The sequence below is a fragment of the Microbacterium arabinogalactanolyticum genome, from assembly GCF_030268005.1.
Lineage (GTDB): Bacteria > Actinomycetota > Actinomycetes > Actinomycetales > Microbacteriaceae > Microbacterium > Microbacterium arabinogalactanolyticum.
On sequence record NZ_BRZC01000004.1, the window covers coordinates 56,363 to 113,334 of the forward strand.

General features: G+C 70.0%; 54 protein-coding genes (2 of these 54 running past the window's edge). 48 read left to right on the plus strand and 6 right to left on the minus strand.

Annotated features, from left to right (window positions below):
- The 8 genes from MIAR_RS04635 to MIAR_RS04670 form a co-directional block, all read left to right on the plus strand.
- Window positions 1-48: the final stretch of a YebC/PmpR family DNA-binding transcriptional regulator gene (locus MIAR_RS04635; protein ID WP_285632057.1), read on the plus strand. It extends 714 nt beyond the left edge of the window; 48 of the gene's 762 nt are visible here — the last part of the coding sequence; its start codon lies off the left edge, out of view; it ends in the stop codon at window positions 46-48.
- A 64-nt stretch (window positions 49-112) separates the two neighbouring features.
- Entirely contained in the window at window positions 113-712 is a 600-nt protein-coding gene (gene ruvC, locus MIAR_RS04640; RefSeq protein WP_285632060.1) for a crossover junction endodeoxyribonuclease RuvC, read from the plus strand.
- Between the two features lie 9 nt (window positions 713-721).
- Complete coding sequence (gene ruvA / locus MIAR_RS04645) at window positions 722-1,330, plus strand: Holliday junction branch migration protein RuvA (RefSeq protein WP_285632063.1); 609 nt, start codon at window positions 722-724, stop codon at window positions 1,328-1,330.
- Complete coding sequence (gene ruvB, locus MIAR_RS04650; protein WP_285632066.1) at window positions 1,323-2,354, plus strand: Holliday junction branch migration DNA helicase RuvB; 1,032 nt, start codon at window positions 1,323-1,325, stop codon at window positions 2,352-2,354. Before ruvA ends, ruvB begins: the two co-directional genes overlap by 8 nt.
- An 89-nt stretch (window positions 2,355-2,443) precedes the next feature.
- Window positions 2,444-2,872, plus strand: coding sequence for a preprotein translocase subunit YajC (locus tag MIAR_RS04655; protein WP_285632069.1), 429 nt, complete (start codon window positions 2,444-2,446; stop codon window positions 2,870-2,872).
- A 35-nt stretch (window positions 2,873-2,907) separates the two neighbouring features.
- The gene (secD, locus tag MIAR_RS04660) at window positions 2,908-4,665 is read left to right on the plus strand and encodes a protein translocase subunit SecD (RefSeq protein ID WP_285632072.1); all 1,758 of its coding nucleotides are present in this window, start codon (window positions 2,908-2,910) and stop codon (window positions 4,663-4,665) included.
- Window positions 4,662-5,657, plus strand: coding sequence for a protein translocase subunit SecF (gene secF, locus MIAR_RS04665; protein ID WP_285632075.1), 996 nt, complete (start codon window positions 4,662-4,664; stop codon window positions 5,655-5,657). Before secD ends, secF begins: the two co-directional genes overlap by 4 nt.
- Before the next feature lie 72 nt (window positions 5,658-5,729).
- Complete coding sequence (locus MIAR_RS04670) at window positions 5,730-7,982, plus strand: RelA/SpoT family protein (protein WP_285632078.1); 2,253 nt, start codon at window positions 5,730-5,732, stop codon at window positions 7,980-7,982.
- Here MIAR_RS04670 and MIAR_RS04675 read toward each other — a convergent pair.
- The 3 genes from MIAR_RS04675 to MIAR_RS04685 form a co-directional block, all read right to left on the minus strand.
- Window positions 7,969-8,526 (minus strand): type IV toxin-antitoxin system AbiEi family antitoxin, encoded by a 558-nt coding sequence (locus tag MIAR_RS04675; protein ID WP_285632081.1) that lies wholly within the window; start codon window positions 8,524-8,526, stop codon window positions 7,969-7,971. The two genes, MIAR_RS04670 and MIAR_RS04675, sit on opposite strands and share 14 nt — an antisense overlap.
- A 66-nt stretch (window positions 8,527-8,592) precedes the next feature.
- On the minus strand, window positions 8,593-9,879 hold the full coding sequence (locus tag MIAR_RS04680; protein ID WP_285635622.1) for a DUF349 domain-containing protein: 1,287 nt from the start codon (window positions 9,877-9,879) through the stop codon (window positions 8,593-8,595).
- A 118-nt stretch (window positions 9,880-9,997) separates the two neighbouring features.
- A complete protein-coding gene (locus MIAR_RS04685) occupies window positions 9,998-10,303 on the minus strand; it encodes a hypothetical protein (protein WP_285632084.1) in 306 nt (101 codons plus the stop codon).
- A gap of 154 nt (window positions 10,304-10,457) precedes the next feature.
- Between MIAR_RS04685 and nirB the strand changes: the two genes are divergently transcribed.
- Genes nirB through MIAR_RS04710 form a run of 5 tightly spaced genes read left to right on the plus strand, consistent with a single transcriptional unit; the run spans window position 10,458 to window position 16,447 of the window.
- On the plus strand, window positions 10,458-13,052 hold the full coding sequence (gene nirB / locus MIAR_RS04690; RefSeq protein ID WP_285632087.1) for a nitrite reductase large subunit NirB: 2,595 nt from the start codon (window positions 10,458-10,460) through the stop codon (window positions 13,050-13,052).
- A complete protein-coding gene (gene nirD / locus MIAR_RS04695; RefSeq protein WP_285632090.1) occupies window positions 13,049-13,414 on the plus strand; it encodes a nitrite reductase small subunit NirD in 366 nt (121 codons plus the stop codon). Before nirB ends, nirD begins: the two co-directional genes overlap by 4 nt.
- Window positions 13,411-14,646, plus strand: a complete 1,236-nt coding sequence (gene cobA, locus MIAR_RS04700; RefSeq protein ID WP_285632093.1) for a uroporphyrinogen-III C-methyltransferase — start codon at window positions 13,411-13,413, stop codon at window positions 14,644-14,646. The genes nirD and cobA overlap by 4 nt, the downstream gene beginning before the upstream one ends.
- Window positions 14,643-15,773: a uroporphyrinogen-III synthase gene (locus tag MIAR_RS04705; protein WP_285632096.1), complete on the plus strand. Its 1,131-nt coding sequence runs from the start codon at window positions 14,643-14,645 to the stop codon at window positions 15,771-15,773. Before cobA ends, MIAR_RS04705 begins: the two co-directional genes overlap by 4 nt.
- Window positions 15,770-16,447 (plus strand): sirohydrochlorin chelatase, encoded by a 678-nt coding sequence (locus MIAR_RS04710; RefSeq protein ID WP_285632099.1) that lies wholly within the window; start codon window positions 15,770-15,772, stop codon window positions 16,445-16,447. Before MIAR_RS04705 ends, MIAR_RS04710 begins: the two co-directional genes overlap by 4 nt.
- Before the next feature lie 65 nt (window positions 16,448-16,512).
- On the opposite strand, the gene MIAR_RS04715 is transcribed toward MIAR_RS04710, so the two are convergent.
- Window positions 16,513-17,445, minus strand: a complete 933-nt coding sequence (locus MIAR_RS04715; protein WP_285635624.1) for a formate/nitrite transporter family protein — start codon at window positions 17,443-17,445, stop codon at window positions 16,513-16,515.
- Between the two features lie 174 nt (window positions 17,446-17,619).
- On the opposite strand from MIAR_RS04715, the gene MIAR_RS04720 reads away from it, so the two are divergent.
- The 18 genes from MIAR_RS04720 to MIAR_RS04805 all read left to right on the plus strand — a co-directional run bounded on the left by MIAR_RS04720 (window position 17,620) and on the right by MIAR_RS04805 (window position 37,584).
- A complete protein-coding gene (locus tag MIAR_RS04720) occupies window positions 17,620-18,939 on the plus strand; it encodes a replication-associated recombination protein A (protein ID WP_285632102.1) in 1,320 nt (439 codons plus the stop codon).
- Between the two features lie 172 nt (window positions 18,940-19,111).
- Window positions 19,112-19,741 carry a 30S ribosomal protein S4 gene (gene rpsD / locus MIAR_RS04725; protein WP_182253198.1) on the plus strand — a complete coding sequence of 210 codons (630 nt, stop codon included), beginning with the start codon at window positions 19,112-19,114 and terminating at the stop codon, window positions 19,739-19,741.
- A gap of 62 nt (window positions 19,742-19,803) precedes the next feature.
- A complete protein-coding gene (locus tag MIAR_RS04730) occupies window positions 19,804-19,995 on the plus strand; it encodes a hypothetical protein (protein WP_285632111.1) in 192 nt (63 codons plus the stop codon).
- 70 nt (window positions 19,996-20,065) lie between these two features.
- Window positions 20,066-22,726: an alanine--tRNA ligase gene (alaS, locus tag MIAR_RS04735; protein WP_285632114.1), complete on the plus strand. Its 2,661-nt coding sequence runs from the start codon at window positions 20,066-20,068 to the stop codon at window positions 22,724-22,726.
- The gene (gene ruvX, locus MIAR_RS04740) at window positions 22,723-23,205 is read left to right on the plus strand and encodes a Holliday junction resolvase RuvX (protein ID WP_285632117.1); all 483 of its coding nucleotides are present in this window, start codon (window positions 22,723-22,725) and stop codon (window positions 23,203-23,205) included. Before alaS ends, ruvX begins: the two co-directional genes overlap by 4 nt.
- Entirely contained in the window at window positions 23,198-24,844 is a 1,647-nt protein-coding gene (gene mltG, locus MIAR_RS04745) for an endolytic transglycosylase MltG (RefSeq protein WP_285632121.1), read from the plus strand. Before ruvX ends, mltG begins: the two co-directional genes overlap by 8 nt.
- 1 nt (window position 24,845) lies before the next feature.
- Window positions 24,846-25,670 carry a shikimate dehydrogenase family protein gene (locus tag MIAR_RS04750; RefSeq protein WP_285632124.1) on the plus strand — a complete coding sequence of 275 codons (825 nt, stop codon included), beginning with the start codon at window positions 24,846-24,848 and terminating at the stop codon, window positions 25,668-25,670.
- 4 nt (window positions 25,671-25,674) lie between these two features.
- Window positions 25,675-26,904: a chorismate synthase gene (gene aroC / locus MIAR_RS04755; protein WP_285632127.1), complete on the plus strand. Its 1,230-nt coding sequence runs from the start codon at window positions 25,675-25,677 to the stop codon at window positions 26,902-26,904.
- Window positions 26,891-27,421: a shikimate kinase gene (locus MIAR_RS04760; RefSeq protein WP_425561583.1), complete on the plus strand. Its 531-nt coding sequence runs from the start codon at window positions 26,891-26,893 to the stop codon at window positions 27,419-27,421. Before aroC ends, MIAR_RS04760 begins: the two co-directional genes overlap by 14 nt.
- Window positions 27,418-28,497, plus strand: coding sequence for a 3-dehydroquinate synthase (aroB, locus tag MIAR_RS04765; RefSeq protein ID WP_285632133.1), 1,080 nt, complete (start codon window positions 27,418-27,420; stop codon window positions 28,495-28,497). The genes MIAR_RS04760 and aroB overlap by 4 nt, the downstream gene beginning before the upstream one ends.
- Window positions 28,494-28,937: a type II 3-dehydroquinate dehydratase gene (locus tag MIAR_RS04770; protein ID WP_285632135.1), complete on the plus strand. Its 444-nt coding sequence runs from the start codon at window positions 28,494-28,496 to the stop codon at window positions 28,935-28,937. Before aroB ends, MIAR_RS04770 begins: the two co-directional genes overlap by 4 nt.
- A 5-nt stretch (window positions 28,938-28,942) precedes the next feature.
- Entirely contained in the window at window positions 28,943-29,761 is an 819-nt protein-coding gene (locus MIAR_RS04775; protein WP_285632136.1) for an acyl-CoA thioester hydrolase/BAAT C-terminal domain-containing protein, read from the plus strand.
- 33 nt (window positions 29,762-29,794) lie between these two features.
- On the plus strand, window positions 29,795-30,346 hold the full coding sequence (locus MIAR_RS04780) for a GrpB family protein (protein WP_285632138.1): 552 nt from the start codon (window positions 29,795-29,797) through the stop codon (window positions 30,344-30,346).
- A gap of 157 nt (window positions 30,347-30,503) precedes the next feature.
- Window positions 30,504-31,067: an elongation factor P gene (gene efp, locus MIAR_RS04785; RefSeq protein WP_285632140.1), complete on the plus strand. Its 564-nt coding sequence runs from the start codon at window positions 30,504-30,506 to the stop codon at window positions 31,065-31,067.
- Window position 31,068: 1 nt separating this feature from the next.
- Entirely contained in the window at window positions 31,069-31,479 is a 411-nt protein-coding gene (nusB, locus tag MIAR_RS04790; protein WP_285632143.1) for a transcription antitermination factor NusB, read from the plus strand.
- A gap of 60 nt (window positions 31,480-31,539) precedes the next feature.
- Complete coding sequence (locus MIAR_RS04795) at window positions 31,540-34,809, plus strand: DEAD/DEAH box helicase (RefSeq protein ID WP_285632146.1); 3,270 nt, start codon at window positions 31,540-31,542, stop codon at window positions 34,807-34,809.
- Between the two features lie 22 nt (window positions 34,810-34,831).
- Window positions 34,832-35,920, plus strand: coding sequence for a DNA glycosylase AlkZ-like family protein (locus MIAR_RS04800; protein WP_285632149.1), 1,089 nt, complete (start codon window positions 34,832-34,834; stop codon window positions 35,918-35,920).
- A gap of 92 nt (window positions 35,921-36,012) precedes the next feature.
- The gene (locus MIAR_RS04805; RefSeq protein ID WP_285632152.1) at window positions 36,013-37,584 is read left to right on the plus strand and encodes a Rieske 2Fe-2S domain-containing protein; all 1,572 of its coding nucleotides are present in this window, start codon (window positions 36,013-36,015) and stop codon (window positions 37,582-37,584) included.
- A gap of 154 nt (window positions 37,585-37,738) precedes the next feature.
- Here the strand turns inward: MIAR_RS04805 and MIAR_RS04810 are convergent, their stop codons facing one another.
- Complete coding sequence (locus MIAR_RS04810) at window positions 37,739-38,551, minus strand: permease prefix domain 1-containing protein (RefSeq protein ID WP_285632155.1); 813 nt, start codon at window positions 38,549-38,551, stop codon at window positions 37,739-37,741.
- Entirely contained in the window at window positions 38,533-38,871 is a 339-nt protein-coding gene (locus tag MIAR_RS04815; RefSeq protein ID WP_285632158.1) for a PadR family transcriptional regulator, read from the minus strand. The genes MIAR_RS04810 and MIAR_RS04815 overlap by 19 nt, the downstream gene beginning before the upstream one ends.
- Before the next feature lie 148 nt (window positions 38,872-39,019).
- Here MIAR_RS04815 and pyrR point away from each other — a divergent pair, with 148 nt between their 5' ends.
- The 17 genes from pyrR to hisF all read left to right on the plus strand — a co-directional run.
- Window positions 39,020-39,550, plus strand: coding sequence for a bifunctional pyr operon transcriptional regulator/uracil phosphoribosyltransferase PyrR (gene pyrR, locus MIAR_RS04820; RefSeq protein WP_285632161.1), 531 nt, complete (start codon window positions 39,020-39,022; stop codon window positions 39,548-39,550).
- Entirely contained in the window at window positions 39,547-40,512 is a 966-nt protein-coding gene (locus tag MIAR_RS04825) for an aspartate carbamoyltransferase catalytic subunit (RefSeq protein ID WP_285632164.1), read from the plus strand. Before pyrR ends, MIAR_RS04825 begins: the two co-directional genes overlap by 4 nt.
- The gene (locus MIAR_RS04830; RefSeq protein ID WP_285632167.1) at window positions 40,509-41,807 is read left to right on the plus strand and encodes a dihydroorotase; all 1,299 of its coding nucleotides are present in this window, start codon (window positions 40,509-40,511) and stop codon (window positions 41,805-41,807) included. The genes MIAR_RS04825 and MIAR_RS04830 overlap by 4 nt, the downstream gene beginning before the upstream one ends.
- Entirely contained in the window at window positions 41,804-42,310 is a 507-nt protein-coding gene (locus MIAR_RS04835; protein ID WP_285632170.1) for a PH-like domain-containing protein, read from the plus strand. The genes MIAR_RS04830 and MIAR_RS04835 overlap by 4 nt, the downstream gene beginning before the upstream one ends.
- The gene (gene carA, locus MIAR_RS04840; RefSeq protein WP_285632173.1) at window positions 42,307-43,479 is read left to right on the plus strand and encodes a glutamine-hydrolyzing carbamoyl-phosphate synthase small subunit; all 1,173 of its coding nucleotides are present in this window, start codon (window positions 42,307-42,309) and stop codon (window positions 43,477-43,479) included. The genes MIAR_RS04835 and carA overlap by 4 nt, the downstream gene beginning before the upstream one ends.
- Window positions 43,479-46,766 carry a carbamoyl-phosphate synthase large subunit gene (gene carB, locus MIAR_RS04845; protein WP_285632175.1) on the plus strand — a complete coding sequence of 1,096 codons (3,288 nt, stop codon included), beginning with the start codon at window positions 43,479-43,481 and terminating at the stop codon, window positions 46,764-46,766. The genes carA and carB overlap by 1 nt, the downstream gene beginning before the upstream one ends.
- Window positions 46,763-47,626, plus strand: a complete 864-nt coding sequence (gene pyrF / locus MIAR_RS04850; RefSeq protein ID WP_285632178.1) for an orotidine-5'-phosphate decarboxylase — start codon at window positions 46,763-46,765, stop codon at window positions 47,624-47,626. Before carB ends, pyrF begins: the two co-directional genes overlap by 4 nt.
- Complete coding sequence (gene gmk / locus MIAR_RS04855; RefSeq protein ID WP_285632181.1) at window positions 47,619-48,527, plus strand: guanylate kinase; 909 nt, start codon at window positions 47,619-47,621, stop codon at window positions 48,525-48,527. Before pyrF ends, gmk begins: the two co-directional genes overlap by 8 nt.
- Window positions 48,528-48,604: 77 nt before the next feature.
- Window positions 48,605-48,859 carry a DNA-directed RNA polymerase subunit omega gene (gene rpoZ / locus MIAR_RS04860; RefSeq protein WP_179410807.1) on the plus strand — a complete coding sequence of 85 codons (255 nt, stop codon included), beginning with the start codon at window positions 48,605-48,607 and terminating at the stop codon, window positions 48,857-48,859.
- A 126-nt stretch (window positions 48,860-48,985) separates the two neighbouring features.
- Window positions 48,986-50,182 (plus strand): methionine adenosyltransferase, encoded by a 1,197-nt coding sequence (gene metK / locus MIAR_RS04865; RefSeq protein WP_285632190.1) that lies wholly within the window; start codon window positions 48,986-48,988, stop codon window positions 50,180-50,182.
- Window positions 50,183-50,238: 56 nt separating this feature from the next.
- Entirely contained in the window at window positions 50,239-52,194 is a 1,956-nt protein-coding gene (locus MIAR_RS04870) for a primosomal protein N' family DNA-binding protein (protein ID WP_285635627.1), read from the plus strand.
- Window positions 52,195-52,246: 52 nt separating this feature from the next.
- Window positions 52,247-53,167, plus strand: a complete 921-nt coding sequence (gene fmt, locus MIAR_RS04875; protein ID WP_285632193.1) for a methionyl-tRNA formyltransferase — start codon at window positions 52,247-52,249, stop codon at window positions 53,165-53,167.
- Window positions 53,164-54,576, plus strand: a complete 1,413-nt coding sequence (locus MIAR_RS04880; RefSeq protein WP_285632195.1) for an RsmB/NOP family class I SAM-dependent RNA methyltransferase — start codon at window positions 53,164-53,166, stop codon at window positions 54,574-54,576. The genes fmt and MIAR_RS04880 overlap by 4 nt, the downstream gene beginning before the upstream one ends.
- A 3-nt stretch (window positions 54,577-54,579) precedes the next feature.
- A complete protein-coding gene (gene rpe, locus MIAR_RS04885; protein WP_285632198.1) occupies window positions 54,580-55,260 on the plus strand; it encodes a ribulose-phosphate 3-epimerase in 681 nt (226 codons plus the stop codon).
- Entirely contained in the window at window positions 55,257-55,520 is a 264-nt protein-coding gene (locus MIAR_RS04890; protein ID WP_285632201.1) for a phosphoribosyl-ATP diphosphatase, read from the plus strand. The genes rpe and MIAR_RS04890 overlap by 4 nt, the downstream gene beginning before the upstream one ends.
- 38 nt (window positions 55,521-55,558) lie before the next feature.
- Window positions 55,559-56,401 carry an ATP phosphoribosyltransferase gene (gene hisG / locus MIAR_RS04895; protein ID WP_285632204.1) on the plus strand — a complete coding sequence of 281 codons (843 nt, stop codon included), beginning with the start codon at window positions 55,559-55,561 and terminating at the stop codon, window positions 56,399-56,401.
- Window positions 56,401-56,972: the 5' portion of an imidazole glycerol phosphate synthase subunit HisF gene (gene hisF / locus MIAR_RS04900; protein ID WP_285632207.1), read on the plus strand. Its footprint extends 190 nt past the window's final position; 572 of the gene's 762 nt are visible here — the first part of the coding sequence; its start codon is at window positions 56,401-56,403; its stop codon lies beyond the right edge, outside the window. The genes hisG and hisF overlap by 1 nt, the downstream gene beginning before the upstream one ends.

A 56,972-nucleotide genomic window follows, 5' to 3' on the forward strand; every position in this document is an offset into this window, starting at 1 on the left:
GACCTGACCGCCGAGGTGCAGGCCGAGCTCGAGAGCGACGACGAGTAAGAGCTTCGCAACGGCCCCGGGCGCGCCTGCGTCCGGGGCCGTTCTGCGCCCGTAGCCTGGGGGAGTGACCTCTCTGCGCGTGCTGGGCATCGACCCCGGCCTCACCCGGTGCGGCGTCGGCATCGTCGACGTCGACCGGACGCGGCGCGCGACACTGGTGCACGTGGGAGTGGTGCGGACACCGCTGGACGCGGAGCTCCCGGTGCGCCTGGCGGCGGTCGCCGCCGGCATCCGCGCGGTCATCGAGGATCACCACCCTGACGCCGTCGCCGTGGAGCGCGTGTTCGCGCAGCACAACGTGCAGACCGTGATGGGCACCGCCCAGGCATCCGGCGTGGCACTGCTCATCGCAGCCGAGGCAGGACTGCCCGCCGCGACGCATACGCCCAGCGAGGTGAAGGCCGCCGTGACCGGCTACGGATCCGCGGACAAGAAGCAGGTGCAGTCGATGATCGCCCGGATCCTGCGGCTCGACGCGCCGCCGCAGCCTGCGGATGCTGCGGACGCCCTGGCCATCGCGCTCTGCCACGCCTGGCGCGGCGGATCCTCCGCGCCCTCGGCGTCCGGCTCGCTGACGCCGGCGCAGCGCGCGTGGGCGGAAGCCGAGCGCGGCGCCCGGGGCGCGACTCGTGTCGCTCGAACGAATGTACGATCGGCCCGATAGGCTGGCTGCATGATCTCCTCGCTGCGCGGCACGGTGCTGCACACGGCCTCCGACCACGTCATCATCGAGACCGGCGGGGTCGGCTTCTCGGTCTTCGTGCCCGCCGACGTCGCGCACACGGCCACGATCGGCGAGCAGCTCCGGCTGCACACCAGCCTGATCGTGCGCGAGGATGCTCTGACCCTGTACGGCTTCGGCGACCGCGACGAACTGGAGATCTTCGGCCTGCTGCTGAGCGTGACCGGTGTGGGCCCGAAGTCCGCGCTCGGTGTGCTCTCGCACCTCACGGTCGATCAGATCGCCGAGGCTGTCACGGCGGAGGACGACGCCCCGTTCCGACGCGTCTCGGGCATCGGCCCGAAGACGGCGAAGCTCATCGTGGTGCAGCTGGCGGGCAAGGTGCAGGCGCGCGTCGCCAGTGCGCCGTCGGCGGCCGCGAGCACGGCGGTCGTCGACCAGGTGGCTGCGGCACTCGTCGGGCTCGGCTGGTCGGAGAAGGTCGCAGCCGAGGCGGCGGTCGAGTCCGCCGAGGAGGCGACGGATGCCGAGCGGCAGTCCGTTCCCGCGCTGCTGCGGCGCACGCTCGCCGCCATGGGGCCGGGAGCGAAGCGTGGCTGAGGATCACCGCGACGCCGGCGAGGCGCTGGACGAGACCGAGCTCGCCATCGAGGGCGCTCTGCGCCCCGCGAGCCTGAGCGAGTTCGTGGGCCAGCCGAAGGTGCGCGGTCAGCTGCAGCTCCTGCTGGAGGCCGCGCGCATCCAGGAGCGCCCCGCCGACCACATCCTGCTGGCGGGACCTCCCGGCCTGGGCAAGACGACCCTCGCGATGATCGTGGCGCACGAGAGCGGCCGCCCCCTGCGGCTCAGCAGCGGTCCCGCCATCCAGCACGCCGGCGACCTGGCCGCGCTGCTGTCGAGCCTCACGCCGGGCGAAGTGCTGTTCATCGACGAGATCCACCGCATGGCGCGCTCCGCCGAGGAGATGCTGTATCTGGCGATGGAGGACTTCCGCATCGACATCATGGTCGGCAAGGGCGCCGGAGCGACCAGCATCCCGCTGGATCTCGCACCCTTCACCCTCGTCGGCGCGACCACGAGATCCGGCCTGCTGCCCAATCCGCTGCGCGACAGGTTCGGCTTCACCGGTCACCTCGAGTTCTACGATGACAGCGACCTCGAGCGTGTCATCGCCCGCTCCGCGAACGTTCTCGGCGTGGCGCTGCCCGCGGATTCGCTCGCCGAGATCGCGCGGCGCTCCCGTGGCACGCCCCGCATCGCCAACCGCCTGCTGCGCCGGGTGCGCGACTACGCGCTGGTGCACGGCTCCGGGGCATCCGCGTCGATCGGCGACGTGCGCTCGGCGCTCGACCTGTACGACGTGGACGCGATCGGCCTCGATCGGCTGGACCGTGCGGTGCTGGATGCCCTGGTGCGGCGCTTCCGCGGCGGCCCCGTGGGCCTGAGCACCCTCGCCGTCGCGGTCGGCGAGGAGGCCGAGACGGTCGAGAGCGTCGTCGAGCCGTACCTCGTGCGCATCGGATTCCTCGGCCGCACGCCGCGCGGGCGCATCGCGATGCCCGAGGCGTACCGCCATCTGGGAGTCTCGCACCCCGAGGGCGCGGCATTGTTCGATGACCTATAATCGCTGAAGGCTTCCCGGATTCCCGGTTTCCCCCTCACGCAACGCCGCGTCCGGCGTGCATCTGAAAGGCACTTGCTCCTATGGATCCCATGTCCCTCATGCTCTTCGGTCTTCTCGCCGTGATGCTCGTGTTCATGTTCATGAACACCCGCAAGCGCCAGAAGCAGATGAAGGAGCAGCAGGAGGAGAAGGCCGCCAAGACCGTTCCGGGCGCCAAGGTGCTGCTGCAGGGCGGCCTGTACGGCACCATCGTGTCCTTCGACCCGGTCGACCTCGACAAGCCCGCCCAGGTGGAGCTCGCTCCGGGCGTAGTGATCGAGGTGCACAGCCAGGCCATCATCCGCGTCGTCGACCCCACCGAGGAGACCGCTGACGACGAGTCCGACACTGAGGACGCCGCCGAGGACACCGCCGCTGAGAACACGCCGGCGCAGGGCGCGAACGACGGGATCGAGTCGATCCAGGTCGAGACGCCCGAGGAGACGAAGGCTCGTCTCGAGCGCAACAACGACAACTGACGCACAGCGTCCTCTCTCGCGGAAAGCGGAACCCCGTGGCATCCACATCCCCGACCCGTCACGCCTGGCGGGTCCTCCTCGGCCTGCTCGTCGTGACGGCGGTGCTGTTCGGCATCAACGCGCTCGGCGTTTACGTCTTCAAGGCTGACAACGACAAGCCCGCCAGCTCCTGGACACCCGAGCTCGCGCTCGACCTGCAGGGCGGCACGCAGATCATCCTGCAGGCCGCGACGCCCGACGGCGCCGCGCCCTCTGCCGACCAGCTGACGCAGGCGGTCTCGATCATCCGCCAGCGCGTGGACGCATCGGGCGTGTCCGAGGCCGACATCACCACCGAGGGCGGGCGCAACATCGTCGTCCAGATCCCGGGCGCCGCTTCCAAGGCCGACCGCGCGCGCATCACCGCCAGCGCGAAGCTCGAATTCCGGGCAGTGCTGTACACGGACGCTCCGGTGAACAGCTTCGTCGGCGAGGACGGCAAGAGCACGCCGTACCCGACGCCGGCGGCCACGCTCGAGGCCACGCCGACGGCGAAGCCCACCAACGCCTCGGACCCGGCGTACATCACGCCCAAGCTGCAGGCCCAGTTCCAGGCCTTCGACTGCAACGCCGAGCAGGAAAGCAACCCGCCGGAGGACCAGCCTCTGATCGCCTGCGAGTTCGACAACCAGGGCAACGCCCAGGCGAAGTACATCCTCGGACCGATGGAGCTCGACGGCACGGTCATCAACGACGCCACCGCCGGGCGCGAGCAGCAGTCCGGCCAGTGGACCGTCAACCTGTCGATGAACGCCAAGGGCACCAAGGTCTTCGGCGAGATCAGCCAGCGGCTGAACGCCAACCGCATCGCGAACCTCAGCCCGCGCGACCAGTTCGCGTTCGTGCTCGACGGCAAGGTCATCTCGGCACCCGTCATGCAGGCCGCGATCCTCAACGGCAAGCCCAGCATCTCGGGCAACTTCACGCAGGAGAGCGCGAAGACGCTCGCCGACCAGCTCAAGTACGGTGCGCTGCCGCTGAGCTTCACCGTGCAGAGCTCGGACACCGTCTCGGCGACCCTCGGCTCGCAGCAGCTGCAGTACGGTCTGATCGCCGGTCTGATCGGCCTGGGGCTGGTGGCGGTCTACTCGCTGCTCAGCTACCGAGCGCTCGGCTGGGTGATCATGGCCTCGATCGCCGTCATGGGCGTGCTGACCTACATCATCATCGCGATCCTCGCGTGGCGGATGGGCTTCCGGCTCTCGCTCGCCGGTGTCGCGGGTCTGATCGTGTCGATCGGTTTCACCGCCGACTCGTTCATCGTGTACTTCGAGCGCATCCGAGACGAGCTGCGCGACGGCAGGTCGATCACCGGTTCGATCGAGTACGGCTGGGAACGCGCCAAGCGCACGATCTACATCGCCAAGTCGGTCAACATCCTCGCCGCCGTCGTGCTGTTCATCCTCGCCGACGCGACCGTCAAGGGGTTCGCGTTCACGCTGGGTCTGACGACCCTGATCGACGTGTTCATCTTCGTGATCTTCACGCACCCGGTCATGCAGATCCTCGCGCGCACCCGGTTCTTCGGCGGCGGGCACAGGCTCTCCGGTCTGAACGCCGAGTCGCTGGGCGCCGTCCGCGGCGCCGAGATCGAATACCGCACCGCCGAGACCGCCTCGAAGGGGCGTGCGGCGCGCAACAAGGGCGCACGAGGCGAGGCCGAGCGGCGCCAGACGATCGCCGAGCGCAAGCGCGCTGAGGCACTCACCGCGATGGGATCCAAGGATGCCGGGAAGGACTCCGACGCCTCATGATCTCCATGAATGAGTTCGGCAACAACCTGTACTCCGGGAAGACCTCCTTCCCGTTCGTCGGCAAGCGCCGCCTGTGGTTCGTGATCGCGATCCTGCTGGTGCTGGGCTCCGTGCTGGTCCCGCTCGTGCGGCCGGTGCAGTTCTCCATCGAGTTCACCGGCGGTTCCCAGTTCATGGTCGTCGGCCCCGCGTCCACCAACCAGGGCCTGGCCAGCGACGCCGTGCGCTCGGTGGTCCCCGGCGCGACGACCAAGGTCGCCATCGTCAACAAGAAGGACGTCCGCGTCCAGACCGACCGGATGACCCCGAACCAGACGCAGGACGTCAAGGCGGCGCTCGCGAAGGCCTTCGACGTGAAGGCCGACGAGGTCTCGGACTCCTTCATCGGTCCGGCCTGGGGTGAGGGCGTCACGCGGCAGTCGCTGTGGGGTCTGGCGATCTTCCTGGCGCTGACCTTCCTGATCCTCGGCATCTACTTCCGCACCTGGAAGATGTCGGCGGCGTCGATCCTCGGTCTCCTGGACGTGCTGGTCATCACGGTCGGCATCTACGCCCTCGCAGGTTTCGAGATCTCGCCGGCGGCGGTGATCGGGTTCCTGACGATCCTGGCGTACTCGCTGTACGACACCACGGTGGTGTTCGACAAGGTGCGCGAGAACACCCAGGAGGACGCCGTCAGCCTGCAGCGCACCTTCGGCGAGTCGGTCAACCTCGCGGTCAACCAGACCCTGGTCCGCTCGATCAACACCTCCGTCGTGGCCGCCCTTCCGGTCGGCGCGATCCTCTTCATCGGCGCCTTCTGGTTCGGTGCGGAGACGCTCTCGGCGATCTCGCTGTCGATCTTCGTCGGCATCCTCGTCGCGACCTACTCCACGCTGTTCGTCGCGGCCCCCCTGTACGCGGCGTTCCGTCAGAACGAGCCGGAGATCCTCGCGCACGACAAGAAGGTGCTCCAGGCGCGCGAGCGCGCCGCAGCGACCACCTCCGTGTGAGCGGACCCCTGCGGGGATCGGGTGCGCCCGGTCCCCGCGTAGGATGAACACATCGCGGGGACGGGAGCACAGATGGCCGATTCGCAGGTCGCATCGCAGGGATCCAGCCTGCGCAGGCTGGTGCCGCGCATCTTCTCCCGTGCGCCCCGCGTCAACGACCTGGACAACCTGATCCGCACGGTCCGCGCGAATCACCCCCGCGGCGATCTGCCCATCATCGAGCACGCGTATCGCGTCGCCAAGGAGAAGCACGAGGGGCAGTTCCGTCAGAGCGGCGAGCCCTACATCACGCACCCCCTCGCGGTCGCGCAGATCCTCGCGGAGCTGGGGCTCGGGCCGCGCGCGATCGCGGCCGCCCTGCTGCACGACACGGTGGAGGACACCGGATACGCACTGAGCGAGCTCACTGAGGAGTTCGGCGACGAGGTCGCCATGCTCGTCGACGGCGTCACCAAGCTCGACAAGGTCAAGTACGGCGAGAGCGCCCAGGCCGAGACTGTCCGCAAGATGATCGTGGCCATGTCCAAGGACATCCGCGTGCTGCTCATCAAGCTGGCCGACAGGCTGCACAACGCGCGTACCTGGGGGTTCGTTCCCCCCGAGAAGTCCGCGCGCAAGGCCAAGGAGACGCTGGAGATCTACGCGCCCCTGGCCAACCGGCTCGGCATCCAGACCATCAAGTCCGAGCTCGAGGACCTGTCCTTCGCCGTCCTGCACCCGAAGATCTACGCCGAGATCAACAGCCTGATCGCCCAGCGCACCCCGCAGCGCGAGAAGTACCTGCAGCAGGTGATCGAGGCGATCGACGAGGACCTGCGCGAGCTGCGGATCCGCGGCAAGGTGGTCGGCCGTCCCAAGCAGCTGTACTCGGTGTACCAGAAGATGGTCGTGCGCGGACGCGAGTTCGACGACATCTACGACCTCATCGGCATCCGCGTTCTGGTCAACTCGGTGCGCGACTGCTACGCGGTGCTGGGAGCGATCCACGCGCGTTGGACGCCGCTGCCGGGCCGCTTCAAGGACTACATCGCCACTCCGAAGTTCAACCTCTACCAGTCGCTGCACACCACGGTCATCGGGCCGTCCGGCCGCACGGTGGAGATCCAGATCCGCACGCACGAGATGCATCAGCAGGCGGAGTTCGGCGTCGCCGCGCACTGGATGTACAAGGAGCGGATGAACGGCGGCAAGGTCGAGACCCGCAAGACGGATGCCGACATGGCCTGGCTCGCCCACATCTCCGACTGGCAGGCCGAGACCGCAGACCCGAGCGAGTTCCTCGACTCGCTCCGGTTCGAGATCGGCGCCAAGGAGGTCTACGTCTTCACGCCGAAGGGGCGGGTCATCGGCCTGCCGGCGGGCGCGACGCCCGTGGACTTCGCCTACGCGGTGCACACGGAGATCGGCCATCGCACGATGGGGGCCAAGGTCAACGGCCGGCTGGTCCCGCTGGAGTCTGAGCTGCGCAGCGGTGATGTCGTCGAGGTGTTCACCTCGAAGAACCCGGATGCCGGACCCAGCCAGGACTGGCTGACCTTCGTCAAGAGCACCCGCGCGCGGAACAAGATCAAGGGCTGGTTCACCAAGGAGCGCCGCGAGGAGGCGGTCGAGCAGGGCAAGGAGTCCATCGCCCGCGCGATGCGCAAGCAGAACCTTCCGCTGCAGCGACTCATGAGTCAGGAGTCGTTCGCAGAGGTCGCGCACCAGCTGCGCTACGAGGACGTGACGGCGCTGTACGCCGCCGTCGGCGAGGGGCACGTCTCCACGCAGTCGGTGCTGGAGAAGGTCACGGCGCTCGTCGCCTCGGAGCCCGACACCAACACGGGTGCCATCGAGCTGCCCGGCCACACTCCGGCACGGGAGGCGCGCTCCGGCGACTCCGGCATCCTCGTGCGCGGCGCGGCCGACATCCTGGTCAAGCTCGCACGCTGCTGCACGCCCGTCCCGGGCGATCCCATCGTCGGCTTCGTCACCCGTGGCAGCGGCGTCTCGGTCCACCGCAAGGACTGCGTCAACGTCAAGGCCCTCGGCAGCGACCCCGAGCGCTTCGTCGAGGTCGAGTGGGCGCCCACCACGAAGAGTGTGTTCCGCGTGCAGATCCAGGTCGAGGCGCTGGACCGCTCTGGACTGCTCTCCGATGTGACCCGCGTGCTCAGCGAGCACCACGTGAACATCCTGTCCGCGACCGTCTCGACCACGGACGAGCGTCTGGCGCTGAGCCGCTTCGTGTTCGAGATGGGCGACTCGGTGCACCTGGACCGCGTGCTGAACGCCGTGCGGCGGATCGACGCCGTCTACGACGTGTACCGCGTCACGACGTCCTGAGCGTCGCGAGCTCCGATATCATCTGGACGGCGCGGCGTCTTCCGGGGCGCCGCACCGTCGCTGCGAGCATGGGCCGCAGCGCGTCGACCAGCTCGGGGCTGAGCAGCACCAGCGCGCGCAGCCAGCTCTCTTCGTCGCCGCCTGCCTTCGTCGCGGCGAACAGCAGATCCTCCGCGGTGGCGAGAGGCGTCGTGACCTCGATGCCGCCGATCGAGAGCAGCTCCTCGGGCGCGGCACGGCGCTCGTGGTAGACCACGCGGGGCGAGAAGCCGACGCGTCCGCGGGTGGGGCCGGCTCGCCGGACGTGGTGGATCTGCGGTGGCGCGTCACCGGCGCCGTGGATCCATGCCGCCGTGGGACCACAGGCGGCCAGATGCGCGGGGATGAGGTCGCGCAGGCTGGTGGCCCTGGCATCCGCCCCCTCGACGGTGTCGGCGGGCATGAACCCCTCGCCGACCTCGAAGACGACTCCGTCCAGCCGCGCGGCGCCCAGCTCAGGGAGCGAGAGGCGCTCGCCCGGCAGGTAGAAGAGGGCGGGATGCATGCAAAGAAGTATGAGCCGTGCCGCCCGATGTCGGGCGCGCACGGCTCATACTGTGGATAACGCGGATCAGGCGCCGAGGGCGCTGAGCCAGGCGCGACGGGCGGCCAGCGCCTCCGTCGCCTCCTTCACGGCCTTCTTGTCGCCGGCCTTCTCCGCCGCGGCGAGCTCCTGCTCGAGCTTCTCGATCGCGTCGAGCAGCTGCGAGCTCATGTCGTTCGCGCGCGCCTTGGTCTCGGGGTTGTTCTTCTTCCAGTCCACGTCCTCGCAGGACTTGAGGGCCTGCTCGATGGACCGCATGCGGTCGTCCAGCGCACGCTCCTTCTCACGCGGGAAGATGCGCCCGACCTCGTCCCACTGGCGCTGGATGCGGGTCAGCAGCTGACGCGCGCGCTTGAGGTTCGGCTCGTCGGCGACCGCCTTCGCCTCCTCGAGGAGCGCCTCACGGGCCTCGATGCGCGGTGCGGAGTCGGCCTCCTCGGCGGCGGCCTGCTCGGCGCGCGCCGCGTAGAGGGCGTCACCTGCGGCCTTGAACTTCGCCCAGAGCGCGTCGTCGGCCTTGCGTCCGGCGCGGCCGGCCGCCTTCCACTCGTCGAGCAGGGTGCGGTAGGCGGGGATCCCGTCGATGCCGCGCGGAGCGAGCGCCTCGGCGCGCTCGACCAGGCGGGACTTCACGTCGCGTGCGGCGCGGTGCACGTCGTCGAGCTCGGAGAAGAACGCGCGGCGCGCCTTGTCCACGGTCGAACGGGCATCGCGGAACCGCTTCCAGAGCTGCTGGGCGGTGCCCTTGGGCAGACGGGGTCCGTTCTGCTGGTGCGCCTGCCAGGCGTCGAACAGCTCGGTCATCTCGACCGTGACCTGCTTCCACTGCACCTTGGCGAGGTCGCGGCCGGCGATGGCCTCGGCCTTCTCCACGATGACGGTGCGCTCGGCGATCGCGGCGTCCAGCGCCTCCTTCGCGGCTTCCGCCTCCTTCGCGGCAGCCTCGGAGAGCGAGCTGATCAGCGTCTCGATGCGTGTGCGGAGTCCCGCGAGGTCGCCGACCGCGGCGGCGCCGGTGACCTCGTCGAGCAGGTGCTTCGCCTGCTTGGTCAGATCGGACGCCGAGCTTCCGCCGCCCTGCGCCCGGGTCTCCAGCGTGCCGAGCTTGACGGCGAAGTCGTCGAACTTGCGCGCGTAGTATGCGAGGGCCTCGTCGGGCGTGCCGTCCGGGTACTGTCCGACCGGACGCCAGTCGTCGCCCTCCCGCACCTCGACGGTGCCGTCCTCGGCGACTCGGCCCCACTCGGATGCATCCGAGGAGACCGGCGCAGGGACCGTGGGGGCTGCGGCGGGAGCGGCGGTGACCCGCGGCATCGGCTTGCGCGGCGGTGCGGGGATCGGCGGGGTGGGCTTGGGTGCGTTGTCGTCAGACACGGTGTTCTCCTTGCGCGGTCTGTCCGCGGGAGTGGGAAAGGACTCCGCTCAGCCTAGTTCACTCGCCGGGAGTCTGCGTGGGTGCGGGCGACTCGTCGGCGGGCGGGGTCAGCAGTGGTGTGGGCGCGGGCTCGGTCGCCGTCGGAGACGGTTTCGGGGCGGGTGCGCTCACCTGCGCGTGGACCGCCTGACTCACTCCGGCTCCGATGACGATGAGACCGCCCGCGACGACGGCGATCACGGTGTCACGGCGTCTGCGGGCGACGAGGCCGTCGTTCCAGTCGCGGCGTGCCGCGTAGAGACGTGCTCGTTCCGCATCCGTGCGTGCGCGCTGCTGCGCGCCACGGGAACCGCGTGTCGCCATCGAGTTCCTCTCCCTCCGAGCGGGCCGGGGCCCGCCACCGCAACCCTATCGTTCGGTCTGCTCACACCATCGTTACCCGTTTGTGAGCGAACTGTTCGACGCGCGTAACGCGGATCGGCCGGTTCGTGAAACACGGGCTCCATAGCTTCGATGCATGGAACAGGGTGCGATGACCGACCAGCTCAGTGCCGCCGCGGATGTGCTCGTGGTGGGTGCGGGCATGGTCGCGCACCGTTTCGTCGACAGTCTTCTCAGCGACGGGAAGGACCGGCACTCCGTCACCGTGATCGGCGAAGAGCCGAGGGATCTCTACGACCGCGTGGGCCTGACGTCGTTCTTCTCCGGTGCGACAGCCGACGAGCTCACGCTGGACCGCAGGGTGTTCGCCGACCCGCGTGTGACCCATCTGAGCGGAGATCCCGTGACGCGCGTCGACCGTGGTGCCCGCACGGTCCAGACCCGCTCCGGCACGGTGCTCGGCTACGGCACGCTGGTGCTCGCCACCGGGTCGTATGCTCCGCGGCTTCCGGTCGAGGGCCGCGACCTTGACGGATGCTTCGTCTATCGCACCCTCGACGACGTGATGCGGCTGCGTGAGTACGTCACGGAACGGAGCGCGCGACTGGGGCGGACGCTCCGCGGCGCGGTGATCGGCGGCGGGCTGCTCGGGCTCGAGGCTGCGGGGGCGCTGCAGGGGATGCACGTGGACTGCACAGTGGTGCAGTCGTCGGATCGGCTCATGTCCGCCCAGCTCGACGCGGCGGGCGGGACCGTGCTGCGGCGGCTCATCGAGGCACGAGGCATCTCCGTCCGCACCGGCAGCCGGACCAGCAGGCTCACGGCCGACGAGACCGGCGCCGTCACCGCGATCGAGTTCCCGCACGACGGCCACCTTCCCGCCGACGTCGTCGTGTTCACGGTCGGAGTCCGTCCGCGCGACGAACTCGCTCGCGCGGCGGGACTCGCGGTCCACCCCGACGGAGGCGTGATCATCGACGACGGATGCCGCACGGACGATCCTCGCATCCTCGCCGTCGGCGAGGTCGCGAACTTCGAGGGCCGAGCGGTGGGTCTGGTCGCGCCCGGATACGCGATGGCGGAAGTCGCGGCCGCGCGACTGAACGGTGCGGACGCGTCCTTCCCCGGATACGACGACGCGACGAAGCTGAAGCTGTCCGGCGTGGATGTGGCCAGCTTCGGAGACGCGATGGCGGAGATCCCCGGCGCGCTTGACGTGGTCTACACCGACCCGGTGGCGGGCGTCTACAAGAAGCTCGTGCTCTCGGACGACGCGAAGACGCTCCTCGGAGGCATACTGATCGGCGACGCATCGGCGTACGGCGCACTGCGTCCGCTGGTCGGGGGCCCGCTGGGCGGCGACCCGGCGGCGTACCTCCTCCCGGAGGACCGCATGGATGCGCCCTCCCGCGAGCTGTCCGACGACGCTGTCGTCTGCTCGTGCTCGAACGTCACAGCAGGGCGGATCCGCACCGCCGTGCACGAGGAGGGATGCGCGGACGCGGCATCGGTGAAGAGCTGCACCCGAGCGGGCGCGACCTGCGGTTCCTGCATCTTCATGGTGTCGAAGATCGTCGCCAAGGAACTCGCCAAGTCCGGTCGCACGGCTTCCACTGCTCTGTGCGAGCACTTCGACATGTCACGCCGCCAGCTGTTCGACGCCGTGCGCGTGTCGGAGCTCACGACCTTCAGCGCGATCATCGCGCGCTTCGGTCGAGGGCGGGGGTGCGACATCTGCAAGCCCGCCCTGGCCAGCATCCTCTCCGTGCTGGTCGGGGAGCACGTGCTCGAGGGCGAGAACGCCGCACTGCAGGACACCAACGACCACGTGATGGCGAACATGCAGAAGGACGGCACCTATTCGGTCGTGCCGCGCATGCCGGGCGGCGAGGTCACACCCGCCGGGCTGATCGCGATCGGCAGGATCGCCGACGACTACGGGCTCTACACCAAGATCACCGGGGGTCAGCGGATCGACATGTTCGGTGCGCGGCTCGAGCAGCTGCCTGCGATCTGGGGGCGTCTCGTCGAGGCGGGATTCGAGTCGGGCCAGGCGTACGGCAAGGCGCTGCGCACAGTGAAGTCGTGCGTGGGCTCCACGTGGTGCCGGTACGGCGTCCTCGACTCGGTGGGCATGGCCGTGCGCCTCGAACTGCGCTACCGCGGGCTGCGCGCGCCCCACAAACTCAAGGTGGGCGTCTCGGGATGCGCCCGCGAATGCGCCGAGGCACGCAGCAAGGACGTCGGAGTGATCGCCACCGAGACCGGCTGGAACATGTACGTCGGCGGGAACGGAGGATTCTCGCCGAGGCACGCCGAACTGCTGGCCTCGGGCCTCGACGACGAGGGACTCATCCGCGCGATCGACCGCTTCTTCATGTACTACATCCGCACGGCCGATCGCCTGCAGCGGACAGCACCCTGGTGCGAGGAGCTCGAGGGCGGTCTGGACGGCCTGCGCGAGGTCATCTTCGATGACAGCCTCGGCATCTGCGCAGATCTCGATGATGCGATGGCGCGCCACGTCGATCGCTATGAGGACGAGTGGGCGGCGACGCTCCGCGACCCGGAGAAGCTGCGGCGCTTCGGCTCCTTCGTGAACGCCGCCGACACCCCCGATCCCTCGCTCGCCTACGTGTCCGTCCGCGGGCAGGTGCGCCCGGCGACCGCGGACGAGCGATCGGCCGAGAGCATCCTCATCGCCGGAACCACCTTGGAGGTGCGCAGATGACCATCGCAGCAGCCGTCGACTCACTCGTGCGCGTGTGCTCAGTCCGGGACCTGGAGGTGGAACGCGGCCGCGCCGCGCTGTTCGGCAGCACGCAGGTCGCACTGTTCCTCCTCGCGGACGGCACGGTGCACGCCGTGTCGAACCTCGACCCGTACAGCGGAGCGCACGTGATGTCCCGGGGCATCGTCGGCAGCAGGGATCAGTCACCCACCGTCGCTTCTCCCATGCACAAGCAGGTCTTCGATCTGCGCACCGGCCTGTGCGTGGCGACGCAGGGCGGGCACCCGGCGTCCCTGCGGGTCTGGCCGGTCGTGGTCCGCGACGACGATGTCTACCTCGACTTCGAGGAGGAGCAGGGATGACGCTGATGCTGGGGGTCTCACTGGCAGGGCGCGAGGTTCTCGCGGTCGGGGGAGGTGCCGTCTCGGCGCGCCGACTGCGTCGGTTCATCGATGAGGGTGCCATCGTGCGCGTCGTCGCCCCGGAGCTGCATCCCGACACCGCGGGGCTCGTTCGCACGCATGCGCTGAGCTGGCAGGCGCGACGGTTCCGCGCCGCGGACCTCGCAGGGGTGTGGATGGCGCACGTGGCGACCGGCGACGCGAAGGTCGATCGCCGCATCGTGGTCCTCTGCGAGCGACGCCGGGTCCTGTGCGTCGCGGCCGGCGACGGATCGCAGGGCTCGGCGCGGATGACGGCTCAGACGGTGGTGGGCGACGTCACGCTCGGCGTCGTCAGCACCCACGGCGCCGACCCGCGGCGCACGATGGCGATCCGGGATGCCATCGGAGACCTCGTGGCGAACGGACGCCTCCCGCTGCGCCGCAACCGGCGAGGGGGACCAGGCCGTGTGGACCTCATCGGCGGAGGGCCCGGACCCGCCGACCTGATGACGGTGCGTGCACGGCGCCTCATCGCCGAGGCGGACGTGATCGTCACCGATCGACTCGGGCCCGCCCAGGAGATCGTCCGCGAACTCGATCCCGCGGTGCAGGTGATCGATGTCGGAAAGCGCCCGGGAGCCCACCCCGTGCCGCAGGAGCAGATCAACAGCATCCTCGTCGAGCATGCTCTCGAGGGGCGCCGGGTGGTCCGCCTCAAGGGCGGCGATCCGTTCGTGTTCGGCCGCGGTGGTGAGGAGATGCAGGCCTGCCTGGCCGCCGGTGTGCCCGTCGAGGTCACGCCGGGGGTGTCCAGCGCGATCGCGGTGCCGCAGGCCGCGGGCATCCCGGTCACGCACCGCGGCACCGCAGCCGCCGTCCACGTGGTCAACGGCCAGGGCGGACCGGAGCCGTCGACGCTGGCCGCGATGGCCGATCCGACGGTCACGACGATCGTGCTCATGGGTGTCGCCGCGCTCCCGCGGCTCGTAGCGGCCGCTGTCCGCAGCGGCATCCCGGGGGAGCGTCCGATGGCGTTCGTCGAGAACGGGCACAGCGCGCTGCAGCGCACCACCCGCACGACGCTGGCGGATGCGCTGGCCGACGCCGCGGAGATCGGTCTCAGCAACCCGGCGGTGATCGTGATCGGCGAGGTCGCTCGTGCAGATCTGCTCCTGCCCGCCCCCGCGCCGCAGCGGGTGGCGCTCGCATGACGCCCGTCCCGTTGCCCGATGAGGCCCTGACCGGATGCACGATCGTCATCGCCGCCGACCGCCGAGCGGGCGACCTGGCGAAGGCGCTCGAGCGCCGTGGGGCTGTGGTGTACCGGGCGCCCGCCCTCAGCATCCTTCATGCCGCCGACGACGAACAGCTCATCGAACGGTCCCGCGAGCTCATCGCGGAACCACCGGACGTGGTCGTGGTCACCACCGGCATCGGTCTGCGGGGGTGGATGGACGCGGCGCACGAGCGCGGGCTGCACGAGCCCCTCTCGGCCGCTCTGCAGGACGCCCGGTTCATCGCACGGGGCCCCAAAGCGCACGGCGCCGTCCAGCAGGCCGGGTTCGCGGCGCGCTGGGTCGCCGCATCCGAGACATCCGCCGAGGTCGCGGACCACCTGATCGCGGAAGGCGTCGACGGACTTCGGATCGCCGTCCAGCACCACGGTGCCGGAGCCGATGGACTCGACTCGATGCTCATCGAGCACGGCGCCGATGTCGTACCGCTCACCGTGTACCGCTGGGGGCCTCCGCCGGATCCGGACGTCGTACGGCGCTCGGCGCAGCAGGCCGCATCGGGCGCGGTCGATGCCGTCGTGTTCACCTCGGCGCCGGGCGCAGCGGCCTGGATCCGCGTGGCGGAGGACGCGGGAGCGATCCGCGCCATCCGGGAGCGCGCAGCGAGCGGGCGCCTGCTGCTGGCGGCCGTCGGCCCGATCACCGCCGCTCCCTTCGCAGAGGCAGGGTTGAACGTGAAGACAGCCGTGCGGGGGAGGCTCGGATCGCTGGTGCGCTGCGTCGTCGATCATTTCGCCGCGGGCGGCACGCCGTTCGCCACGACCGCGGCGGGGGAGCTCGAGGTGCGCAGCGGCGGGGCACTGCTGGACGGTCGTTTCGCGCCGCTCTCCCCATCGTCGGCGGGCATCCTCGGGGCGCTGTTCGATGCGCGGGGGCGGGTCCTGTCCCGCGAGGAGCTGGGGCGAACGCTTCCGCGCGGAGGTGAGAGCGCCCACGCCGTGGAGATGGCGATCGCGCGGCTGCGTGACGGGCTCGGCGGCGCGGATGCCGTCAGGACCGTCGTCAAGCGCGGATACCGCCTGACAGTGCAGGAGACGGTATGACCACCCTGATCGCCTGCTCGCACGGGACGGACTCCGCCGCGGGCCGTACGACGATCATCCGACTCGTCGAGAGGGTGCGGGAGCTGCTGCCCGACGTTCGCGTGGTGCAGGCCTTCGTCGATGTCCAGATCCCGGCGATCCGCGACGTCGTCGCGGAGGAGAGCATGAAGGACGACGTGGTGGTGGTGCCCCTGCTGCTGTCTGCGGGCCACCACACCGCCGTCGACATCGCCGAGGCGATCGCAGGGCATCCCGGTGCTCGCCGGACCGAGCCGTTGGGATCGCATCCGCTGGTCGCCCACGTGCTCGCCACACGCCTGCGCGCCGCGGTGGGCGGTTCCTGGCGTGCCGGCGATCGGGTGGTGCTCGCAGCGGCGGGTTCGAGCGATCCCGCTGCAGCCGCCGACGTGGACGCGGCAGCGGAGCATCTGCGTGCTCTGATCCCCGCCCCGGTGTCGGTCGGATACATCTCGGCGATGCGGCCGAGGGTCGCGGACGCCGTCGCCGGGTCCCGGGTCGAGGGCGCGGGACGCGTGATCGCGGCCAGCCATCTGCTGGCACCCGGCTTCTTCTCCGGCCTCGTCCACGAAGCGGGCGCCGATGTCGTCTCGGCACCGCTCGGTGCGGATCCACGCATCGCCCAGGTCGTCGTCGAGCGCTTCCGCGCGGTCTGAAGAAGAAAGAAGGGGCGGGACGCGGCCGTCTCCGACCGCGTCCCGCCCCTTCGCCGCTCGGCTCGTCAGACGCCCGCGGGCTGCGGTGCGCGTTCGGCATCGTCGACGTCCGTCGAGAGCTCGAGTTCCGCCGGAGCGGAGGCGACGAATGCCGCGGCGGGAGCATCCCGGACGGAGAGGCGCGCCGAGGAGCCTGCCGCGCGTGGGCGGGTGCGGCCGTGGCTCAGGTAGAGCGGGAGCCCGACGAACAGCAGACCGCCCACGAGGTTCCCCAGCAGGGTGGGGAACTCGTTCCAGACCAGGTAGTCCCACAGGGTGAAGTCCGCTCCGAGCAGCAGACCGGAGGGGAACAGGAACATGTTGACCACGGAGTGCTCGAAGCCCATGTAGAAGAAGAGCATGATGGGCAGCCACATGCCCAGGACCTTGCCCGTGATGCTGTCCGACGCCATCGCCAGCACCACGCCCGTGGACACCAGCCAGTTGCACAGCACGCCGCGCACGAACAGCGTCAGCATGCCGGCCGCGCCGTGCTCCGCATATCCCACTGTGCGGCCGTGACCGATCTCGCTGATCGCCTGCCCCACCGCGCTGGGCTCGGAGGAGAACGAGTACGTGAAATACAGTGCCATCAGCACCGCGACGAGGACGGCGCCTCCCGCGTTGCCGAGGAGCACCAGCCCCCAGTTGCGGAACATGGCGGGGACGGTCGCGCCGGGCCTGCGGGCGATCACCGCCAGCGGGCCGAGGGTGAACACCCCGGTGAGCAGGTCGTATCCGAACAGGTAGAGGATGACGAAGCCGACAGGGAAGAGCATCGCGCCCAGCAGGGGCTGGCCGGTCTGCGTCGACACGGTCACGGCGAAAGCCGCACCCATCGTGAGCAGGGCCGCACCCATGAAGGCGCGCACGACGGTGTCGCGTGCGGAGAGCTGCATCTTGCTGGCGCCGGCGTCGAGCATGCGCTCGACGAGCTCGGCGGGCTTGACATAGGACATGAGGACCTCCAGTGACAGGAGCCCGACGGGCTCGCTCGGGTACAGCGTCACCGGTTCGCGTTTCAGGGGATGGCGGATGGGGTTACGGCAGTGGAACGAATAACTCACCTTCCGCCGTGCGCGCTGTGAAGTCGCGGGCCTCCGCTGTCGGTGCCGCCCAGTAGCCTGGAGAGCATGACCTCCGCTCCTCTCCTCTCGGGTCAGACGCCGCTCGCCGTGCGCATGCGGCCGGTCTCGCTCGACGAGGTGGCGGGGCAGGCGCACCTGCTGCGCACCGGGTCTCCGATCGTGGCCCTCGCCGATCCCGATGCCAAGGCGCCCGGCGCCGTGTCGATCATCCTGTGGGGCCCGCCCGGCACGGGGAAGACCACGCTCGCGCAGGCGATCGCGCGATCGTCCGGTCGACGGTTCGTCGAGCTGTCCGCGATCACGGCCGGCGTCAAGGACGTCCGCGAGGTGATGCAGGAGGCGATCACCCAGCGGGACCTCTACGGCCAGACCACGATCCTGTTCCTGGATGAGATCCACCGCTTCACGAAGGCCCAGCAGGACGCTTTGCTCCCGGGCGTCGAGAACGGCTGGGTGATCCTCATCGCCGCGACCACCGAGAACCCCTCGTTCTCGGTCATCTCGCCGCTGCTGTCGCGTTCGCTGCTCCTCACGCTCCAGCCGCTGACCGACGACGACATCGGAGTGCTGGTCGATCGCGCCATCGCGGATGCGCGCGGACTGTCCGGCGCGGTCACGGTGGCCGATGACGCGCGCGCCGCTCTGATCAGGCTGGCCTCCGGCGACGCCCGCCGGGCGCTGACGGGGCTCGAGGCTGCCGCCGCCGTCGCGCTGTCGCGCGGAGGCGATGCGGAGATCAGCGCCGATGACGTCGCGCAGGCGGTTGACCGTGCACTGCTGCGCTATGACCGCCAGGGCGACGAGCACTACGACGTGATCAGCGCGTTCATCAAGTCGATCCGCGGGTCGGATCCGGATGCCGCCGTGCACTATCTCGCGCGGATGATCGAGGCGGGGGAGGACCCGCGCTTCATCGCCCGCCGGCTGGTCATCTCCGCGGCCGAGGACATCGGCCTCGCGGATCCGCAGGCGCTGTCGATCGCCACTGCGGCGGCGGATGCCGTGGCCTTCATCGGCATGCCGGAAGGTCGCATCCCGCTCGCCGAGGCGACCATCTACCTCGCCACGACGGCCAAGTCGAATGCCGCGTACCTGGCGATCGACGCCGCGATCGCCGATGTGCGCGGCGGCGGCTTCGGGCGCGTGCCCATCCATCTGCGCGACGCGCACTATGCGGGCGCGAAGCGGCTCGGTCATGGCAAGGGCTACCGTTATCCGCACGACAGCGATGCGGGCATCCTGCCGCAGCAGTATCTGCCCGACGAGCTGGTCGGCCGGCACTACTACGAGCCGAAGAACCTCGGCGCGGAGCGCGACGTCTCCGCCCGGCTCGAGCGCATCCGCCGCATCCTCGGCGACCGCTGAGACGTCCGGGCTCATCTGATAGCATGGATCGGCTCGAAACCCAGTTTTCGGGCATCCCTCCATTCCTGAAGCACTTCCCGGCGCGCCTCGGCGTACGCGGCGGGAAGGCGGAGCAGAGGAGATACGCCCGCGAGTCGTGAAAGACACGTCCGCGTCATGGAAGGAGCACTTCGTGGTCACGAAGTCTCAGGACCGCCGCAAGGTCCGCCTCAGCCGCGCGCTGGGCATCCCGCTCACCCCGAAGGCCGCCCGCTACCTCGAGAAGCGTCCCTACGCCCCGGGTGAGCACGGCCGCACCAAGCGCAAGGCCGACAGCGACTACGCCGTCCGTCTGCGCGAGAAGCAGCGTCTGCGCGAGCAGTACGGCATCCGCGAGAAGCAGCTGCGCATCGCGTTCAACGAGGCCCGCCGCAAGGACGGCCTGACCGGTGAGAACCTGGTCGAGCTGCTCGAGATGCGTCTGGACGCCCTCGTGCTGCGTGCCGGCTTCGCCCGCACCACCGCGCAGGCCCGTCAGCTGGTCGTGCACCGTCACATCCTCGTCGACGGTCAGCTCGTCGACCGCCCGTCCTTCCGCGTGAAGCCGGGTCAGCTCATCCACGTCAAGGCCAAGTCCGAGGCTCTCGAGCCCTTCCAGGTCGCAGCCGCCGGCGGTCACGCCGAGGTCCTGCCCCCGGTCCCGGGCTACCTCGAGGTCGAGCTCGACAAGCTGCAGGCCCGTCTGGTCCGTCGTCCGAAGCGCGTCGAGGTCCCCGTGACCTGCGAGGTGCAGCTGGTCGTCGAGTACTACGCGGCTCGCTGATACAGCATCCGTGCGAGAGGCGTCGGGGGATTCCCCGGCGCCTCTCGTCGTAGGATGGCGGAATGAAGAATCTGCTCTGGTTCCTGATCGGTGTGATCGGCGGTTTCGTCGCCGCGCACTTCATGAACAAGGACCCCCGGGGTCAGGAGATCTTCGCCGACATCGACGCGCGCATCTCGGAGTTCACCGGCATCCTCGGTGAGGCGTACCGCCAGCAGGAAGCGCGTCTGGCAGACACGGCAGACGAAGACTGATTCCGACGATTCCCCCATCCCGTCGCGTCCTCGGACGCGGCTCCGCCACGCAAGGAAACCCACGAGCACTATGAGAACTGCGGAGATCGCGCAGCGCTACCTCGACTACTTCGAGAAGAACGACCACCTCATCGTCCCCTCGGCCTCCCTGGTCAGCGACGACCCGTCGTTGCTGTTCACGGTCGCCGGCATGGTCCCGATGATCCCGTACCTCACGGGCGTCGTCCCCGCACCGCATCCTCGCATCGCCGACCTGCAGAAGTGCATCCGCACCAACGACATCGAAGAGGTCGGCCGCACGGCGCGGCACGGCACGTTCTTCCAGATGCTCGGCAACTGGTCGTTCGGCGACTACTTCAAAGAGGGCGCGATCCGCTATGCGTGGGAGCTGCTGACCTCGTCCGAGGCGGACGGCGGCCTCGGCTTCGACGAGAAGGACCTCTGGGTCACCGTCTACGAGACCGACGACGAGGCCGAGGCGATCTGGCGCGACGAGATCGGCCTGAAGCCCGAGCGCATCCAGCGCCTGGGACGGGCCGACAACTACTGGAACACCGGTCAGCCCGGCCCCGGTGGCCCGGACTCGGAGATCTTCTTCGACCGGGGCCCGTCGTACGGCAAGGACGGCGGACCCGCGGCCGATGACACGCGGTTCCTCGAGATCTGGAACCTCGTGTTCATGCAGGACTTCATCGAGAACATCCGCGGCAAGACGGAGTTCGACATCGTCGGCGAACTCCCGATGAAGAACATCGACACCGGCATGGGCCTCGAGCGCGTCGCCTTCCTCAAGCAGGGCGTCGAGAACATGTACGAGACCGACCAGGTGCGCCCGGTGCTCGACCGCGCCGTGGAGCTCTCCGGAAAGAAGTACGGCAGCGTCCACGAGGACGACGTGCGCTTCCGCGTGATCGCCGACCACGTGCGCTCCTCGCTGATGCTGCTCTCCGACGGCGTGCGCCCGTCCAACGAGGGGCGCGGCTACATCCTGCGCCGCCTGATGCGCCGCACGGTGCGCGCCATGCGCCTGCTGGGCGTCGACGAGCCGGTGTTCCCCGAGCTCTTCGCCACGTCGCGGGATGCCATGAAGTCGGCCTACCCCGTGCTCGAGACCGAGTGGGCGACGCTGTCCTCGGCGGCCTTCGCCGAGGAGGACACCTTCCGCCGCACGCTGGCGCAGGGCTCGACGATCCTGGATCTCGCCCTGGAGGACACGAAGAAGTCCGGCGGATCGACGCTCAGCGGCTCCGAGGCGTTCCTGCTGCACGACACCTACGGCTTCCCGATCGACCTCACCCTCGAGGTCGCGGAGGAGGCAGGGCTCGACGTCGACCGCTCCGCGTTCGACTCGCTCATGAAGGAGCAGCGCGAACGCGCCAAGGCGGATGCCCGCAACCGCAAGCGCCAGCTGGCCGACGTCTCGGTGTACCGCGACTTCCGCGCCGCGGGCGAGACCGTGTTCGCCGGCTACACCGACCTGCAGACCGACTCGCGCATCCTCGGCATCATCGTCGACGGCGCGCCTGTGCGTGCGGCATCCGAGGGGCAGGTCGCCGAGGTCATCCTCGCCGAGACCACCCTCTACGCCGAGTCCGGCGGTCAGGTCGCTGACAAGGGCACGATCGTCGGCACCGGCTTCGAGCTGGACGTCCTGGACGTGCAGAAGCCCGTCCCCGGTCTGATCAGCCACACCGTGCACGTCGCCTCGGGCAGTGTCGCGGTGGACGATCGGGCGACCACAGTCGTCGACGCCCCGAACCGCCGCGCCGCGCGCCAGGCGCATTCGGCGACCCACCTCGTGCACGCCGCTCTCCGCGACACGCTCGGCAAGACGGCCACGCAGGCCGGTTCGCTGAACCGCGCCGGCTACATGCGCTTCGACTTCGCGTGGTCGCAGCCGCTCTCGGCTGAGACGCGTTCCGAGATCGAGGACATCACGAACCGCGCCGTCCAGGATGCGCTCGAGGTCAGCACGCGCATCGTGTCGCTGGATGAGGCCAAGGAAGCCGGCGCCATGGCGCTGTTCGGCGAGAAGTACGGCGACGTCGTGCGCATGGTCGACATCGGAGGTCCGTGGTCGCGCGAGCTCTGCGCGGGCACGCACGTGTCCTCGAGCTCCGAGATCGGCCTGGTCAGCGTGGTCGGCGAGTCCTCGGTGGGCGCGTCGAACCGACGCATCGAGGCTCTGGTGGGTCAGGACGCCTTCCGGGAGCTCGCCGCGGAGCGCACCGTCGTCTCGCAGCTGTCCGCTGCTCTGAAGGCGCCGCGTGACCAGCTCTCCACCCGTATCGAGGAGCTGCAGGCGAATCTGAAGGCCGCCGAGAAGCGCATCGCGCAGTTCGAGGCCAAGGAGCGCGAGGGCCGTGTACCCGCTCTCGCCGACGCCGCGCAGCAGGTCGGTTCGTTCCGCGTCGCGTCGACCTCACTCGGCGAGATCGGCTCGGCCGACGACGTGCGCACTCTCGCCCTGAGCGTGCGGGAGAGGCTCGGCACGGATGCCGCAGTCGTCGCCTTCGGCGGCGTCGCGAACGGACGGCCGATCGTCGTCGTGGCCACGAACGACGCTGCGCGGGCCGCGGGCGCGAAGGCGGGTGCGCTGGTGCGCGTCGCGGCCGGCGTTCTCGGCGGTGGTGGCGGCGGGAAGGACGACGTGGCTCAGGGCGGTGGCACCGATGCATCCGCTCTGGATGCTGCGTTGGCGGCCGTCGTCGCGGAGCTCGCCGCAGCGTGACCGGATTCCGTCGCGGTGTGCGTCTCGGCATCGACGTCGGGAAGGCCCGTGTCGGCGTGTCCCGGTGCGATCCGGACGGGATGCTGGCCGTGCCGGTGGAGACCGTCCCGCGCTCGGACACGTCGATCGAGCGCCTCTCCGAGCTCGCGCGCGAGTGGGAGCCGCTGGAGTTCGTCGTCGGGCTCCCGGTGAACATGCGCGGCGAGGAGACGCCGTCGACGACGGATGCGAGGGAGTTCGCGGCTGAGCTCGGCCGGCGTACGGGCGTGCCGGTCCGCATGGTGGACGAACGGCTGAGCACGGTCACGGCGCACGCCGCGCTGAGGTCTTCGGGAAGATCCCAGAAGAACTCTCGTAGCATTGTCGACCAGGTGGCTGCGGTCGTGCTCCTGCAGCACGCTGTGGACACGGAGAAGAGCACCGGACACCCCGCCGGTGCGGTGATCGACCTCGATGAGGAGTCCGCTGACGATGCATGACCCCGACGCATCCCCGCAGGGCCCCGGGCTGGGAGACCTCTTCGACAACCTCCCCACGGCGTCCTCCTCGTCGCTGCCCTCGCGCGAGAACCGGGACGAGCCGGCACCGGGCTCCCGCCGGGCGATGCGTGCGGCCAAGGAGGCGGCGGAGGCCGCCGAGCGTCGCGCCCAGCAGGATGCGGAGGCCCGGCGGGCTCTACAGCGGGGTGCCGCTGCGCGACGTCCTGCCGAGCAGGAGCAGCCCACGGCCGCGGACGCGCCGCCTGCGGAGACCCCCGATCCGCCGACGGCGATCCTGCCCGCTGCTGCGCCGCAGCCGCGGGCCGCAGCAGAGCCGAGGTTCGAGGACCTCAGGACGCCGCGGCCGGCATCGGCATCGCGTGCGGCGGAGGAGCCTGCTGCCCCCGCCGCGTCTTCGCCGAGAGCGGCCGATCCGGTGGCATCCGCGCCGCCGGGCCCCGCTGCGTCGGACCCGGAGCCCGCCCACGACGACCCATCGCACGACGAGCCCGAACTCGGCGGTTCGCTCGATGCCCTGTTCGCGCCCGAGCAGCACCGTGCGGTCCCGAAGAAGAAGCGCGGACGCGGCTGCCTGATCGGGCTCATCGTCGTGCTGGTCATACTCGGCGGCATCGCCGCGGGAGGCGCGTGGGTGTACAACACCTACCAGGACAAGATCAACGACATGATGGGCTGGGGCGAGCCCAAGGACTACGCCCCGGGCGAGGCGACCGGCGAGGTGCAGGTCACCATCCTGAAGGGCGACACCGGTTCTCCCGTGTCGACGACGCTGTACAAGGCCGGTGTCACGAAGACCGATCGCGTCTTCTACGAGTACCTGCTGGCGGAGCGACCGACGGTCACGTTCTACCCCGGCGTGTACAAGCTGCAGAAGAAGATGACCGCGGCTGCCGCCCTGAAGGCTCTGGACGATCCGAAGAACCGCATGGCCAATACCGTGCGCATCGCCGAGGGCAGCACCGTCGAATCGTCGCTGCCGCGCATCGTCCAGGGGGTCGGCCTCAAGCTCGAGGACCTTCAGGCGGCCGTGCAGGACCCCGGCGTCTACGGCGTGCAGGCACCGAGGCTGGACGGCTGGCTGTTCCCGGCGACCTACACGTTCGATCCCGGCGTCACGGCGAAGGAGGTCATCCAGCGGATGGTCGACGAGACGCGTGCGCAGCTGAAGAAGGCCGGTGTCCCGGATTCCGATGCTCAGCGCGTGCTGACCATCGCCTCGATCGTGGAGCGCGAGGGTCGCACACCCGACTTCGCGAAGGTGTCCCGGGTGATCCAGAACCGGCTCGACACGGGCATGATGCTGCAGATGGACTCCACCGCGCAGTACGGGTACGGGCAGCTGCACGCCGGAAGTGCGAGCACCTCGAAGGAGGCGCAGCACGCCGAGAACGAGTGGAACACGTACGTCATCAAGGGGCTGCCGGCGACGCCGATCGCGAACCCCGGCGCTCGCGCGATCGACGCCGCGATGCATCCCGCCGACGGTACCTGGCTCTACTTCGTGACGGTGAACATGAGCACGGGCGAGACCGTCTTCTCGAACACCTACGCCGAGCACCAGCAGGCCATCAAGCAGATGCAGGCATGGTGCAAGGCGAACCCCGGCACAGGATGCTGAGGTGAGCACGCGCTCTCGTCTCGCCGTCTGGGGCGACCCGATCGGCCACAGCCGGTCGCCCGCCCTGCACGGTGCCGCCTATGCTCAGCTGGGGCTGAACTGGCAGTACGACCGGCAGCGCGTCGACGTGGCGGGTTTCCCTGCCGCGCTGAACGCCCTCGACGACTCGTGGCGCGGACTCTCGCTGACCATGCCGCTCAAGGAGATCGCGCACGACACGGCCAACGAGCTGGACGGACACGCGCGCCTGACCGGAGCGGCCAACACGCTTCTGCTGGGGGAGCGGCTGCGAGGCTTCAACACCGACGTCGGCGGCATCATCGACGCGTTCCGGAACGCCGGCGTCTCCACCATCCGGTCGGTGCGGATCCTCGGCGCGGGGGCGACCGCGGCATCCGCTCTCGTCGCCGCACACGACCTCGGCGCACAACGCGTCGAGGTGCGCGCGCGCCGACCTGAGGCGGCAGCCAGACTGACCCGGATCGGTGACGCGCTGGACGTCGCGGTCGACGCGGTGCCCTTCGACGCCGCCGCCGGCTCCGTCGACGCGACCGTGGCGACCCTGCCCAGCGGCACCGTGCTGGATGCCGCCCTCGCCGCGCCGCTGTCGGGCTCCGGCGGTGTGCTCTTCGAGGCGGCGTACGCACCGTGGCCCTCGGCCCTCGCCGCGGGCTGGTCGGGGGAGAAGGTGATCTCGGGCTTCGAGATGCTGCTCTACCAGGCGGTGCGACAGATCCGGATCTTCCTGACGGGGGAGCAGGATGCCGCACTCCCGGACGAGGACGTCATCGTGGCAGTCATGCGGTCGGCGGTCGTGGAAGACTAGAGGCATGCTCCGCGTGCTCACGGCCGGCGAATCCCACGGCCCCGAACTCATCGCCGTCATGGAGGGCCTGCCCTCCGGTGTGACGATCACGGCCGAGGCCATCCAGGCCGACCTCCAGCGCCGCAAGCTCGGCTACGGGCGCGGTTCTCGGATGAAGTTCGAGCAGGACGAGCTGTCGATCTCCGGTGGGGTGCGCCATGGCCTCTCGCTGGGAAGCCCGATCGCCCTGCGGATCGGGAACACCGAATGGCCGAAGTGGACCGAGGTGATGAACCCCGCCCCGACCGAGCTGACCGAGAAGTCCCGCGGTCGCGGTGCGGCGCTGACGCGTCCCCGTCCCGGCCACGCCGACCTCGTCGGCATGCAGAAGTACGACTTCGACGAGGCCCGGCCCATCCTCGAGCGCGCGAGCGCCCGTGAGACGGCGGCCCGGGTCGCCCTGGGCGCGATCGCGCGGGCGTTCCTGTCGGAGCTCGGCATCCGCCTGGTCAGCCACACGCTCTCGATCGGTCCTGTGCAGGTCCCGGACGGCTCCGCGCTGCCGACGCCCGATGACGTGGACGCGCTCGACGCCGACCCGCTGCGCTGCTTCGATGCCGCCACCTCCGCGCTGATGGTGGCCGAGGTGGACGCCGCGCGCAAGGACGGCGACACGCTCGGCGGCATCGTCGAGGTGCTCGCCTACGGTCTGCCCCCGGGGGTCGGCTCGCACGTGCACTGGGACCGTCGTCTCGACGGCCGTCTCGCGCAGGCGCTGATGAGCATCCAGGCCATCAAGGGCGTGGAGGTCGGCGACGGCTTCGAGACCACGCGCCGTCGCGGCTCGGCCGCCCACGACGAGCTGTTCGAGACGGACGGCGGCATCACCCGCGGGTCCGACCGCGCCGGTGGCACGGAGGGCGGCATGACCACGGGCACGGTGCTGCGCGTCCGTGCGGGCATGAAGCCCATCGCCACGGTGCCGCACGCGCTGCGAACGATCGACGTCGCGACCGGCGAGGAGGCCACGGCGCACCACCAGCGCTCCGACGTGTGCGCCGTGCCCGCAGCGGGCGTCGTGGCCGAGGCCATGGTCGCCATCGAGCTCGCCAACTCGGTGCTGGAGAAGTTCGGAGGCGACAGCATCCGCGAGACGCGTCGCAACCTGGAAGGCTACCTCGCCGGCATCCCGGAGGCCCTGCGCACCGCTCCCGCATCGGAGGCGGCGCTGCTCGCCCATGATGAGCTCTCCTGAGCGGGACGATCCGCCGCTGACACTGGTGCTCGTCGGCCCGATGGCCGCGGGCAAGACGAGCGTCGGTCGCAAGGTCGCGAGACTGCTCGAGGTGCCCTTCAGCGACACCGACAAGCGGATCGCGGCGGTGCACGGGCCGATCCCGCAGATCTTCGCAGAGCATGGCGAGCCGTACTTCCGCGAGCTGGAGCGGGCGGCGGTCGCCGCCGCGGTGTCGGACGGCGGTGTCGTGTCCCTGGGCGGCGGCGCCGTGACGGATGCCGCGACGAGGGCGCTGCTGACGCGGCATCCGGTCGTGTTCCTCACGGTGTCCCCGGAGGCGGTGTCCCGCCGCATCGGGGGCACCGGACGACCGCTGCTCACCGGCGACGACGACCCGCTGGAACGATGGCGGAGGATCTTCGAGGAGCGCCGCGGCTGGTACGAGGAGGTCGCGGATCTCACCGTCGACACCTCCCGCACGCCGATGCGGATGCTGGCGGAGAGGATCGCCGCCTGGAGGAAGGAACAGGAATGACCGTCAAGACCATCAGCGTGACCGGACAGGCTGCCTACGACATCACCGTGGGTCGCGACATCCTCGACCGGGTCAGGACGGCCCTGGACCCGGCGGTGAAGAAGGTGCTCGTGGTGCACCCGCCGACGCTCGCGAACCGTGCGGCAGAGCTGCGCGACCGCCTGGTGGCGGACGGGGGAGTGCAGGTGCTGCTCGCCGAGATCCCGGACGCCGAGGCGGGCAAGCGCATCGAGGTCGCGGCGTTCTGCTGGCAGGTCATGGGCCAGGCCGACTTCACCCGCTCGGACGCGGTGATCGGGTACGGCGGTGGCGCGGTCACCGATCTCGCAGGTTTCGTGGCGGCGACCTGGCTGCGTGGCGTGCAGGTGGTGCAGGTGCCGACCACGGTGCTCGGCCTGGTGGACGCGGCCGTGGGCGGCAAGACCGGCGTGAACACCAACGAGGGCAAGAACATGGTCGGCGCGTTCTGGGCGCCGCGGGCCGTGATCGGCGACCTGGACGAGCTGGGCAGCCTGAGCGCTAACGAGGCGACCGCCGGTTATGCGGAGATCGTGAAGGCCGGCTTCATCTGGGCGCCGGAGATCCTGGACATCATCGAAGCCGACCCCGCGCGCGCCGTCGATACCTCCACGGACGAGTTCCGCCGCACGATCGAGCTCGCCATCGAGATGAAGGCGAAGGTCGTCTCGGACGACTTCCGCGAGGCGGGGCTGAGGGAGATCCTCAACTACGGGCACACGCTCGGGCACGCGATCGAGCACACCGAGCGCTACCAGTGGCGTCACGGCGCGGCGATCTCGATCGGCATGATGTACGCGGCGGAGCTGTCGCGTCTGGCCGGACGCCTGCCCGACGCCGCTGTCGACCGGCATCGGAACGTGCTCGAATCGCTGGGCCTTCCGACCACCTATCGGGCGGGAGCGTGGAACACGCTGCTGGCGACCATGCAGCGCGACAAGAAGGCACGCGGCGGCATGCTGCGGTTCATCGTGCTGGACGACATCGCCAAGCCCACCGTGCTGCAGGCGCCCGACGAGTCGCTGATGTTCGCCGCCTACCAGGAGGTCGGAGCGTGAGCACCCGGCGCCTGCTGCTCGTCAACGGCCCGAACCTGAACCTGCTCGGCACCCGCGAGCCGGAGGTGTACGGCACCGCGACGCTGGCCGATGTCGAGCAGCTCGTGGCAGAGGTCGCCGACGGCCTCGGCTACGAGGTGCGCGCGGTGCAGAGCAACCACGAGGGCGTGCTGATCGACGCGATCCACGCCGTGCGAGGGGACTGCGCGGGCATCGTCATCAACCCGGGCGGCCTGACCCACACCTCGGTGTCGCTGCGTGACGCCCTGACCGGTGTCGGCATGCCGTTCGCCGAGGTGCACATCTCCGACGTGTACGCGCGGGAGTCGTTCCGGCACTTCTCGTACCTGGAGGACGTCGCCGCGGTGCGTGTGGTCGGCAAGGGCATCGACGGCTATGCCGAGGCGGTGCGGGAGCTGGTCGCACAGCTCGGCGAGTAGTCGCCATGCTCGCATCCGAGGATCGGTTCGACGCCGTCCCCGCCGAGCCGAACGGCACCGCCGTGCTGCTGCTCGCGGGGTCCAGCGGGCGCGTGGAGCGGGAGCGCGCGGAACTGCTGTCGACGACCGGAGCACGCGTGCGTGCGATCCGGTGGTTCGGGGGAGCCGACCAGCGGCCCTCCCCGCACGAGGTTCCGCTGGAGCTCTTCGCAGGGCAGATCGGGGAGCTGCGCCGCGACGCGGACCGGGTGGTGCTGTTCGGCACATCGTTCGGCGCGGAGGCGGTGCTGACCACGGCGGCCTATGCCACGGTCGATGGCGTGATCGCGGTCGCGCCATCGTCGGTGGTCTGGGCGGGCGCGCACGACGGGGCGTGGTCCTCGCACTGGACGCTCGGCGGCCGGCCTCTGCCGTTCGTGGCCTTCGACGCGTACTGGACCCCGCGGTCGGACCCGCCCGCTTTCGTCTCCCTGTACGAGGCGAGTCTCCAACTGGACGCCGCCGCGACCGACGCGGCGCGGATTCCCGTGGAGAACATCGCGGGCGAGGTGCTGCTGGTCGCGGGCGGTGACGATCAGGTCTGGCCGAGCGACCGGTTCGCGTCGGAGGTCGAGGCGGTGCGGACCGATCGCGGCCTCGCCACGACGGTCGTCACCCACCCCGGGGCGGGACATCGTCTGCTGCTGCCCGGGGAGCTCCCGGCAGCGGGCGGTGCTCGGATGCTGCGCGGCGGCAGTCCGGAAGCGGATGCCGAACTGGGTGCGCGGGCGTGGCCGGAGATCCGTCGGCTGCTGGGTGACGGAGCGCTCGTTCCCCGAGGTTGAGTCCGCGTTGACGCTCCGTGGGAGGATCCTGGGGTGAGCATCCTGGTGGTCCCGTATTCCGATGAGTGGCCGGCGCAGTTCGCCGCCGTAGCAGAAGAGCTGGCGCGGGCCCTTTCCGGTGTACCGGTCGGATCGATCGAGCACGTCGGCTCCACCGCGGTGCCGGGGCTGGCCGCGAAACCGATCATCGACATCGACATCATCGTCGGACGCCCGGACCTTGTTGCGGCGATCGCGGCCCTGGAGGCCGCTGGATACGAGCATGCCGGCGATCTCGGACTGCCCGGCAGAGAAGCGTTCCGGACGCCCGATCAGCGTCCTGCTCGTCACGTCTACCTCTGCGTGGAGGGAACCCTGCATCTGCGGAACCACCTGGCTGTGCGAGACGTCCTGCGACGCGACGCGCTGCTCCGTCAGAGATACGGAGAAGTGAAGCTCGCGTTGGCTGGTGACGCGGAGATGGACATCGACACGTACATCGCAGGCAAATCCGGCGTGCTCCAGGAGGTGCTTGCGAGCTCGGACCTGACGATCGCCGAGAAGGCGCAGATACTCGCTCTGAATGACCCGGACTCGAGAGCCTGAACCGTCATCAGACGGGAGCACGTCGTCGGGCTCGTCCTCCGCTGCGATACTCCGCGCAGGCGTTTCGCCGGCATCCGATAAGATGAATCCTTGGCCACTTCCTGCGCGCATCCGCGCTCGGCCATTGAACCTTCGAAACGAACGGACTCGCACCAGCATGGCATCCACTGCAGACATCAAGAACGGCGTCGTCCTCTCGATCGACGGACAGCTGTGGAGCGTCATCGAGTTCCAGCACGTCAAGCCCGGCAAGGGCGGTGCGTTCGTGCGCACCAAGCTGAAGAACGTCGTCTCCGGCAAGGTCGTCGACCGCACGTACAACGCCGGCGCCAAGATCGATATCGAGAACGTCGACCGTCGCGACTTCCAGTATCTCTACACCGACGGCGACAGCTTCGTCTTCATGGACGTCGAGGACTACGACCAGCTCACCGTCGGTGCCGCGACCGTCGGCGACGCCGCGCACTTCATGCTCGAGAACCAGCAGGTGCAGATCGCGCTGAACAACGGCAACCCGCTGTACATCGAGCTCCCGGCATCCGTCGTGCTCGAGGTCACCTACACCGAGCCGGGCCTGCAGGGCGACCGCTCGTCGGCCGGCACCAAGCCCGCCACGCTCGAGACCGGCTACGAGATCCAGGTTCCGCTGTTCCTCGAGCAGGGCACCAAGGTCAAGGTCGACACCCGCACCGGTGGCTACCTCGGCCGGGTCAACGACTGAGTTGAGCGCACGCACCAAGGCGCGCAAGCGCGCCCTCGACATCCTCTTCTCCGCCGACGTGCGCGGAGAAGAGGTGTCGGTGTCCCTCGCCGCGGCTGCCGCACGCGCTGCGAGCGAGCCCTCCCGCCAGGCGTCGTGGCTGTACGCCCGCGACATCGTCGATGGGATCATCGACCACCACGACGAGATCGACGAGCAGATCACCACGCACAGCCGTGACTGGAAGCTCGAGCGGATGCCCGCGGTCGATCGTGCCCTGCTGCGGATCGGCACCTGGGAGATCCTCTTCAACGACGAGGTTCCCACCGCGGTCGCGATCGACGAGGCAGTGGAGCTGGCCAAGGAGCTCTCCACCGAGGACTCCGGCGCGTTCGTGCACGGTGTGCTCGCCCGCATCGACCGCGCACGCTGAGTTGCGCAGGATCCCCGCTGAACCGGGCGGAGTGTCGGTGCTGCCGGGAAGGATGCTGAGATGAGCATTCCCCGGCCCAGTGCGCAGCAGCTGCGCCGGCTCGCCGGTGACGGCGGCTATCAGCGCGGCCTGGACTACGCCCGCCGTGGCCACGTCGAGCGCACCTCGTGGGATGCTGCGACCGAGACGCTCACGGCCGACGTGTACGGCAGCGAGCCCGCGCCGTACCGGTGCCGCATCCGCTTCAACGGCGGAGAGATCGCCGGCACCGCGTGCTCCTGCCCTCTGCAGCGCGGCTGCAAGCACGTCGTCGCGGCGATGCTCGTCGCACCCGAGAAGGAGGCCCGCGAGCGGATCGCGGTCGAACGCCGCCTGGACGCCCAGCGCGCCGCCTGGCGGCGGCTGGTGCCCGAGGCCGCTCCGGCTCGGCAGATCACGGCGCTCGCTCTGGGCGTCGAGCTGCGCGTGCGGCCGTCGAGGGCGCGCGATCGCTGGGGCTCCGCCCCCGCCCGCACCGCCACACCACGCGAGCTGACCCGCGAGCACGGCGAGGTGCAGCTTTCCGTGCGTCCGCTGATGCGCAGCGACTCCACCGGCAAGTGGATCCAGGGCGACGTCACCTGGGACGGCATCCGGCGCCCCGGCATCCGCTTCGATGCCGCGCAGTCGCGCTGGTTCACCGACTTCCTCGCCATCGCACGGGACTCGCTGCTCTCCGGCACGGCCTCGGACTGGATACCGCTGGACCGGGTCGAATCGCCGCTGCTCTGGCAGCACCTCCGTTCGCTGCCGAGTCTCGGCATCCCCATGGTCGCGGCGCAGACGCACACCACCGTCCGTCTCGCCGATCACGCATCGGCGGGCATCCGCATCGACACCGACGAGCACGGCGGACTGCTGGTCGGCGCGGACATCCGCATCGACGACCAGCCTGTGCCCGCAGCATCCGTCCGCCCGATCGGAACAACCGGCCTCTACCGGTGGCAGGTCGTGGGCGCCGACATCGAGGTGACCCTCGCGCCCGTGCACCTGAGCGCGCCCGTGCGCGGGGCGATCACGGCGGAGGAGCCCATCGAGGTGTCCGCCGAGGATCGCGACCTGTTCCTCGACGAGGCGTACCCGAGCATCGCGCGGCAGTCGACGGTCACGGCCGCGAGCGGCCTGTCCCTGCCCGCACCGGTGCGGCCCGTGCCCGTGCTCCGCGTCAACTTCGGCTCGGCCGACCGCCTCGAGCACCGCTTCGAGTGGGAGTACGCGGGCCACGGAACCGTGCCGGTCGTCTCGGGCGAGCCGGTGCCCGCCGACCACGCCTTCCGCGACGCCGACGCCGAGCAGCGCGAGCTGCGCGTGCTCGAACGCATCTGGGCATCTGCGACCGACACCCCGTTCGAACCGCGGGCGGCGGTGATCGGCGTGCCCGCCGCCGAATGGGCGTCCACCGTCCTGCCCGCCTTCGAGGAGAGCGACGTGCGCGTCGTCGTCACCGGCAAGCGCAAGAAGTACCGTGAGCTCACCGGCGCTCCCGAGATCACGGTCTCCACCGTCGAGTCGACCGATCCGGACTGGTTCGATCTGGGCATCATCGTGAAGATCGACGGCGTCTCCATCCCGTTCACGCCCCTGTTCACCGCGCTCAGCATGCGACGCACCAAGCTGATGCTCGTCGACGGCAGCTGGTTCTCCCTCGCGCATCCCGCTCTCCAGGCGCTCCGCGAGCTCATCGACGAGGCCGCCGATCTTGCCGAGTGGGAGACCGGTCCGCGCATCAGCCGGCACCAGACCGCCCTGTGGGCGGACTTCGAGGACCTCGCGGACCAGTCCGAGTCGGCGGTCTCGTGGCGCGCGCTGGCCGAAGGACTCCGCGACGTGCAGCACGTGCCGCCCACGCCGGTGCCTGAGGGGCTGAACGCGCAGCTTCGTCCCTACCAGAAGCAGGGGTTCGACTGGCTGGCATTCCTGTGGGCTCACAGTCTCGGCGGAGTGCTCGCCGATGACATGGGCCTCGGCAAGACGCTGCAGCTGCTCGCACTGATCGCGCACGCGCGCGAGGCGGGGGAGACGCGCCCGTTCCTCGTGATCGCCCCGACTTCCGTCCTCGGAACCTGGCGCAGCGAGGCGGCGCGGTTCGTGCCGGGCCTGCGGATGCGGATCATCGAGGGAACCGCGTCCCGCCGGGACGAGCGCATCGCCGACGCGGTGCAGCAGGCCGACGTCGTCGTCACCTCCTACACGCTGCTGCGTCTCGACGACAGCGAGTACGCGGATGTCGAGTGGGCAGGCGTGATCCTGGACGAGGCGCAGTTCGCGAAGAACCCCTCGACGAAGGCGCACAAGGCCATCGCGGCGCTGCGCGCCCGAGTCAAGATCGCCGTGACCGGTACCCCGCTGGAGAACAGCCTCACCGACCTCTGGGCGCTGTTCTCGCTCACCGCCCCCGGCCTGTTCCCGTCGGCACGACGATTCCGCGAGGAGTACGTGCAGCCCATCGAGAAGGGCAAGGTCCCCGACAACGAGGAGGGCGGCGACTACCGGCAGCGCCGGCTGGAGCGTCTGCGACGACGCATCCGCCCGCTCATGCTGCGACGCACCAAGGAGCTCGTCGCCGCCGAGCTGCCCGAGAAGCAGGTGCAGGAGGTGTTCGTCGAGCTCTCGCCCGCGCACCGCGCTCGCTACGACGCCGTGCTGCAACGCGAACGGCAGAAGCTGCTCGGCCTGCTCGCGGACCTCGACCGCAACCGCTTCATCGTCTTCCGCTCGCTGACCATGCTGCGGATGCTGGCCCTGGCACCGGGCCTGATCGATGAGGCGGATGCCGGAATCCCCTCCAGCAAGCTGGACGTGCTGCTCGAGCACGTCCAGGAGCTGCAGGCGGAGGGGCACAGAGCGCTGGTGTTCAGCCAGTTCACGAGCTTCCTCGACCTCGCCGCGGAGCGGCTCACCGCCGCGGGAATCTCCTACGTGCACCTGGACGGGTCAACACGAAACCGCGCTGAGGTCATCGACGGGTTCAAGGACGGCGAGCAGCCGGTGTTCCTCATCAGCCTCAAGGCGGGTGGATTCGGACTCACGCTCACCGAGGCCGACTACGTGTTCCTCCTCGACCCCTGGTGGAACCCCGCGGCCGAGGCGCAGGCCATCGACCGCACGCACCGCATCGGACAGACGCGCCGCGTGTTCGTCTACCGGCTGATCGCCTCGGGCACGATCGAGGAGAAGGTCCTGGCGCTGCAGCAGCGCAAGGCGCGCCTGTTCACCGCCGTGATGGACGACGACGAGCTCTTCTCGAAGGCGCTCACCGCCGACGACATCCGGGGCCTTCTGGAGACCTGACCCGCGATCTAGGCTCGGAGCGATGACTTCGCATGAGCTGACTCTCGAGCAGGCACGGCGCATCGTGGTGCGCGCGGCGCTGCTCGACGCCGACCGTCCCGGCGACGTGGTCGAGGTCGCCGAGCAGATCGGACAGATCAAGATCGACCCCACGGCGGTGATCGCGCCCTGCGAGCACACGGTGCTCTGGTCGCGGATCGGCTGGTCGTACGAGCCCGGCCAGCTGAAGAAGGCGGTCGAGCAGGACCGGCTTCTGCTCGAGTTCGACGGCGCCTTCCGGCCGGTCTCCCTGCTGCCCGCCATCCGGGCGGGCATGCGAGACCCGGCCGTGCGGGCGAGTGCGATCGAATGGCTTGCGGCGAACGACGGCTTCCGCCGCGAGGTGCTCGCCCGCCTCCGGGCGGAGGGACCGATGACGGCATCCGAGATCCCCGACACCGCACAGGTGTCGAAGGCGCCGGACGGGTGGTACGGCGCGAACCAGGTGCCGATCATGCTCGATCTGCTCTCCCGTCACGGCGAAGTGGGCATCGTCGGCAGGGTCGGACGCAACCGCATCTGGGATGTCGCGGAGCGCGCCTTCCCGCAGGACCTGGCGGAGCTCGAGCCGATGGAGGCGACGGCGGAGCTGGAGCGCCGGTGCCTGCGGGCGGAGGGGCTCGCGCGCCCGCACCGCTGGTGGAGCGGCGTGGGGAAGGACACCGGCGAGGCCGCCCGGGTCGAGGGGACGACCATGCGGTTCCGGGTGGATCCCGACGCGCTGCGGGCGCTCGACGAGCCCGATCCCGGCGGCCGGGTCGCCTTCCTCAACCCCTATGACCGCCTGCTGTTCGACCGCAGGAGGCTCGTCGAGCTGTTCGGCTTCACGTACGTGCTGGAGCAGTTCAAACCGAAGCCGCAGCGCGTGTACGGCCACTTCGCGCATCCGATCCTGTTCGGCGATCGCTTCATCGGGATGCTGGATGCCGAGCACGATCGCGAGCGGGAGGTGCTGCGCGTGAACGCGATCCATGAGTTCGACGAGTGGGGGCCGGACGAGCACGAACTCGTGCGCCTCGAGCTGGGCGAGCTGGCGGATTGGCTGGGCGTGTCGGTGGCCGGGCTGGACTGACGGCACGCCCGGCGCGCTTTCTCCCGGCCGGTCACCGGTGCGGCACAGGAGCCCGCCGGTAGAATCGAGGCTGCCCAAGCACGAGGAGAGACATGCGGATCACGGGACTCGGCCACGCCGGGATGTTCATCGAGACTGTCGGCGGAAACATCATCTGCGACCCTGTGCTCGGACCGTCCTTCTTCGGCTCGTGGTTCCCGTTCCCGGACAATCGCGGCCTCGACTGGGAGCGCTACGGTCACGAGGCCGACTTCCTGTACATCTCGCACCGGCATCGCGACCACTTCGATCCGCGCCTGCTGGAGAAGTACATCCGCAAGGACATCGAGGTGCTGCTGCCCGAGTACGTCACCGACGATCTCGAGAAGGACATCCGCGCCCTCGGGTACGAGAACATCTTCTACGCCCCCGCCGGCGAGATCTTCGAGCGGGGCGGAACCAAGATCATGATCACGCCGCTGCGCGCCCCCAGCGACGGGCCGATCGGCGACTCCTCCCTGAGCGTCGACGACGGCACGGCATCCATCCTCAACCAGAACGACTCCCATCCCCTCGATCTGGAGGCGCTGCTGTCCTTCGGCAAGCCCGAGGCGTACTTCACTCAGGTCTCCGGCGCGATCTGGTGGCCCATGGTGTACGACCTGCCGCAGGATGCCAAGCAGAACTTCGCGCGCCTGAAGCGCGAGGCGCAGAACAAGCGCGCCATGTACTACATCGAGAAGGTCGACGCGCCGCACGTCTTCCCGATGGCGGGACCGCCGATGTTCCTGCGCGACGACATCTTCCGTTACAACGGCACCGGCCAGGACGACGACTCGATCTTCACGGATCAGAAGGAGTTCCTCGCCCACCTGAAGGAGCAGGCGCCTCAGTACGACGGACAGCTCTTCATCCCCGGCACCATCGTGGACCTGAACGGCGGCGAGCTGAACGTCTCCCAGAGCCTGTACTCGGATGCCGAGATCAGCCGCATCTTCGACGAGAAGTGGGAGTACCTCGAGGAGCAGCGTGCTTCGCGGCAGCAGGAGCTCCGCGACGAGGAGGCACGACGGGCCGAGATCATCCCGCCCGCCGAGATGCTCGCCGCGATCAAGGAGTGGTGGGAGCCGCTCATCAAGAAGTCCCGCACCATCCGCCTCGGTGTCGGCGGCAACGTGCGGTTCAGGATCGGCGAGCTGGACATGGTCGTCGACTTCCCCAAGGCGAAGGTGCGCGAGTACGCGGGGGAGGAGTGCATCTACTGGTACACCATCCCCGCCGACCTGGTGTCCACCAACATCGTCGATCACGAGATCGACTGGTCGAACTCGATCTTCCTCTCCATGCAGTTCTCGGTGGGCCGCAGCGGCAAGTTCAACGAGTTCCTCACCACGTTCCTCAAGTGCCTGTCAGTGGACCGCATCGAGTACGTGGAGAACTGGTACCAGGAGCAGACCGATCAGACCGAGGACGCCGAGATCGGCGACTGGGTCGTGCAGCGCCGCTGCCCGCACCTGCGCGCGGATCTGACCCGCACCGGCAAGATCGACGAAGACGGCGTGCTCACCTGCAGCATGCACGACTGGAAGTGGGACCTGAAGACCGGCAAGTGCCTGACCACCACCGGTCATCCGATCCGTGTCTCGCAGTGCCCGCTCACCGACGAGGCGCTGCGCGCCGGCTGAGGGCGACCCGGACTCCCAGAACAGGACGATTCACGAGGACAGGACGGCTCCATGCGGAACCGTCCTGTCCTCGGTGATCCTCCTGTTTCGGCGGAACCATAGCGGCTGCTTCAGGCGCCGCCGGTCCACCAGGGCGGGAGGCGCCTCAGGCTGATCAGGCCGCGGCGGGAGTCGCGCGGACGCTCTCGGCGACCCGTGCGGCGATGTCGACGAAGCCCGCGAAGAGCAGCACACCGAACGCGGCGACAGAGCCCCAGATCGCGGCCTCCATCCCGTTGCCCGTCAGAACCCCGTAGGCGCTGACGCCGATCGAGGCGGCACCGAGGACCGGGGAGAGGACTGCCAGCGTCGTCGCCAGCGCAGGCGAGCCGGCGTGAGCACGGTGGGCGCGGATGCATGTCCAGGTGACGGCCGCCGCGAGCAGGGGCATCCAGAGCGCGACCACCCACGCCAGCACCGTTCCCGCCGCAGCCGCGAGTATCGCCAGAGCGGTGATCCACACCGCAGTGGCATCGATGCGACCGCGCGCTCGGATGTTCACGCCGAGAAGGACGGCGGCGGTGAGGAGACATGCCACGCCGACGAGTGCAGCGGAGACGAGGTAGCGCTCCGACGACCAGCTGCCCGAGAGAGAGGTGAAGCCGAAATAGGAGGAGATGGCCGCGAGCGCCCATGCCACGGAGGCCAGGCCGGCCAGGATCCCCAGGCGGCGAGCGAAGAACAGAGACAAGACAGTTCCTTTCGAAGGAGTCGAGGTGAGGAGTGCGGCCACCAGGCGCGGATCGCCCAGTCGTGCCAGAGCGCGGGATTCCGCTTCAGCGCGAGGGACGCCCCGCAGTTCGAGCCGTTCCGTCGCGCAGAGCAGGTGATCGGCGATCTCATCGAGCAGGTCCTGTGCGTCGGGACGACCGTGCATCCGGCGGCTCAGGAGCACGAGATACCGGTCGATCAGGCCATCGCCGGCCATGCCCGGCCTCCGATCACGGACTCCACGGCCCCGACGAACTCGCGCCAGCCGTTCTGCTGCTCACGGAGCCGAGCGGTGCCCGACGCCGTGAGGCGGTACAGCTTGCGTCTGCGTCCCGTCGACTCGGACCACTCATGGCTCAGCAGCCCGGCCCGCTCCAGACGGTGCAGCACCGGGTAGACGGTGCCCTCCGCGAGATCGAAGGAGCCCTCGCTGCGCTCGCGCAGTGCGTCGATCACTCCGTAGCCATGCAGCGGCCCACGTGCGATGACGGCCAGCACGAGCATGTCCATGTGCCCCTTGAGGGATTCGGCGTTCATGCCTAGTGACACTAGGCCTAGCATGGCTAGGTGTCAAGCACCCCTTTCGAGTGCGCCGGTATACCAACGTCGGACGAGGTGAATCGCTAGACTTGGACCATCACCCAACCTTTAAGCCCGTCCTGTGAGGCGGAGAAGGGAGTGGCAGATGGCCGCACGAACAGTGCTGCAAGAAGCCGATATCGCGCGCGCGCTGACGCGCATCGCCCATGAGATCCTCGAATCCAACCGCGGCGCCGAAGGCCTGATCCTTCTCGGCATCCCGACCCGCGGGGTGACGCTCGCCGATCGGCTCGGCCCCATCATCGCGGGCATCGCCGACACGGAGATCCCGGTCGGCTCCATCGACATCACGCTGTACCGGGATGATCTGTCGAAGCACCCGACCCGTGCGCCCAAGCGCACCGAGATCCCCGAGGGCGGCATCGACGGCAAGACGGTCGTCCTGGTGGACGACGTGCTGTTCTCCGGGCGCAGCATCCGCGCCGCGCTCGATGCGATCCAGTCCATCGGACGGCCCTCCGTCGTGCGTCTGGCTATCCTCGTGGACCGCGGTCATCGCGAGCTGCCGATCCGCCCCGACTTCGTCGGCAAGAACATCCCCTCCTCGCGCACGGAGCGCGTCAATGTCCGCCTGAAAGAGCTCGACGGCGCCGACGAGGTGACGATCGAATCATGAGGCATCTGCTCGACACCCGCAGCCTCGAGCGCGACGAGGCCCTGCGCATCCTCGATGTGGCCGAGGACATGGCCGAGACCCAGTCCCGGCAGATCAAGAAGCTCCCGACGCTGCTCGGCAAGACTGTCGTGAACCTCTTCTTCGAGGACTCCACGCGCACACGCATCTCCTTCGAGGCCGCTGCCAAGCGCCTCTCCGCGGACGTGATCAACTTCTCCGCCAAGGGATCCAGCGTCTCCAAGGGCGAGAGCCTCAAGGACACCGCGCAGACCCTCGAGGCGATGGGCGCGGATGCCGTGGTGGTCCGCCACTCGGCATCCGGAGCCCCCCGCACCCTCGCCACCAGCGGCTGGATCTCGGCAGGAGTCGTGAACGCCGGCGACGGCACGCACGAGCACCCCACGCAGGCCCTCCTGGACGCCTTCACGATCCGCAAGCGCCGGTACGGCGCCGACAGCCGCGGCCGCGACCTGAGCGGCCTGCGCGTCGTCATCGTCGGCGACGTGCTGCACTCCCGGGTCGCACGCTCCAACGTCTGGCTGCTCTCGACCCTCGGAGCCGACGTGACCCTGGTCACCCCGCCGACGCTCGTGCCGCAGAACGTCTCGCAATGGCCGGTGCGCGTGCTCTACGACCTGGACCAGGCACTGGCCGAGGGTCCGGATGCCGTGATGATGCTCCGCATCCAGGTGGAGCGCATGCACGCGGCGTTCTTCCCGACCGAGCGCGAGTACTCCCGGCTGTGGGGGCTCGACGCACTGCGGGCCGCGACGCTGCCCGAGAGTAGCATCGTGATGCACCCCGGCCCCATGAACCGCGGTCTGGAGATCTCCTCCGAGGCCGCAGACTCCCCGCGCTCGACCGTGCTGGAGCAGGTCACCAACGGCGTCTCGGTGCGCATGGCCGTGCTCTACCTGCTGCTGGCGGGGGAGCGCAACGACGAACGAGGAGAAGCGAAGTGAACCGGAACCTCGTCATCACGGGAGCCCAGCTGCTCGGTGGCGACAGCGCCGACATCGCGATCGAGGACGGCGTCATCGTCGAGATCGGCGCCGGACTCACCCGCAGCGGTGCGCGCGTCATCGATGCGGCCGGGCTCGTCGCCCTGCCCGGACTGGTGGACCTACACACACACCTCCGCGAGCCCGGTTTCGAGGCATCCGAGACGGTGCTCACAGGCACCCAGGCAGCCGCGGCGGGGGGATTCACCGCCGTGTTCGCCATGCCGAACACCCAGCCCGTCGCCGACACTGCCGGCGTGGTCGAGCAGGAGCTCGCCCTCGGCGAGGCCGCCGGCTACGCCACGGTGCAGCCGATCGGCGCGGTCACCGTCGGGCAGAAGGGCGAGCGGCTCGCCGAACTCGGTGCCATGGCCGGCTCCCGCGCTCGCGTGCGCGTCTTCAGCGACGACGGGTTCTGCGTCTGGGACCCGCTGATCATGCGTCGCGCGCTCGAGTACGTCAAGGCGTTCGACGGAGTCATCGCGCAGCACGCCCAGGACCCCCGCCTCACCCAGGGCGCGCAGATGAACGAGGGCATCGTCTCCGCCGAGCTCGGCCTCGCCGGCTGGCCGGCGGTCGCCGAGGAGTCGATCATCGCCCGTGACGTGCTGCTCGCCGAGCACGTCGGCTCGCGGCTGCACGTCTGCCACCTGTCCACCGCGGGCTCGGTCGACATCATCCGGTGGGCCAAGAAGCGCGGCATCCGCGTCACCGCCGAGGTCACGCCGCACCACCTGCTGCTGACCGACGAGCTGGTCCGCGACTACGACGCGCGGTACAAGGTCAACCCGCCGCTGCGCACCGCCGAGGACGTCACCGCCGTCCGCGAGGGCCTGGCGGACGGCACGATCGACATCGTCGCCACCGACCACGCCCCGCACCCGGCCGAGAACAAGGCCTGCGAGTGGCAGGTCGCCGCCAACGGCATGGTCGGGCTGGAGAGCGCGCTCCGCGTCGTGCACCAGTCGATGGTCGCCACCGGGATGCTGGACTGGGCCGACGTCGCGCGCGTCATGAGCTCGGCACCCGCGGGCATCGGACAGCTGCAGGGCTTCGGCTCGCTGGAGGTCGGCGCGCCGGCGCACGTCACCCTCTACGACCCGAGCGTCCCCGGTGTGTTCACCGAGGCCGACCTGCACGGCCGCAGCCACAACTCGCCGTACCTCGGTCGCGACCTTCCCGGGCGCGTGCAGTGGACGATCCATGGCGGCGTCGTGACGGTGGACGACGGGCAGCTCGTGCAGGAACTCGCATGACGCGCGAAGCAGCAGTGCTGATCACGATCGCCGTCGCACTCCTGGTCCTCGCCGCGATGCTCTTCGCCTGGCGACGACGCATCAGCCGGGACTCCGCGCTGACCGCGCCCCTCGGAGTCCCGGAGCACGCTGACGTCATCGATCGCCACGAAGTCCTGTACGTCGCGACGACCGTCCACGATCAGCCTCTGGAGCGCATCGCGATGAAGGCGCTGACGTACCGCGCCCGTGGCGAGCTCGTGCTCACCGACCGGGGAGTGGCGCTCAGCCTGGACGGCTCTCCCACCGTGTTCATCGCATCCGAACGGCTGCTCGCAGCCGACCTCGCGACGGTCGCCATCGACCGGGTCGTCGAGCCGAACGGTCTGATCCGCCTCGTCTGGCGGGTCGCCGAAGGCACCATCGTAGATTCCTTCCTGCGTCCCGCATCCGTCGGGCCGCAGCAGATCCTCCCGCAGCTGCAGCGCCTGAGCGCCGGCTCCGAGAACGGAGAACAGTCTTGAGCAATCCCACCACCGGGGCGCCGTCCCCGCTGACGTCCGCCGTGCTCGTCCTCGAGGACGGCACCCGCTTCACCGGCCGCGCCTACGGCGCCGTCGGCACCACCCTGGGCGAGGTCGTCTTCGCCACCGGCATGACCGGCTACCAGGAGACCCTCACCGACCCGTCCTACGCCGGTCAGATCGTGCTGCAGACCGCGCCGCACATCGGCAACACCGGGATGAACCGCGAGGACGACGAGTCCGCGCGCATCTGGGTCGCCGGTTACATCGTGCGCGACCCCGCGCGCCGCGTGTCCAACTGGCGCGCCGAGGAGTCGCTCGACGACGTGCTGGTTCGGGACGGCATCGTCGGCATCAGCGGCATCGACACGCGCGCTCTCACCCGGCGCATCCGCGACACCGGTTCCATGCGCGGCGGGATCTTCTCCGGCCCGGATGCCGAGCTGGATGCCGAGGAGCAGCTGCGCCGCGTGACCGACGCCCCGCAGATGGCCGGGCAGAACCTCTCCGCGGAGGTCTCGGTCAGCGAGCCCACCGTGATCCCCGCCGAGGGGGAGCGCATCGGCAACCTCGCCGTGCTCGACCTGGGCGTCAAGCAGTCCACGCTCGACAACCTGGCCCGCCTCGGCTTCGACGTGCACGTCCTGCCGCAGTCCGCGAGCTTCGCCGACATCCAGGCCGTCGACCCGGTGGGGGTGTTCTACTCCAACGGCCCCGGAGACCCCTCGGCATCCGACCGTCAGGTCGCCGTGCTGCGCCAGGTGCTCGACGCGAAGCTGCCGTACTTCGGCATCTGCTTCGGCAACCAGCTGTTCGGGCGCGCTCTCGGACTGGGCACCTACAAGCTCACCTTCGGCCACCGCGGCATCAACCAGCCCGTGCTCGACCGGGCCACCGGCCGGGTCGAGATCACCGCGCACAACCACGGATTCGCGGTCGAGGCGCCCCTGGACGGCACGTTCGCCAGCCCCAACGGCTACGGCACCGTCGAGGTCAGCCACGTCGGCCTGAACGACCAGGTGGTCGAGGGACTGCGCGCCCACGACATCCCCGCCTTCTCCGTGCAGTACCACCCCGAGGCGGCCGCAGGCCCGCACGACGCCCACTACCTCTTCGCCAGGTTCCGCGACCTGGTCCTCGCAGACATCGCCGGAAAGGACGCTGAGTAATGCCGAAGCGCGACGACATCACATCCGTTCTGGTGATCGGCTCCGGGCCGATCGTGATCGGTCAGGCCTGCGAGTTCGACTACTCCGGTACCCAGGCGTGCCGGGTGCTGCGCGAGGAGGGCGTGCGCGTCATCCTGGTGAACTCCAACCCGGCCACCATCATGACCGACCCCGACTTCGCCGACGCCACCTACATCGAGCCGATCACCCCCGAGGTGATCGAGACGATCATCGCGAAGGAGAAGCCGGACGCGATCCTGCCGACCCTCGGCGGGCAGACCGCGCTGAACGCCGCCATGGCGCTGCACGAGCGCGGCATCCTGGAGAAGTACGACGTCGAGCTGATCGGCGCGAAGGTGGACGCCATCCGCAAGGGTGAGGACCGCCAGATCTTCAAGGAGCTCGTGATCGAGGCCGGCGCGGACGTCGCCAAGTCGGTCATCTGCCACACCATGGACGAGCTGCTCGCCGGTGCGGCCGAGCTCGGCTACCCGCTGGTGGTGCGCCCGTCCTTCACCATGGGCGGCCTGGGCTCCGGCTTCGCGTTCGACGAGGCGGACCTGCGTCGCATCGGCGGCGCCGGCCTGCACGACTCGCCCACGACCGAGGTGCTGCTGGAGGAGTCGATCCTCGGCTGGAAGGAGTACGAGCTCGAGCTCATGCGCGACACGGCCGACAACACGGTCGTGGTCTGCTCCATCGAGAACGTCGACCCGGTCGGCGTGCACACCGGCGACTCGATCACGGTCGCGCCGGCGCTGACCCTCACCGACCGCGAGTACCAGAAGATGCGCGACATCTCGATCGACATCATCCGCGCCGTCGGCGTGGACACCGGGGGCTGCAACATCCAGTTCGCGGTCGACCCGACCAACGGGCGCATCATCGTCATCGAGATGAACCCGCGCGTCTCGCGCTCGTCGGCCCTGGCGTCGAAGGCCACCGGCTTCCCGATCGCCAAGCTCGCCGCCAAGCTCGCGCTCGGCTACCGGCTCGACGAGATCCCGAACGACATCACCGGCGTGACGCCCGCCAGCTTCGAGCCCACGCTCGACTACGTGGTCGTCAAGGTGCCGCGCTTCGCGTTCGAGAAGTTCCCCGCCGCGGACGCCACCCTCACCACCACCATGAAGTCGGTGGGCGAGGCCATGGCCATCGGCCGCAACTACACGACCGCGCTGCAGAAGGCGCTGCGCTCCCTCGAACAGCGCGGCTCGTCGTTCCACTGGGGTCCCGAGGAGCGCTCGGTCGACGAGCTGCTGGAGATCGCGAAGACCCCCACCGACGGCCGGATCGTCGTGCTGCAGCAGGCACTGCGCAAGGGCGCCACGATCGAGCAGGCGTTCGACGCCACGGCGATGGACCCGTGGTTCCTCGACCAGATCGTGCTCATCAACGAGGTCGCGCAGAGCGTCGCACAGGCCGCGGAGCTGGACGCCGCCACGCTGCGGCACGCCAAGGAGCACGGTTTCTCGGATGCCCAGATCGCGCAGCTCCGCGGTATCAGCGAGCCCGAGGTGCGCGGCATCCGCCACGCCCTGGGCCTGCGCCCGGTCTACAAGACCGTGGACACCTGCGCGGGCGAGTTCCCCGCGCTCACGCCGTACCACTACTCGAGCTACGACTTCGAGACCGAGGTGGCACCGTCCGAGCGCACCAAGGTGGTCATCATCGGCTCTGGACCGAACCGCATCGGGCAGGGTGTCGAGTTCGACTACTCCTGCGTGCACGCATCGTTCGCGCTGTCGGATGCCGGGTACGAGACCGTCATGGTCAACTGCAACCCCGAGACCGTGTCCACCGACTACGACACCTCGGACCGGCTGTACTTCGAGCCGCTCACGCTCGAGGACGTGCTCGAGGTGCTCGACGCCGAGGCGCAGAGCGGGACGATCCTGGGCGTGGTGTGCCAGCTCGGCGGTCAGACGCCGCTGGGCCTTGCCAAGGGCATCGAGGCCGCGGGCTACACGGTGCTCGGCACCAGCCCGGCCGCGATCGACCTCGCCGAGGAGCGGGAGCTGTTCTCCCGGCTGCTGGACGACGCGGGCCTGGTCGCGCCGCGCAACGGCACGGCCATCGACGTCGAAGGCGCGGTGCGCATCGCCGAGGAGATCGGCTACCCGGTGCTGGTGCGCCCGAGCTTCGTGCTCGGAGGCCGCGGCATGGAGATCGTCTACGACACGGCATCCCTGCGCGACTACTTCGTCCGCACCGCCGGCAATGTCGTGATCGAGGAGGGCAAGCCCCTGCTCGTGGACCGCTTCCTGGACGACGCGATCGAGCTGGACGTCGACGCGCTGTACGACGGCAACGACCTGTACATCGGCGGGATCATGGAGCACCTCGAGGAGGCCGGCATCCACTCCGGCGACTCGAGCTGCACCCTGCCGCCGATCTCGCTCGGCCGCACCCAGATCGAGCGGGTGCGGGCGGCGACGCTCGCGATCGCAGAGGGCGTGGGCGTCCGCGGCCTGCTCAACGTGCAGTTCGCGATCAGCGCCGGCGTTCTCTACGTCATCGAGGCGAACCCACGGGCCAGCCGCACGGTGCCGTTCGTCTCCAAGGCGCTGGGCGTGCCGATGGCGAAGGCTGCGAGCCGCGTGATGGCGGGGGCGAGCATCGCCGAGCTCATCGCGGAGGGGATGCTTCCCGCGCAGGACGGTTCGAGCGTGCCGCTCGGCGCCCCGATCGCCGTGAAGGAGGCCGTGCTGCCGTTCAAGCGCTTCCGCACGCACGACGGCAAGGTCGTCGACTCGGTCCTCGGCCCGGAGATGCGCTCCACCGGCGAGGTGATGGGCATCGCGGCCGACTTCCCGACCGCGTTCGCCAAGAGCCAGGCCGCCGCGTACGGCGGAATGCCCACCTCGGGCACCGTGTTCATCTCGGTGGCCGACTCCGACAAGCGCGACGTCATCCTGCCCGCCCACCGTCTCGCGCAGCTGGGCTTCTCGCTGGTGGCCACCGAGGGCACCGCCGAGATCCTGTCCCGCAACGGCATCCAGGTCGCTCTCGCCGCCAAGTACAGCGAGACGCAGGGGAACGGCGAGCGCAACATCGTCGACCTGATCAACGACGGCGAGATCGACATCATCGTGAACACGCCCAGCGGAGGCGCGGCCCGCGCCGACGGCTACGAGATCCGCGCGGCGGCGGTCGCCGCGGACAAGGCGCTGTTCACCACGATGGCGGTGCTCGGCGCGGCAGTCAGTGGCATGGACGCGGCGAACGAGGGCTTCTCGGTGCGCAGCCTGCAGGAGTACGAGCTGGATCGGCAGGCCGCCGAGTGAGCACTCCCTTCGGAACCCGCCTGCGCGCAGCTCTCGATGCGTACGGCCCGCTGTGCGTGGGCATCGACCCGCACGCGGCGCTCCTGGAGCAGTGGGGGCTGACGCAGGATGCGGACGGTCTGCGCGCGTTCGGTCTGGCGGTGGTCGAGGCCGCCGCCGGCCGGGCCGGCGTCGTCAAGCCGCAGGTGGCGTTCTTCGAGCGCTTCGGCTCGAAGGGGTTCGCCGCCCTCGAAGAGGTGATCGCGGCTGCACGCGCGGCCGGCCTGATCGTGCTGTCCGACGCCAAGCGCGGTGACATCGGCTCGACGATGGCCGGCTACGCGTCGGCGTGGCTCGAGCCCGGCTCGCCCCTGGAGTCGGATGCCGTGACCATCAGCCCGTACCTGGGCCCGGACTCCCTGCGGGAGACCATCACGACGGCAGTGCGCGCGGACAAGGGCGTGTTCGTCCTGGCTGCGACCAGCAACCCCGAAGCGGCCTCGCTGCAGACGGCGCGCACCGTGGACGTCGCCTCCGAGGAGGATCAGACGGTCGCCAGGCGGGTGGCGAGGGATGTGGCGTGGGCCAACGGATCGCCAGCGTTCGAGGGCGGTCTCGGGCCGGTGGGTCTCGTGATCGGCGCCACCGTCGATCGTGACGAGGTGGGCCTCGGCGACGAGGTGCTCAGCCGCATGCCGATCCTCGCCCCCGGTTTCGGTGCGCAGGGCGCCACGCCGGAGGATCTGATCACCCGTTTCGGGGCGACGGCGGGACAGGTGCTCGCGAGCGAGAGCCGCAGCATCCTCGGCGTCGGCCCCGCAGGCATCGCGGACGTCATCAGTGAGCGTGCCGCGCGATATCAGGAGGTTCTCCGTGGCTGAAGGTCGAGTCGTCCCCGAGGTGGATCGTGCCGCCGCATCGCGCCGCGCACTGCAGCGCAGGCGCGCGCGGGCCGCGCTGAAGCGGGACCTCACGACCCGGGTGACCGCGCCGCAGGACGTCCTGCGGCGCGCGGTCGAGGATGCCGAGTCGGATGCCGCGACCCTGCGCATCACCGACTTCCTGATGGCCCTGCCCGCCATCGGCGCCGGCAAGCGCGATCGGATCCTCGAGGAACTGCACATCTCGCCGGTCAAGCGCCTGGGCGGTCTCGGCGTGCGTCAGCTCGCCGCGCTGTCGGAGTGGCTGGACCGGCGCTTCCCCCCGCACACCGCTCGTCCGGGTCGCAGCCGGCTGCTCGTGCTGGCGGGCCCGACCGCCGTGGGCAAGGGCACGGTCGCCGCGCAGATCCGTGAGCAGTACCCGGAGATCCACCTCTCAGTGTCGGCCACCACGCGGGCGCCGCGCCCGGGGGAGGTCGACGGCGTGCACTACTTCTTCGTCGACGACGCGGAGTTCGACAGCATGATCGCCGACGGGAGGCTCCTCGAGCACGCCACGGTGCACAACAAGTACCGGTACGGCACGCCCCGCGGGCCCGTGGACGACGCTCTCGCGGCCGGGCGGACCGTGCTGCTGGAGATCGATCTGCAGGGTGCCAGGCAGGTCCGGGCGGCCGAGCCGTCGGCGTCGCTGGTGTTCCTGCTGCCGCCGTCCTGGGACGAGCTGGTGAACCGGCTGGTCGGCCGGGGGACCGAGGACGCGGAGGAGCGCGCCCGCCGGCTGCGCACCGCGCGCACCGAACTGGCGGCGCAGAACGAGTTCGATTACCTCGTCGTGAACGCCGACGTCGCCACCGCGGCGCGAGAGGTCGTAGAATTGTGCACGGGCTCTTCGCGCTGAACGCTCGCGCGCGCCCGAAACCGACTTCGCGACACGTCGTCATCCGATGACAGCGTCGCCCGACCAGGAGGTCCACCATGGCTGGAACCAACCAGGGCATCATCGACCCGCCCATCGACAACCTTCTCGAGCGCGTCGAGTCGAAGTACGAGCTCGTGATCTACGCGTCCAAGCGCGCGCGTCAGATCAACGACTACTACTCCGACCTGCACGAGGGGAACCTCTTCGACAACGTGGGCCCGCTGGTGGACTCGTCCGTCGAGGACAAGCCGCTCACGATCGCGCTGCACGAGATCAACGAGGACAAGCTCCGGATCCGTCACGCCGAGTGACACTCCGCACCCTGTGAGCCGCCGACGTCCACACCCGGATGTCGGCGGCTTCCTGCACACTTGGCCTGCAACACCCGCGGGTGAGCCGAACCCGACCCGCCCTGATCTTCCCGCTTTGGAGAACCGATGAGCGCGCTGCGCCTGTTCACGTCCGAGTCCGTCACCGACGGGCACCCCGACAAGATCTGCGATCAGATCTCCGACAGCGTGCTCGACGGGCTGCTCTCCGTCGACCGCGGCTCCCGCGTCGCGGTGGAGACGCTCGTGACGACCGGTCTCGTGCACGTCGCGGGTGAGATCCGCACCGACGGGTACGTCGACATCCCCACCATCGTCCGCGACGTGGTCAACGGCATCGGCTACACCTCCAGCGACACCGGCTTCGACGGCTCGTCCTGCGGCGTCACCGTCTCGGTGGGGGAGCAGTCGATGGACATCGCGAACGGCGTCGACAACGCGCAGGAGCGCCGCGACGGCGGGTCCACCGACCCGCGCGACGAGCTCGGCGCCGGCGACCAGGGCATCATGTTCGGCTTCGCCACGAACGAGACGCCCCAGCTCATGCCGATGGCGGCCTGGACCGCGCATCGCATCGCCGAGCGTCTCACCGAGGTGCGCCGCTCCGGCGAGCTGGCATTCCTGCGCCCCGACGGCAAGACCCAGGTCACGCTCGGCTACGACGGCTTCACGCCCAAGACGGTCGACGCGGTCGTGCTCTCCACGCAGCACCACCCGGACATCACGCAGGACGAGCTGAAGGCGCTCGTGCGCGAGAAGGTCATCGACCCCGTGCTCGCGCAGACCGGACTCGACCTCGCGCCCGATCTGAAGTACTACATCAACCCCGCCGGCCCGTTCGTCACCGGTGGGCCCAAGGGCGATGCGGGCCTGACCGGCCGCAAGATCATCATCGACACCTACGGCGGCGCCGCCCGGCACGGTGGCGGTGCATTCAGCGGAAAGGACCCGTCCAAGGTGGACCGCTCGGGCGCCTACGCGATGCGCTGGGTCGCCAAGAACGTCGTCGCCGCCGGCCTCGCCGAGCGCGCGGAGGTGCAGGTCGCCTATGCGATCGGCGTGGCTCGCCCGGTGGGCCTCTACGTCGAGACCTTCGGCACCGGCACGGTGTCCGAGGACGCGATCACCCGCGCGATCGACCAGGTGTTCGACCTGCGCCCGCAGGCGATCATCGAGGAGCTCGATCTGCTGCGCCCGATCTACGCCAAGACCGCTGCGTACGGACACTTCGGCCGCGAGCTGCCCGAGTTCACCTGGGAGCGCACCGACCGCGCCGACGAGCTGCGCCGCGCCGCCGGCGTCTGAGGGGCGCCGTGTCCACGGTGCCCGGACAAGCGCCGGCCGCGGGAGGGCGGGCCGAGATCGGAGAGTCCTCGACCGCCGAACCGCGGCGGATCGCCCGTGTGCTGATCGACTCGCCGCTGCCCCAGTTGGACCGGCTGTTCGACTACGCCCTCCCGAAGGACGTCGGCGAGGTCGGTCCCGGTATGCGGGTCAAGGCGCCGCTGCGCACCGCGGGTCGCGTGATCGACGGCTACATCGTCGAGCTCGACGTGGAGCCGGATGCCACCCGCACGCTCTCCGAGATCGAGAGCGTCGTCTCGACCGTCGAGGTGATGCCCGAGCGGCTGTACCGACTCGCCCGGAAGGCCGCCGACCGCGCAGCCGGCTCCGCCTCCGACATCCTGCGTCTCGCGATCCCCAAGCGGCAGGTGCGTGTCGAGAAGTCCTGGCAGGAGCCGGAACCGTGCGCCCCGCCGAGTGGTGACGCCGTGGACCGCGCCCGCGCCGTCACGGCGGCGTACGACGGACTCGACGCGCTGCTCTCCGACGCAGGACGCGCCGCGGTCGAGGCGATCCCCGTGCTGCAGGACGACCTCCCCGGGTGGGCGCTGCTGCTGGCGTCGGCCGCGGCGCTGCAGCTCGCCGCGGGGCGCTCGAGCGTGCTGGTCGTGCCGGACTACCGTGATCAGGAACTGCTGCTCTCCGCCCTGGCCACGCTGCTCGACGAGGATGCCGTGGTGCGACACGATGCTCGCCAGACGAACCCCGACCGCTACCGTGCGTTCCTGCGCACCCTCGGGGACGCTCCGTGCGTGGTGGTGGGCAACCGCTCCGCCGTGTACTCGCCCGTGCAGGCCGGACTCGTCGCCATCTGGGACGACGGCGACCCGTTGCTGGCGGAGCCGCTCGCGCCCTACGTCCACGCGAGGGATGCCGCGCTCATCAGGCAGGAGGAGGAGGGAAGCGCCCTGCTGATCGTCGGGCACACCCGCTCCACGGACGCCGAGCGACTCGTGCAGCACGGATGGCTGCAGGACGTCACGGCCGCGCGGCGCGTGATCCCGCAGGTGCGCCTGAGCACGCCGCAGGAGCTCGAGCAGACCGGTCAGCGCGTGCCCTCCAGCGCCTTCGCGACCGCGCGCGCCGCGGCGGCCGAGGGTCCGGTGCTGGTGCAGGTGGCCCGGCCCGGTTTCGCGCCGACGCTGGTGTGCGCGAGCTGCCGCACGCCCGCCCGCTGCGCACACTGCGGAGGACCTCTCGGCGCCCGCCGTCGCGGTGCGGTGCCGGTGTGCGGGTGGTGCGGTCGATCCGCCAACTCCTGGCGCTGCGGCACCTGCTCCTCCGACCAGGTGCGCCTGGCCTCATCGGGCACCGAACGCACCGCGGACGAGCTCGGGCGCGCGTTCCCCGGCGTGCGCGTCATCGTCTCCGACGGCGCCCACACCGTGCAGCATGTGGATGCGAAGCCGGCGCTGGTCGTCGCGACACGCGGCGCCGAGCCGCTGGCATTCGGCGGCTACCGGGCCGTGATCCTGCTGGACGGGGCGCGGATGCTGCAGGCTCCGGAACTGCGCATCGCCGAGTCCTGTCTGCGATGGTGGGCCAACGCGGCCGCTCTCGCAGCTCCCGGCGCGCCGATCCACCTCGTAGGCGTGGACGGGCCCGTCGCCCGCGCCCTGGCGACGTGGTCGCCCGCCGCGTACGCCCGAAGTGAGCTGGAGGCGCGGCTCCCGCTGCGCATGCCGCCCACCACGCGCGTCGCGCAGCTCGAAGGGCTCCCGGCATCCGTGCGCACCGCGCTGGACGCACTGGCGCAGATCGGCATCGCGGGCGAGGCCGTGCTCGGCCCGCTCCCGGTCGGCGACGACGGGAGGGTGCGGGCACTGGTGCGCTTCGCCTACGCCGCGGGACAGAGTGTCGCGAGCACGCTGCGCGCAGCCGTCATCGCGGATGCCGCGCAGAGCAGGCGCCCGCGCGGTCGTCCCCGGGTGTCACTCTCGGTCCACCTCGATATCCTCGAACCCGAGATCTGATCGGCATCCGATCACCTCGATCCCTCACTGACCTTCCCACCGGAGAACCTTCATGCGCCTCGTCTTCGCAGGCACCCCCGCCGTCGCAGTCCCCACGCTGCGCGCCCTCGCCGCACATCACGAGATCGTCGGCGTCGTCACCCGACCGGACGCGCCACTCGGTCGCAAGCGCGTGCTCACGCCGTCACCCGTCGCCGCAGTCGCCGACGAGCTGGGGCTGCCGGTCATCAAGGCCGCCCGGCTCGACGACGACGCCACGGCTCGGATCACCGCACTGGAGGCGGATCTGGGCGTCATCGTCGCCTACGGCGGCATCGTCCGCGAGCCGCTCCTGTCGGCACCGGCCCATGGCTGGATCAACCTGCACTTCTCGCTGCTGCCGGCGTGGCGGGGCGCCGCACCCGTGCAGCGCGCGCTGATCGCCGGAGACGCCCAGCTGGGTGTGAGCGTGTTCCAGCTGGTGCCTGCGCTCGATGCAGGCGATGTCTACGCGATGCGGACGGTCGGCATCCCCTCGGATGCGACCGCCGACGCCGCGCTCGCGATCCTCGCGGACGACGGAGCCGGTCTCACCGTCGACGTGGTCGCCGGCATCGCCGACGGGAGCGCCGTGGCCGTCCCGCAGCAGGGAGAGGCCAGCCTCGCACCGAAGCTCACACTCGAGGACGGCTCCCTGGACTGGTCGCAGCCGCTGTCAGCAGTGTTCTCGCGCTACCGCGGAGTCACCCCTGAACCGGGCGCCCACACGACCGTCGACCGCGCACGGCTGAAGATCCTGTCCGCGGCCCCCAGCGCCGAGGGCACCGCACTCGCACCCGGCGAGATCCACGGCACCAAGGCGGCCGTCCTGATCGGCACGGCCGACGGCGCGCTCGAGGTCACGCGCGTGCAGCCGGCCGGCAAGGGGGCCATGAACGCCGCGGACTGGTGGCGCGGGCTGCGCGCCGATCAGTCGGTGAGGGCCGGATCATGAGCGGTGCTCAGCGCGGGACGGGCGCGGAGCACAAGCGCGGCATCCAGCCCGCCAGGTGGGTGGCCTACGACGTGCTGCGCGCCGTGTCCGACGACGACGCCTACGCCAACCTGCTGCTGCCCAAGCTCATCGTCGAAGCGCAGCTGGACGCGCAGGATGCCGCGCTGGCCACCGAACTCGCGTACGGCACCCTCCGGCGACGCGGGACGTACGACGCGATCATCGCCGAGGCCGCGGGCCGCCCGGTGGCCGACATCGACCCTGCGGTGCTCGACGCCCTCAGGCTCGCCACGCATCAGCTGCTCGCGACCCGGGTCGCACCGCACGCAGCGGTCAACGAGTCGGTCAATCTCGTCGCCGCCGAAGTGGGCCGCGGTGCGTCGGGGTTCGCCAACGCCGTGCTGCGCCGCATCAGCCGCGACGACGCGGAGACCTGGCAGGAGCGCATCGAGGCCGGCGCCCGCTCGGATGACGAGCGCCTGTCCCTGCGCACGGCGCACCCGGTGTGGGTCATCCGCGCGCTGCGCCGCTCACTGGCCGCCGAGGGACGTGCCGATGAGCTGGAGACCCTGCTCGCCGCCGACAACGTCTCGCCCGAGGTCACGCTCGTCGCGCTGCCCGGGCTGGCGGAGCGCGGTCAGCCCGCCCGTCCCTATGCGCCGACCGCATTCGGCTCGCCCGGCGGCGATCCTCGCGAGGCGATCGGAGATGCCCGGGGCACGATCCGCGTGCAGGACGAGGGATCGCAGCTCGTCGCCCTGGCCCTGGCCGCGGCCGCGCCGGTGCGCGCGGGGGAGCGCTGGCTGGACCTGTGCTCCGGACCCGGCGGCAAGACCGCCCTCCTCGCCGCCATCGCCCATCGCGATGGCGCGCACCTGGAGGCGAACGAGGTGGTGCATGCGCGCGCCGGCCTGGTGCGCAACGCCGTCCGGCCCCTGCCGGTCGACGTGCCTGTCCACGAGCAGGACGGCCGGGAGTTCGCGGCGCAGCATCCGGCCGCTTTCGACCGCATCCTCGTCGATGCGCCCTGCACGGGCCTGGGCGCCCTGCGCCGTCGCCCCGAGGCGCGCTGGCGCAAATCGCCGGCCGACGTCGCCGAGCTGGTCGAGCTGCAGACGCAGCTGCTGGAAGCCGCGATCGGGGCGCTGGCCCCGGGCGGGATCGTCGCCTACGTGACCTGCTCGCCGCACCTGGCGGAGACCACCGGCGTCGTGAGCGAGGTCCTCCGCCGGCGGGACGACGTCGCCCAGCTCGACGCGCAGGCCGTCATGACCGAGGTGTCCGAGGCGCCGATCGACCTCGCCCCGAACCCCGACGGCGCCACCCGACACGTGCAGCTGTGGCCGCACCGGCACGGCACCGACGCCATGTTCCTCGCGCTGCTGCAGCGCACCGCCCAGGAAGGATGAGCCATGAGCCTCCCGGAAGCACCCCGCATCAACCCCAGCATCCTCGCCGCCGACTTCGTCAACATGCAGGCAGACCTCGCTCGTATCGCGACCGCCGACTTCGCCCATGTCGACGTGATGGACAACCACTTCGTGCCGAACCTCACGTTCGGGCCGCAGATGGTGGAGCGCATCCAGGCGACCAGTCCGATCCCGCTCGACGTGCACCTGATGATCACCGATCCCGACCGCTGGGCGCCCGGCTACGCGGAACTGGGGGCCGCGAGCGTCACGTTCCACCTCGAGGCCGCCGCCGATCCGGTGGCGCTCGCGCGTCGACTCAGGTCCATCGGCTCGCGCGCCGGCGTCGCCATCAAGCCGGGCACGGCAGGGGAGCCCCTTTACGAGATCCTCGACGAGTTCGACCAGATCCTGGTGATGACCGTCGAGCCGGGCTTCGGCGGCCAGGGCTTCATGGCCGAGACCATGCCCAAGCTGCACGCGCTGCGCCAGGAGGCCCGGCGTCGCGGATCGGACGTGTGGCTGCAGGTCGACGGCGGGATCTCCGAGTCCACGATCGCCCAGGCCGCCGAGGCCGGGGCCGACACCTTCGTCGCCGGGTCCGCCGTGTACGGCGCCGAGGACGCCGCTGCGGCCGTCACCCGGCTCCGGGACCTCGCGCGAGCGGCTAGCCTGGAACCGTGAAGACATTCGACGAGCTGTTCGCCGAGCTCCAGCACACCGCCGAGACCCGTCCGGAAGGATCGGGCACGGTCGCGCAGCTGGACCGCGGCGTGCATGCGATCGGCAAGAAGATCGTCGAAGAGGCCGCCGAGGTGTGGATGGCCGCGGAGTACGAGAGCGACGAGAACGCGGCTGAGGAGATCTCCCAGCTGCTCTACCACCTGCAGGTGATGATGCTCGCCAAGGGGCTGAGCCTGGAGGACGTCTACCGACATCTGTGAGCGTGCTCCCCTCAGACCGCTCGAACAGAAGGACATCCATGCTGCGCATCGCCGTTCCGAACAAGGGCTCGCTCTCCGAGACAGCCGCCGAGATGCTCGCGGAGGCCGGGTACGCCGGCCGTCGCGACCCCAAGACCCTGCACGTCGTCGACGCCGACAGCGACGTCGAATTCTTCTACCTCCGCCCCCGCGACATCGCCACCTACGTGGCATCAGGCGCCCTCGACGTGGGGATCACCGGACGCGACCTGCTGCGCGACGTGCGCCAGGACGACGCGCGTGAGATCGAGCAGCTGGGCTTCGCCCGCTCGACCTTCCGGTTCGCCGCACCTCCCGGGAAGTACTCGACCATCCAGGACCTGGAGGGCGTCCGCGTGGCGTCCGCCTACCCGGGCCTGGTGGACGACTTCCTGCGCGAGCACGGCGTGAACGCCGTGCTCGTCCCGCTGGACGGTGCCGTCGAGTCGGCCGTGCGGCTCGGCGTCGCCGATGTGATCGCGGACGTCGTCGAGACCGGCACCACCCTGCGCCAGGCGGGCCTGGAGATCTTCGGCCCGGTGATCATCGAGTCCGAAGCCGTGCTGATCAGCAGGCCGGGAGAGGTCCCCGGCACCGCGCGCCTGCTGCGCCGCCTCCGCGGCGTCATGGTCGCCCGGCGCTTCGTGCTGCTGGACTACGACCTGCCCGCGCACCTGGTCGACCAGGCCACGGCCATCGCCGGCGGCCGTGAGTCGCCGACGATCTCCCCGCTGCGCGATCCGGAATGGGTCGCCGTCCGCGTCATGATCCCGCGCAAGGGCATGAACCAGGTGATGGACGACCTGTACGCGCTCGGCGCCCGGGCCATCCTCGTCACCGCGATCCACGCCGCGAGGCTCTGATGACGCTCGCCGCACGCGTCATCCCGTGCCTCGACGTGGCCGCCGGCCGCGTGGTCAAGGGCGTGAACTTCAAGGATCTGCGCGACATGGGCGATCCGGTGGAGCTGGCCGCGCACTACGCCGCGCAGGGCGCCGACGAGATCACCTTCCTCGACGTCACCGCCACGGTCGATGACCGCTCGACGACGTTCGACGTCGTGCAGCGCACAGCGGAGCAGGTCTTCGTGCCGCTCACGGTGGGCGGGGGAGTGCGCAGCGTCGAGGACGTGGCGCGACTGCTCTCGGTCGGTGCGGACAAGGTGGGCGTGAACTCGGCCGCCATTGCGCGTCCGGAGCTGATCGACGAGATCGCGGACCGCTTCGGCGCACAGGTGCTGGTGCTCTCGCTCGACATCAAGCGCGCCACGACCACGGAATCGGGCTTCGTCGTGACCACGCACGGCGGGCGCGCAGAGACCACTCTGGATGCCCTGGACTGGGCGCGCGAGGCCATCGAGCGGGGCGCCGGCGAGCTGCTGGTGAACTCCATCGACGCCGACGGCACGAAGGACGGTTTCGACCTGGAGCTCGT

What these genes read in the sequence shown, in the direction of transcription:
- efp (WP_285632140.1), top strand. Translation starts at nt 30,504, where the DNA reads ATGGCATCCACTGCAGACATCAAGAACGGCGTCGTCCTCTCGATCGAC.
- secF (WP_285632075.1), top strand. Translation starts at nt 4,662, where the DNA reads ATGATCTCCATGAATGAGTTCGGCAACAACCTGTACTCCGGGAAGACC.
- cobA (WP_285632093.1), top strand. Translation starts at nt 13,411, where the DNA reads ATGACGCTGATGCTGGGGGTCTCACTGGCAGGGCGCGAGGTTCTCGCG.
- fmt (WP_285632193.1), top strand. Translation starts at nt 52,247, where the DNA reads ATGCGCCTCGTCTTCGCAGGCACCCCCGCCGTCGCAGTCCCCACGCTG.
- nirD (WP_285632090.1), top strand. Translation starts at nt 13,049, where the DNA reads ATGACCATCGCAGCAGCCGTCGACTCACTCGTGCGCGTGTGCTCAGTC.
- MIAR_RS04655 (WP_285632069.1), top strand. Translation starts at nt 2,444, where the DNA reads ATGTCCCTCATGCTCTTCGGTCTTCTCGCCGTGATGCTCGTGTTCATG.
- MIAR_RS04835 (WP_285632170.1), top strand. Translation starts at nt 41,804, where the DNA reads ATGACGCGCGAAGCAGCAGTGCTGATCACGATCGCCGTCGCACTCCTG.
- MIAR_RS04795 (WP_285632146.1), top strand. Translation starts at nt 31,540, where the DNA reads ATGAGCATTCCCCGGCCCAGTGCGCAGCAGCTGCGCCGGCTCGCCGGT.
- alaS (WP_285632114.1), top strand. Translation starts at nt 20,066, where the DNA reads ATGAGAACTGCGGAGATCGCGCAGCGCTACCTCGACTACTTCGAGAAG.
- rpoZ (WP_179410807.1), top strand. Translation starts at nt 48,605, where the DNA reads ATGGCTGGAACCAACCAGGGCATCATCGACCCGCCCATCGACAACCTT.
- nirB (WP_285632087.1), top strand. Translation starts at nt 10,458, where the DNA reads ATGGAACAGGGTGCGATGACCGACCAGCTCAGTGCCGCCGCGGATGTG.
- MIAR_RS04685 (WP_285632084.1), bottom strand. Translation starts at nt 10,303, where the DNA reads ATGGCGACACGCGGTTCCCGTGGCGCGCAGCAGCGCGCACGCACGGAT.
- MIAR_RS04825 (WP_285632164.1), top strand. Translation starts at nt 39,547, where the DNA reads ATGAGGCATCTGCTCGACACCCGCAGCCTCGAGCGCGACGAGGCCCTG.
- MIAR_RS04805 (WP_285632152.1), top strand. Translation starts at nt 36,013, where the DNA reads ATGCGGATCACGGGACTCGGCCACGCCGGGATGTTCATCGAGACTGTC.
- MIAR_RS04715 (WP_285635624.1), bottom strand. Translation starts at nt 17,445, where the DNA reads ATGTCCTATGTCAAGCCCGCCGAGCTCGTCGAGCGCATGCTCGACGCC.
- MIAR_RS04800 (WP_285632149.1), top strand. Translation starts at nt 34,832, where the DNA reads ATGACTTCGCATGAGCTGACTCTCGAGCAGGCACGGCGCATCGTGGTG.
- MIAR_RS04680 (WP_285635622.1), bottom strand. Translation starts at nt 9,879, where the DNA reads ATGCCGCGGGTCACCGCCGCTCCCGCCGCAGCCCCCACGGTCCCTGCG.
- metK (WP_285632190.1), top strand. Translation starts at nt 48,986, where the DNA reads ATGAGCGCGCTGCGCCTGTTCACGTCCGAGTCCGTCACCGACGGGCAC.
- MIAR_RS04720 (WP_285632102.1), top strand. Translation starts at nt 17,620, where the DNA reads ATGACCTCCGCTCCTCTCCTCTCGGGTCAGACGCCGCTCGCCGTGCGC.
- hisG (WP_285632204.1), top strand. Translation starts at nt 55,559, where the DNA reads ATGCTGCGCATCGCCGTTCCGAACAAGGGCTCGCTCTCCGAGACAGCC.
- rpe (WP_285632198.1), top strand. Translation starts at nt 54,580, where the DNA reads ATGAGCCTCCCGGAAGCACCCCGCATCAACCCCAGCATCCTCGCCGCC.
- MIAR_RS04810 (WP_285632155.1), bottom strand. Translation starts at nt 38,551, where the DNA reads ATGGCCGGCGATGGCCTGATCGACCGGTATCTCGTGCTCCTGAGCCGC.
- MIAR_RS04815 (WP_285632158.1), bottom strand. Translation starts at nt 38,871, where the DNA reads ATGAACGCCGAATCCCTCAAGGGGCACATGGACATGCTCGTGCTGGCC.
- MIAR_RS04705 (WP_285632096.1), top strand. Translation starts at nt 14,643, where the DNA reads ATGACGCCCGTCCCGTTGCCCGATGAGGCCCTGACCGGATGCACGATC.
- MIAR_RS04775 (WP_285632136.1), top strand. Translation starts at nt 28,943, where the DNA reads ATGCTCGCATCCGAGGATCGGTTCGACGCCGTCCCCGCCGAGCCGAAC.
- aroC (WP_285632127.1), top strand. Translation starts at nt 25,675, where the DNA reads ATGCTCCGCGTGCTCACGGCCGGCGAATCCCACGGCCCCGAACTCATC.
- MIAR_RS04670 (WP_285632078.1), top strand. Translation starts at nt 5,730, where the DNA reads ATGGCCGATTCGCAGGTCGCATCGCAGGGATCCAGCCTGCGCAGGCTG.
- MIAR_RS04710 (WP_285632099.1), top strand. Translation starts at nt 15,770, where the DNA reads ATGACCACCCTGATCGCCTGCTCGCACGGGACGGACTCCGCCGCGGGC.
- mltG (WP_285632121.1), top strand. Translation starts at nt 23,198, where the DNA reads ATGCATGACCCCGACGCATCCCCGCAGGGCCCCGGGCTGGGAGACCTC.
- aroB (WP_285632133.1), top strand. Translation starts at nt 27,418, where the DNA reads ATGACCGTCAAGACCATCAGCGTGACCGGACAGGCTGCCTACGACATC.
- MIAR_RS04880 (WP_285632195.1), top strand. Translation starts at nt 53,164, where the DNA reads ATGAGCGGTGCTCAGCGCGGGACGGGCGCGGAGCACAAGCGCGGCATC.
- pyrR (WP_285632161.1), top strand. Translation starts at nt 39,020, where the DNA reads ATGGCCGCACGAACAGTGCTGCAAGAAGCCGATATCGCGCGCGCGCTG.
- ruvA (WP_285632063.1), top strand. Translation starts at nt 722, where the DNA reads ATGATCTCCTCGCTGCGCGGCACGGTGCTGCACACGGCCTCCGACCAC.
- MIAR_RS04675 (WP_285632081.1), bottom strand. Translation starts at nt 8,526, where the DNA reads ATGCATCCCGCCCTCTTCTACCTGCCGGGCGAGCGCCTCTCGCTCCCT.
- carB (WP_285632175.1), top strand. Translation starts at nt 43,479, where the DNA reads ATGCCGAAGCGCGACGACATCACATCCGTTCTGGTGATCGGCTCCGGG.
- MIAR_RS04760 (WP_425561583.1), top strand. Translation starts at nt 26,891, where the DNA reads ATGAGCTCTCCTGAGCGGGACGATCCGCCGCTGACACTGGTGCTCGTC.
- MIAR_RS04730 (WP_285632111.1), top strand. Translation starts at nt 19,804, where the DNA reads ATGAAGAATCTGCTCTGGTTCCTGATCGGTGTGATCGGCGGTTTCGTC.